The 55,594-nt window shown below is 45.6% G+C and carries 70 protein-coding genes, 1 pseudogene and 1 other annotated feature (1 of these 72 cut by a window edge); of the genes and pseudogenes, 68 read left to right on the top strand and 3 right to left on the bottom strand.

Annotated elements, in window-relative coordinates; translation table 11 throughout:
* From radA to rpsI, 62 genes are all read left to right on the top strand, one after another.
* A protein-coding gene (gene radA / locus AC6EJC_RS24085; RefSeq protein WP_444956106.1) for a DNA repair protein RadA crosses the window boundary here: on the top strand, positions 1-1,179 show its 3' portion. The gene continues 195 nt to the left of window position 1, outside the view; the window shows 1,179 of its 1,374 coding nt (coding positions 196-1,374); its start codon lies off the left edge, out of view; the stop codon is at positions 1,177-1,179.
* 12 nt (positions 1,180-1,191) lie between these two features.
* A complete protein-coding gene (gene disA, locus AC6EJC_RS24080) occupies positions 1,192-2,268 on the top strand; it encodes a DNA integrity scanning diadenylate cyclase DisA (RefSeq protein WP_444956105.1) in 1,077 nt (358 codons plus the stop codon).
* A 54-nt stretch (positions 2,269-2,322) separates the two neighbouring features.
* Positions 2,323-3,075 carry a CDP-diacylglycerol--serine O-phosphatidyltransferase gene (gene pssA, locus AC6EJC_RS24075; protein WP_444956104.1) on the top strand — a complete coding sequence of 251 codons (753 nt, stop codon included), beginning with the start codon at positions 2,323-2,325 and terminating at the stop codon, positions 3,073-3,075.
* Positions 3,076-3,267: 192 nt separating this feature from the next.
* Positions 3,268-4,353: a PIN/TRAM domain-containing protein gene (locus AC6EJC_RS24070; RefSeq protein ID WP_444956103.1), complete on the top strand. Its 1,086-nt coding sequence runs from the start codon at positions 3,268-3,270 to the stop codon at positions 4,351-4,353.
* Positions 4,354-4,423: 70 nt separating this feature from the next.
* Positions 4,424-5,119, top strand: a complete 696-nt coding sequence (ispD, locus tag AC6EJC_RS24065; RefSeq protein WP_444956102.1) for a 2-C-methyl-D-erythritol 4-phosphate cytidylyltransferase — start codon at positions 4,424-4,426, stop codon at positions 5,117-5,119.
* Positions 5,119-5,595, top strand: a complete 477-nt coding sequence (gene ispF / locus AC6EJC_RS24060) for a 2-C-methyl-D-erythritol 2,4-cyclodiphosphate synthase (protein ID WP_444956101.1) — start codon at positions 5,119-5,121, stop codon at positions 5,593-5,595. The genes ispD and ispF overlap by 1 nt, the downstream gene beginning before the upstream one ends.
* 39 nt (positions 5,596-5,634) lie before the next feature.
* Positions 5,635-7,095, top strand: coding sequence for a glutamate--tRNA ligase (gene gltX / locus AC6EJC_RS24055; protein ID WP_444956100.1), 1,461 nt, complete (start codon positions 5,635-5,637; stop codon positions 7,093-7,095).
* A 494-nt stretch (positions 7,096-7,589) separates the two neighbouring features.
* Positions 7,590-8,270 (top strand): serine O-acetyltransferase, encoded by a 681-nt coding sequence (cysE, locus tag AC6EJC_RS24050; protein WP_444956099.1) that lies wholly within the window; start codon positions 7,590-7,592, stop codon positions 8,268-8,270.
* A 24-nt stretch (positions 8,271-8,294) separates the two neighbouring features.
* Positions 8,295-9,698 carry a cysteine--tRNA ligase gene (gene cysS, locus AC6EJC_RS24045; RefSeq protein ID WP_444956098.1) on the top strand — a complete coding sequence of 468 codons (1,404 nt, stop codon included), beginning with the start codon at positions 8,295-8,297 and terminating at the stop codon, positions 9,696-9,698.
* The gene (locus AC6EJC_RS24040; RefSeq protein ID WP_444956097.1) at positions 9,695-10,153 is read left to right on the top strand and encodes a Mini-ribonuclease 3; all 459 of its coding nucleotides are present in this window, start codon (positions 9,695-9,697) and stop codon (positions 10,151-10,153) included. Before cysS ends, AC6EJC_RS24040 begins: the two co-directional genes overlap by 4 nt.
* A gap of 56 nt (positions 10,154-10,209) precedes the next feature.
* Complete coding sequence (gene rlmB, locus AC6EJC_RS24035) at positions 10,210-10,956, top strand: 23S rRNA (guanosine(2251)-2'-O)-methyltransferase RlmB (protein WP_444956096.1); 747 nt, start codon at positions 10,210-10,212, stop codon at positions 10,954-10,956.
* Between the two features lie 4 nt (positions 10,957-10,960).
* A complete protein-coding gene (locus AC6EJC_RS24030) occupies positions 10,961-11,482 on the top strand; it encodes an NYN domain-containing protein (protein WP_444956095.1) in 522 nt (173 codons plus the stop codon).
* A gap of 162 nt (positions 11,483-11,644) precedes the next feature.
* Complete coding sequence (gene sigH, locus AC6EJC_RS24025; protein WP_016324748.1) at positions 11,645-12,289, top strand: RNA polymerase sporulation sigma factor SigH; 645 nt, start codon at positions 11,645-11,647, stop codon at positions 12,287-12,289.
* Between the two features lie 333 nt (positions 12,290-12,622).
* Entirely contained in the window at positions 12,623-12,772 is a 150-nt protein-coding gene (rpmG, locus tag AC6EJC_RS24020; protein WP_023990562.1) for a 50S ribosomal protein L33, read from the top strand.
* Positions 12,773-12,792: 20 nt separating this feature from the next.
* Complete coding sequence (gene secE / locus AC6EJC_RS24015) at positions 12,793-12,984, top strand: preprotein translocase subunit SecE (protein ID WP_013312170.1); 192 nt, start codon at positions 12,793-12,795, stop codon at positions 12,982-12,984.
* A gap of 22 nt (positions 12,985-13,006) precedes the next feature.
* Complete coding sequence (gene nusG / locus AC6EJC_RS24010; protein ID WP_007432596.1) at positions 13,007-13,540, top strand: transcription termination/antitermination protein NusG; 534 nt, start codon at positions 13,007-13,009, stop codon at positions 13,538-13,540.
* Between the two features lie 73 nt (positions 13,541-13,613).
* A complete protein-coding gene (gene rplK / locus AC6EJC_RS24005) occupies positions 13,614-14,039 on the top strand; it encodes a 50S ribosomal protein L11 (protein WP_014278323.1) in 426 nt (141 codons plus the stop codon).
* Between the two features lie 87 nt (positions 14,040-14,126).
* Positions 14,127-14,819, top strand: a complete 693-nt coding sequence (gene rplA / locus AC6EJC_RS24000) for a 50S ribosomal protein L1 (RefSeq protein WP_013312169.1) — start codon at positions 14,127-14,129, stop codon at positions 14,817-14,819.
* 68 nt (positions 14,820-14,887) lie between these two features.
* Positions 14,888-15,039 (top strand) — a sequence feature (ribosomal protein L10 leader region).
* A gap of 73 nt (positions 15,040-15,112) precedes the next feature.
* Positions 15,113-15,616, top strand: a complete 504-nt coding sequence (gene rplJ, locus AC6EJC_RS23995) for a 50S ribosomal protein L10 (RefSeq protein WP_013312168.1) — start codon at positions 15,113-15,115, stop codon at positions 15,614-15,616.
* A gap of 68 nt (positions 15,617-15,684) precedes the next feature.
* Positions 15,685-16,050, top strand: a complete 366-nt coding sequence (gene rplL / locus AC6EJC_RS23990) for a 50S ribosomal protein L7/L12 (RefSeq protein WP_254351862.1) — start codon at positions 15,685-15,687, stop codon at positions 16,048-16,050.
* A gap of 148 nt (positions 16,051-16,198) precedes the next feature.
* A complete protein-coding gene (locus tag AC6EJC_RS23985) occupies positions 16,199-16,813 on the top strand; it encodes a class I SAM-dependent methyltransferase (protein ID WP_444956094.1) in 615 nt (204 codons plus the stop codon).
* 343 nt (positions 16,814-17,156) lie between these two features.
* Positions 17,157-20,702 (top strand): DNA-directed RNA polymerase subunit beta, encoded by a 3,546-nt coding sequence (gene rpoB, locus AC6EJC_RS23980; RefSeq protein ID WP_444956093.1) that lies wholly within the window; start codon positions 17,157-17,159, stop codon positions 20,700-20,702.
* 140 nt (positions 20,703-20,842) lie between these two features.
* A complete protein-coding gene (rpoC, locus tag AC6EJC_RS23975) occupies positions 20,843-24,457 on the top strand; it encodes a DNA-directed RNA polymerase subunit beta' (RefSeq protein WP_444956092.1) in 3,615 nt (1,204 codons plus the stop codon).
* A 219-nt stretch (positions 24,458-24,676) separates the two neighbouring features.
* A complete protein-coding gene (locus tag AC6EJC_RS23970) occupies positions 24,677-24,928 on the top strand; it encodes a ribosomal L7Ae/L30e/S12e/Gadd45 family protein (RefSeq protein WP_007432588.1) in 252 nt (83 codons plus the stop codon).
* 144 nt (positions 24,929-25,072) lie between these two features.
* Positions 25,073-25,495 carry a 30S ribosomal protein S12 gene (rpsL, locus tag AC6EJC_RS23965; protein ID WP_007432587.1) on the top strand — a complete coding sequence of 141 codons (423 nt, stop codon included), beginning with the start codon at positions 25,073-25,075 and terminating at the stop codon, positions 25,493-25,495.
* Between the two features lie 50 nt (positions 25,496-25,545).
* Positions 25,546-26,016: a 30S ribosomal protein S7 gene (rpsG, locus tag AC6EJC_RS23960; RefSeq protein ID WP_007432586.1), complete on the top strand. Its 471-nt coding sequence runs from the start codon at positions 25,546-25,548 to the stop codon at positions 26,014-26,016.
* Positions 26,017-26,063: 47 nt separating this feature from the next.
* On the top strand, positions 26,064-28,142 hold the full coding sequence (gene fusA / locus AC6EJC_RS23955) for an elongation factor G (protein WP_444956091.1): 2,079 nt from the start codon (positions 26,064-26,066) through the stop codon (positions 28,140-28,142).
* Positions 28,143-28,236: 94 nt separating this feature from the next.
* Positions 28,237-29,427, top strand: coding sequence for an elongation factor Tu (gene tuf, locus AC6EJC_RS23950; RefSeq protein WP_023990558.1), 1,191 nt, complete (start codon positions 28,237-28,239; stop codon positions 29,425-29,427).
* A gap of 339 nt (positions 29,428-29,766) precedes the next feature.
* The gene (rpsJ, locus tag AC6EJC_RS23945; protein ID WP_005544556.1) at positions 29,767-30,075 is read left to right on the top strand and encodes a 30S ribosomal protein S10; all 309 of its coding nucleotides are present in this window, start codon (positions 29,767-29,769) and stop codon (positions 30,073-30,075) included.
* 32 nt (positions 30,076-30,107) lie between these two features.
* On the top strand, positions 30,108-30,731 hold the full coding sequence (gene rplC / locus AC6EJC_RS23940) for a 50S ribosomal protein L3 (protein ID WP_013312161.1): 624 nt from the start codon (positions 30,108-30,110) through the stop codon (positions 30,729-30,731).
* Between the two features lie 26 nt (positions 30,732-30,757).
* Positions 30,758-31,381, top strand: coding sequence for a 50S ribosomal protein L4 (gene rplD / locus AC6EJC_RS23935; protein ID WP_444956090.1), 624 nt, complete (start codon positions 30,758-30,760; stop codon positions 31,379-31,381).
* Positions 31,381-31,671, top strand: coding sequence for a 50S ribosomal protein L23 (gene rplW / locus AC6EJC_RS23930; protein ID WP_014278314.1), 291 nt, complete (start codon positions 31,381-31,383; stop codon positions 31,669-31,671). The genes rplD and rplW overlap by 1 nt, the downstream gene beginning before the upstream one ends.
* Positions 31,672-31,701: 30 nt before the next feature.
* Complete coding sequence (rplB, locus tag AC6EJC_RS23925) at positions 31,702-32,532, top strand: 50S ribosomal protein L2 (RefSeq protein ID WP_444956089.1); 831 nt, start codon at positions 31,702-31,704, stop codon at positions 32,530-32,532.
* Between the two features lie 72 nt (positions 32,533-32,604).
* Positions 32,605-32,883 (top strand): 30S ribosomal protein S19, encoded by a 279-nt coding sequence (gene rpsS, locus AC6EJC_RS23920; RefSeq protein WP_007432579.1) that lies wholly within the window; start codon positions 32,605-32,607, stop codon positions 32,881-32,883.
* A gap of 36 nt (positions 32,884-32,919) precedes the next feature.
* Complete coding sequence (gene rplV, locus AC6EJC_RS23915) at positions 32,920-33,252, top strand: 50S ribosomal protein L22 (protein WP_013312157.1); 333 nt, start codon at positions 32,920-32,922, stop codon at positions 33,250-33,252.
* 13 nt (positions 33,253-33,265) lie between these two features.
* Complete coding sequence (gene rpsC, locus AC6EJC_RS23910; RefSeq protein WP_013312156.1) at positions 33,266-33,931, top strand: 30S ribosomal protein S3; 666 nt, start codon at positions 33,266-33,268, stop codon at positions 33,929-33,931.
* Between the two features lie 2 nt (positions 33,932-33,933).
* The gene (gene rplP / locus AC6EJC_RS23905; RefSeq protein ID WP_007432576.1) at positions 33,934-34,368 is read left to right on the top strand and encodes a 50S ribosomal protein L16; all 435 of its coding nucleotides are present in this window, start codon (positions 33,934-33,936) and stop codon (positions 34,366-34,368) included.
* Complete coding sequence (rpmC, locus tag AC6EJC_RS23900; RefSeq protein ID WP_007432575.1) at positions 34,358-34,555, top strand: 50S ribosomal protein L29; 198 nt, start codon at positions 34,358-34,360, stop codon at positions 34,553-34,555. Before rplP ends, rpmC begins: the two co-directional genes overlap by 11 nt.
* Positions 34,556-34,605: 50 nt before the next feature.
* The gene (gene rpsQ / locus AC6EJC_RS23895; protein WP_025685934.1) at positions 34,606-34,869 is read left to right on the top strand and encodes a 30S ribosomal protein S17; all 264 of its coding nucleotides are present in this window, start codon (positions 34,606-34,608) and stop codon (positions 34,867-34,869) included.
* A gap of 34 nt (positions 34,870-34,903) precedes the next feature.
* Positions 34,904-35,272, top strand: coding sequence for a 50S ribosomal protein L14 (gene rplN, locus AC6EJC_RS23890; protein ID WP_007432573.1), 369 nt, complete (start codon positions 34,904-34,906; stop codon positions 35,270-35,272).
* Between the two features lie 36 nt (positions 35,273-35,308).
* Complete coding sequence (rplX, locus tag AC6EJC_RS23885; protein ID WP_444956088.1) at positions 35,309-35,662, top strand: 50S ribosomal protein L24; 354 nt, start codon at positions 35,309-35,311, stop codon at positions 35,660-35,662.
* A 31-nt stretch (positions 35,663-35,693) separates the two neighbouring features.
* Complete coding sequence (gene rplE / locus AC6EJC_RS23880) at positions 35,694-36,239, top strand: 50S ribosomal protein L5 (RefSeq protein ID WP_007432571.1); 546 nt, start codon at positions 35,694-35,696, stop codon at positions 36,237-36,239.
* A 76-nt stretch (positions 36,240-36,315) separates the two neighbouring features.
* On the top strand, positions 36,316-36,501 hold the full coding sequence (locus AC6EJC_RS23875; RefSeq protein ID WP_010348808.1) for a type Z 30S ribosomal protein S14: 186 nt from the start codon (positions 36,316-36,318) through the stop codon (positions 36,499-36,501).
* A 32-nt stretch (positions 36,502-36,533) separates the two neighbouring features.
* Positions 36,534-36,932 carry a 30S ribosomal protein S8 gene (rpsH, locus tag AC6EJC_RS23870; protein WP_007432570.1) on the top strand — a complete coding sequence of 133 codons (399 nt, stop codon included), beginning with the start codon at positions 36,534-36,536 and terminating at the stop codon, positions 36,930-36,932.
* 33 nt (positions 36,933-36,965) lie between these two features.
* Positions 36,966-37,508, top strand: a complete 543-nt coding sequence (gene rplF, locus AC6EJC_RS23865; RefSeq protein WP_013312152.1) for a 50S ribosomal protein L6 — start codon at positions 36,966-36,968, stop codon at positions 37,506-37,508.
* Between the two features lie 115 nt (positions 37,509-37,623).
* Positions 37,624-37,992: a 50S ribosomal protein L18 gene (rplR, locus tag AC6EJC_RS23860; protein WP_007432568.1), complete on the top strand. Its 369-nt coding sequence runs from the start codon at positions 37,624-37,626 to the stop codon at positions 37,990-37,992.
* A 27-nt stretch (positions 37,993-38,019) separates the two neighbouring features.
* Positions 38,020-38,517, top strand: coding sequence for a 30S ribosomal protein S5 (gene rpsE / locus AC6EJC_RS23855; protein WP_013312151.1), 498 nt, complete (start codon positions 38,020-38,022; stop codon positions 38,515-38,517).
* 12 nt (positions 38,518-38,529) lie between these two features.
* Positions 38,530-38,715, top strand: a complete 186-nt coding sequence (gene rpmD / locus AC6EJC_RS23850; RefSeq protein WP_013373260.1) for a 50S ribosomal protein L30 — start codon at positions 38,530-38,532, stop codon at positions 38,713-38,715.
* 43 nt (positions 38,716-38,758) lie between these two features.
* Positions 38,759-39,199, top strand: a complete 441-nt coding sequence (gene rplO / locus AC6EJC_RS23845; protein ID WP_013312149.1) for a 50S ribosomal protein L15 — start codon at positions 38,759-38,761, stop codon at positions 39,197-39,199.
* Positions 39,199-40,497 carry a preprotein translocase subunit SecY gene (gene secY, locus AC6EJC_RS23840; RefSeq protein ID WP_061831397.1) on the top strand — a complete coding sequence of 433 codons (1,299 nt, stop codon included), beginning with the start codon at positions 39,199-39,201 and terminating at the stop codon, positions 40,495-40,497. The genes rplO and secY overlap by 1 nt, the downstream gene beginning before the upstream one ends.
* Before the next feature lie 90 nt (positions 40,498-40,587).
* Complete coding sequence (locus AC6EJC_RS23835; protein ID WP_322158392.1) at positions 40,588-41,232, top strand: adenylate kinase; 645 nt, start codon at positions 40,588-40,590, stop codon at positions 41,230-41,232.
* Between the two features lie 5 nt (positions 41,233-41,237).
* Positions 41,238-41,777: a M24 family metallopeptidase gene (locus AC6EJC_RS23830; protein ID WP_444956087.1), complete on the top strand. Its 540-nt coding sequence runs from the start codon at positions 41,238-41,240 to the stop codon at positions 41,775-41,777.
* A gap of 9 nt (positions 41,778-41,786) precedes the next feature.
* Positions 41,787-42,095 (top strand): KOW domain-containing RNA-binding protein, encoded by a 309-nt coding sequence (locus AC6EJC_RS23825; protein ID WP_025724255.1) that lies wholly within the window; start codon positions 41,787-41,789, stop codon positions 42,093-42,095.
* Between the two features lie 2 nt (positions 42,096-42,097).
* On the top strand, positions 42,098-42,313 hold the full coding sequence (gene infA / locus AC6EJC_RS23820) for a translation initiation factor IF-1 (RefSeq protein WP_006212898.1): 216 nt from the start codon (positions 42,098-42,100) through the stop codon (positions 42,311-42,313).
* Between the two features lie 118 nt (positions 42,314-42,431).
* On the top strand, positions 42,432-42,545 hold the full coding sequence (gene rpmJ / locus AC6EJC_RS23815) for a 50S ribosomal protein L36 (protein ID WP_003333770.1): 114 nt from the start codon (positions 42,432-42,434) through the stop codon (positions 42,543-42,545).
* 21 nt (positions 42,546-42,566) lie between these two features.
* Complete coding sequence (rpsM, locus tag AC6EJC_RS23810; protein ID WP_007432560.1) at positions 42,567-42,935, top strand: 30S ribosomal protein S13; 369 nt, start codon at positions 42,567-42,569, stop codon at positions 42,933-42,935.
* Positions 42,936-42,954: 19 nt separating this feature from the next.
* The gene (gene rpsK / locus AC6EJC_RS23805) at positions 42,955-43,350 is read left to right on the top strand and encodes a 30S ribosomal protein S11 (RefSeq protein ID WP_013312144.1); all 396 of its coding nucleotides are present in this window, start codon (positions 42,955-42,957) and stop codon (positions 43,348-43,350) included.
* A 135-nt stretch (positions 43,351-43,485) separates the two neighbouring features.
* Positions 43,486-44,430 carry a DNA-directed RNA polymerase subunit alpha gene (locus AC6EJC_RS23800; RefSeq protein WP_007432558.1) on the top strand — a complete coding sequence of 315 codons (945 nt, stop codon included), beginning with the start codon at positions 43,486-43,488 and terminating at the stop codon, positions 44,428-44,430.
* Positions 44,431-44,464: 34 nt separating this feature from the next.
* Positions 44,465-44,830, top strand: coding sequence for a 50S ribosomal protein L17 (rplQ, locus tag AC6EJC_RS23795; RefSeq protein WP_013312143.1), 366 nt, complete (start codon positions 44,465-44,467; stop codon positions 44,828-44,830).
* Positions 44,831-44,981: 151 nt separating this feature from the next.
* A complete protein-coding gene (gene truA / locus AC6EJC_RS23790; protein WP_444956086.1) occupies positions 44,982-45,767 on the top strand; it encodes a tRNA pseudouridine(38-40) synthase TruA in 786 nt (261 codons plus the stop codon).
* 183 nt (positions 45,768-45,950) lie between these two features.
* Positions 45,951-46,388, top strand: coding sequence for a 50S ribosomal protein L13 (gene rplM, locus AC6EJC_RS23785; RefSeq protein ID WP_013312141.1), 438 nt, complete (start codon positions 45,951-45,953; stop codon positions 46,386-46,388).
* A gap of 20 nt (positions 46,389-46,408) precedes the next feature.
* Positions 46,409-46,801 (top strand): 30S ribosomal protein S9, encoded by a 393-nt coding sequence (gene rpsI, locus AC6EJC_RS23780; protein WP_013312140.1) that lies wholly within the window; start codon positions 46,409-46,411, stop codon positions 46,799-46,801.
* A 586-nt stretch (positions 46,802-47,387) separates the two neighbouring features.
* Here the strand turns inward: rpsI and AC6EJC_RS23775 are convergent.
* A pseudogene (locus AC6EJC_RS23775) lies at positions 47,388-47,843 on the bottom strand (malic enzyme-like NAD(P)-binding protein).
* A gap of 624 nt (positions 47,844-48,467) precedes the next feature.
* On the opposite strand from AC6EJC_RS23775, the gene AC6EJC_RS23770 reads away from it, so the two are divergent.
* The 4 genes from AC6EJC_RS23770 to salA all read left to right on the top strand — a co-directional run bounded on the left by AC6EJC_RS23770 (position 48,468) and on the right by salA (position 52,395).
* Complete coding sequence (locus AC6EJC_RS23770) at positions 48,468-49,160, top strand: phosphoadenylyl-sulfate reductase (RefSeq protein WP_444956085.1); 693 nt, start codon at positions 48,468-48,470, stop codon at positions 49,158-49,160.
* 53 nt (positions 49,161-49,213) lie between these two features.
* Positions 49,214-50,383 (top strand): sulfate adenylyltransferase, encoded by a 1,170-nt coding sequence (gene sat / locus AC6EJC_RS23765; protein WP_444956084.1) that lies wholly within the window; start codon positions 49,214-49,216, stop codon positions 50,381-50,383.
* Positions 50,384-50,451: 68 nt separating this feature from the next.
* Positions 50,452-51,228, top strand: a complete 777-nt coding sequence (gene cwlD / locus AC6EJC_RS23760) for an N-acetylmuramoyl-L-alanine amidase CwlD (RefSeq protein WP_444956083.1) — start codon at positions 50,452-50,454, stop codon at positions 51,226-51,228.
* A gap of 60 nt (positions 51,229-51,288) precedes the next feature.
* Positions 51,289-52,395: an iron-sulfur carrier protein/transcriptional regulator SalA gene (salA, locus tag AC6EJC_RS23755; protein WP_444956082.1), complete on the top strand. Its 1,107-nt coding sequence runs from the start codon at positions 51,289-51,291 to the stop codon at positions 52,393-52,395.
* A gap of 38 nt (positions 52,396-52,433) precedes the next feature.
* On the opposite strand, the gene gerD is transcribed toward salA, so the two are convergent.
* Positions 52,434-53,201, bottom strand: coding sequence for a spore germination lipoprotein GerD (gene gerD, locus AC6EJC_RS23750; RefSeq protein WP_444956081.1), 768 nt, complete (start codon positions 53,199-53,201; stop codon positions 52,434-52,436).
* A 106-nt stretch (positions 53,202-53,307) separates the two neighbouring features.
* On the bottom strand, positions 53,308-54,087 hold the full coding sequence (pdaB, locus tag AC6EJC_RS23745) for a polysaccharide deacetylase family sporulation protein PdaB (RefSeq protein ID WP_444956080.1): 780 nt from the start codon (positions 54,085-54,087) through the stop codon (positions 53,308-53,310).
* A gap of 98 nt (positions 54,088-54,185) precedes the next feature.
* On the opposite strand from pdaB, the gene AC6EJC_RS23740 reads away from it, so the two are divergent.
* The gene (locus AC6EJC_RS23740) at positions 54,186-54,800 is read left to right on the top strand and encodes a stage II sporulation protein M (RefSeq protein ID WP_444956079.1); all 615 of its coding nucleotides are present in this window, start codon (positions 54,186-54,188) and stop codon (positions 54,798-54,800) included.
* Positions 54,801-54,995: 195 nt separating this feature from the next.
* Positions 54,996-55,226, top strand: coding sequence for a hypothetical protein (locus AC6EJC_RS23735; RefSeq protein ID WP_444956078.1), 231 nt, complete (start codon positions 54,996-54,998; stop codon positions 55,224-55,226).
* The last annotated feature ends 368 nt before the right edge of the window (positions 55,227-55,594 follow it).

Genomic DNA, 55,594 nt, shown 5'->3' with positions numbered 1-55,594 from the left:
GAGAGTGGCAAAGAAACACGAATCTTGACGGGAATTGGCGAATTGAATCGTGTGCTCGGCGGAGGTGTGGTACCAGGTTCACTTGTTCTGGTGGGCGGTGATCCGGGCATCGGTAAATCTACGCTTATGCTGCAGACTTCTAATGAGCTGGCTTTAACTGGTTTAAAGGTGCTGTACGTGTCTGGTGAGGAATCAGTCCGCCAAACGAAACTACGTGCAGATCGGCTCGGTGCCTTGTCTCCCAGTCTATACGTATTATGTGAGACGAATTTGGAGACGATTGAAGAAGCAATAGACAGCTTGAAGCCGGAGTTTTTGGTTATCGACTCGATACAGACTGTATATTTGCCTGAGGTGACGAGTGCACCAGGTAGTGTAGCTCAGGTGCGGGAGTGTACTTCACGCTTTATGAGAATTGCCAAGGGACTAGGTATTGCTACGGTACTGGTAGGGCATGTGACCAAGGAAGGGGCCATTGCGGGTCCACGTTTGTTGGAGCATATGGTCGATTGTGTGCTTTATTTTGAAGGAGAGCGTCATCATACGTATCGACTGTTGCGTGCAGTTAAAAATCGTTTCGGTTCTACGAATGAAATTGGTATTTTTGAAATGGCTGAAAGTGGTTTGCGTGAGGTGTCGAATCCTTCTGAACTATTCCTGTCCGAACGACCACTGGGGGTGGCTGGTTCTACTGTTGTAGCCAGTATGGAAGGGACCCGACCTGTACTGGTTGAACTTCAAGCATTAATTGCGGCTACGCATTTTCCATCTCCACGCCGAATGGGCACAGGGGTCGACCATCATCGAATGGGATTAATCATAGCCGTGTTAGAAAAGCGGATGGGCATGTTTTTGCAAAATCAGGACGCTTATCTCAACGTAGCCGGAGGCGTGAAGCTGGATGAACCGGCGGTGGATTTGGCTATAGCTGTGAGCATTGCTTCCAGCTTTCGGGATGCTCCTACCAAGCCGTACGATGTGATTTTTGGCGAGGTGGGGCTGACAGGCGAGGTGCGCGCCGTATCTCGAGCAGAACAGCGAGTACGGGAAGCGGAGAAACTAGGTTTCAGACGGGTGATCATGCCGGAAAAAAGTTTGAAGGGCTGGACACATCCGAAAGGGATACAAATTATAGGAGTAGGAACGGTGGCAGATGCACTGGCAGCCGCATTAGATTAGGGGGCATTGAGAATGAAAGAAGCGAGCCAACTGGATAAAATGAACGATTTGCTGCGGCTTGTGGCACCGGGAACTCCCTTTCGCGACGGATTGGAAAACGTTTTGCGTGCCAAAACGGGTGCTCTTCTGGTCGTTGGCTATAGCCCGGAAGTAATGGAAGTCGTGGATGGCGGTTTCTCCATTAATTGTGATTTTTCGCCGAACTATTTGTATGAGTTAGCTAAAATGGACGGCGCAATCATATTGAGCGAGGATTTAAAACGAATTTTATACGCAAATACGCAACTGATTCCCGACTCCTCTATTTCATCGATTGAAACAGGAATTCGGCACCGGACAGCTGAGCGAGTTGCAAAGCAGACAGGCAAACTAGTTGTGTCTATTTCCCAGCGTCGTAATATTATTACGTTGTATCAGGGGACTCTACGGTATGCGCTCAAGGAAATCGGGGTTATTTTAACGAAAGCCAATCAGGCCATTCAGACATTAGAAAAATATAGATCCGTGTTGGGGCAAGCCTCGACGAATTTAACAGCATCAGAATTCGAAGAGCTGGTTACCATGCCGGAGGTCGTTAATGTTATCCAACGGATTGAAATGGTGCTGCGCATCAAAATGGAGATCAAACGATTTATTAACGAGCTCGGAAATGAGGGCCGGCTGATTAGCATGCAGATGGAGGAGCTTGTCAGCAACATTGAGGAAGAAGCTTGGTTACTGTATAAGGATTATGCCAAAGACGACAGCGACGAGAAGATTCGTGAAATTATATTGGGACTCAAACGTTCTACGGACGACGAATTGCTGGATGTGAATCATATTGTACGTTTGCTAGGCTACCCTTCTTCAGCTGCGACATCAGAGGAATATATTGCTGCACGCGGCTATCGGGTGCTGAATAAGATACCGCGTTTGCCGAATGTGATTATTCATAATCTGGTGGAGCGGTTTGGCCGTTTTCCACAAGTCATAACAGCAACGATTGAAGAACTGGATGAAGTAGATGGCATTGGAGAGGTTCGTGCGCGTACGATTAAAGAAGGTCTTAAACGTTTGCAGGAACAAGTTTTCATTGACAGGCAAATGTAAATGTAATACAGTGAAAGGATTATAATGGAACAATTCATACATTGAGGTGAAGAGATGATTACCAAATCAATTCCGAACATGTGTACCTTAGGTAACTTGTTTCTCGGAATGATCGCCATTTTATTGGCCGTAGACGGAAAATACAGTCTTGCCGCTATTATGGTTATTGTCGCCATGTTGTTGGACGGACTGGATGGAAGAATGGCCCGGGCCCTGAATGCCCAGAGCGAATTCGGTAAAGAACTGGACTCCTTATCAGATATGATATCTTTTGGTGTAGCTCCCGCAGTTATTATGTACATGGTTGCTTTTCATGATGCGAATTCGGCTCTGGCTTGGACGGTGACGGCCATTTTTCCGATGTGCGGAGCGTTGCGTTTGGCTCGATTTAACGTACGTCCCGGTGTACCAGGTTATTTCACAGGTTTGCCAATTCCGGCAGCAGGTGGTGTATTAGCCACTTTGTCCTTATTTCATAACGATATTTCATTGTTATACATGTCGATTGCCATGTTGCTGGTCTCTTATTTGATGGTCAGCTCCATGAGATATCCGAATTTTAAAAAGGTCGGCCTTCCGAAAAAAACGATCTGGGTCGCTCCATGGGTCGTAATTGCAGCGGTGGTGTTGGCTGTTAAATTCCCCGACCAGCTGTCGAAGCTGATTTTTGTACCACTGGTGCTGTATGCATTGTACGGTATGAAGCTGAACATTCGTAAGCTGTCACGCAGACGTGGACGTGATCGGGATCGGGATCGTTCCAGTCAGGAAGAACAGGACGATCAATATCGTCATTCACAGCGTTAGTATCAGGTAAGAACAAGAATAAGCATTTATTTCCTTGAATCATTTTAGGGAGATAAATGCTTTTTTTATGCATAAAAAGTGAAAACACAGGGTTAGTTACGTGGGAAATGGATCATACTGGTAAGAGAGGTGCTATGTATCCAATAAATAGCAGACTATATGAAAAGTAAATAAAGGAGGTATAGAGACTCAATGTGGAGAAAGGCTATTTTAACTTTTACAGGATTGTGCGGAGCATGGTTTGGCTATACGTTATACCAGCGGGTAGGAGGCATCGTATCTTGGATGCCACAATGGTTGAGTGATGGTTCTTTACCAGGAATGGCTGTTTGGATGATGGCGGGAGCAGTGCTATTTATGGCTGGATGTTCATTCGCAGGGGCATCCGTGGCGAATCGGTTGCAGCAGGGCATTGAAGGCTTGGTACGAATTCCGATGAATGAGATGATGGCAGGTGTGATTGGATTAGCGGTGGGATTGATACTTTCCTTAGCAGTTTACCCGCTTTTTTCATGGTTGGGGGCCCCTGGTCAACTTATCCAGACCGCTGTTACCGTAGTATGCGGATATGTGGGGTTGATGGTTGGGCTAGAAAAGCGGGACGAGCTGTCGTCCTTTTGGAGTTCTGGCTTTTTTGGTCGGGGAACGGGTGTAGAAGAACGCAAGCTGGAGGAACATAAAATTTTGGACACCAGCGTCATTATAGATGGACGTATTGCGGATATTTGCAAGACAGGTTTTATTGAAGGGACGATTGTGATTCCTGAATTTGTGTTGGAGGAGCTTCAGCATATTGCAGATTCATCAGATTTACTTAAGCGTAATCGTGGACGGCGGGGTCTGGATATTTTGAATAAAATCCAAAAAGAGCTTGATGTGAATGTGCTTATTTATGAAGGGGATTTTGAGGAGATTTCAGAGGTCGACAGTAAGTTGGTTAAGCTGGCAAAGGTGTTGCAGGGTAAAGTTGTAACTAATGATTTTAACCTGAATAAAGTATGCGAACTTCAAGGTGTATCGGTGCTGAACATTAATGATTTGGCGAATGCAGTGAAGCCTGTTGTACTGCCCGGTGAGGAAATTATGGTGCAGATTATCAAAGACGGCAAGGAGCATGGGCAGGGTGTAGCCTATCTGGATGATGGTACGATGATTGTTGTAGAAGGCGGACGTGACTATATTGGCTCTCTGATGGAGGTGCTGGTCACGAGTGTACTTCAGACCTCTGCGGGCCGTATGATCTTTGCTAAACCGAAATTATTGGAAAAAGCTCAATAAACGCGGTATGATGAAGTAGATGTGTTATCATACGGATCGTCCAAGTGCGATCAGGGCAGGAGTTATTTGAATGAACAATCGGGTAGGAGTTGTCATTGTGGCGGCCGGGCGCGGCTCCCGTATGGGAACGCAGGAGAGCAAGCAATTTCTGCTTTTGCGGGACAAGCCCATCTTCATACATACACTTGAAATATTCGCAGCTATGCCCGAAGTGGATGAAATGGTGATGGTGACTGGGGCTGGAGATGTGGAACGCTGCCGAGATTGGATTCGTCACTACAAGATCGGTAAAAATGTACAGGTGGTGCCTGGTGGCAGTGAACGCCAGCATTCGGTTTATCGCGGTCTGCGCCACTTGCAAGCGGATTGGGTGATGGTGCATGATGGTGTGCGTCCACTGATTCAACCTGAGCTTGTACGTTCATGCCTGGAGGCAGCTCAGCGTACTGGTGCTTCTGTAGCGGCAGTACCTGTAAAGGATACGGTCAAGCAAGTGAACGGGGATGGTATCATTACAGCAACGCCGGATCGCCGAAGTCTGTGGAGTATTCAAACGCCACAGACTTTTCGTCTTTCCGATCTGCTGCAGGCCTACGAGGAAGCGGAGCAGGCGGGATTTCTAGGAACAGATGATTCTATGCTGGTGGAGCGGCTAGGCATTCCAGTTACTGTCGTTCAAGGCAGCTACAAGAATATCAAAATTACTACGCCTGAGGATTTGGATATGGCGGCGTTATGGGTAAAGACAGAGGGAGAGGATATCTAATGATCAGAGTGGGACAAGGATTTGACGTCCACCAGCTGGTGGAAGGAAGGCCATGCATCATCGGAGGCGTGAATATTCCGTATGAAAAAGGTTTGCTGGGCCATTCCGATGCAGACGTGCTGCTGCATGCCATTAGCGATGCCATCCTGGGCGCGCTTGGCTTGGGAGACATCGGGAAGCATTTTCCGGATAACGACCCGGAATTTAAGGATGCCGATAGTCTTAAGCTACTGGAGCATGTGTGGGGGCTGGCTAAAGAGCGAGGATATCGCTTGGGGAATATTGATTCTACGATTATCGCGCAAAAGCCCAAAATGGCATCGTATATTCCGCAAATGAATGAGGTCATCGCCCGGGTGCTGGAAGCACAGGAGCTATCCCAGGTGAACGTCAAGGCGACTACGACAGAGCAACTCGGCTTTACCGGACGGGGTGAAGGAATCGCGGCTCAATCGGTTGTCTGTCTTATCAAGTAAATGCTATCATCTTGAGTAATTCAATTTGGAGGAGATTATATGAGTACGGAAGTTCGTGTACGCTATGCACCAAGCCCTACAGGTCATTTGCATATTGGAAATGCCAGAACGGCATTATTTAATTATTTGTTTGCCCGCAATCAAGGTGGAAAATTTATTATTCGCATCGAAGACACAGATGTGAAGCGCAATATTGAGGGCGGAGAAGAAAGCCAGCTTAAATATTTGAAATGGTTGGGTATGGACTGGGATGAGAGCGTAGACGTGGGAGGCGAGTTTGGACCTTATCGTCAGACTGAACGCTTGGACATATATAAAACATACTGGCAGGATTTGCTGGATCGTGGTTTGGCTTACCGCTGCTACTGCACTGAAGAAGAACTGGAACGCGAGCGTGAAGAACAGATGGAACGTGGGGAGACACCACGCTATTCTGGAAAACATCGTGATCTAACAGAAGAACAGTGCCAAGCATTTGAAGCAGAGGGCCGTGTACCAAGTATTCGTTTTCGCGTACCGGAAGATCGTGAATATACGTTTGACGATATCGTTAAAGGTCAAATTACGTTCAATTCCAAGGAAAGCGGCGATTTTGTTATCGTCAAAAAAGACGGTATTCCGACATATAACTTCGCTGTAGCGGTTGACGATTATTTGATGAAAATATCGCATGTACTACGGGGCGAAGATCATGTTTCCAATACACCGCGGCAGTTGATGATCTTTGAAGCTCTCGGCTGGGAGCCGCCACGCTTCGGTCATATGACGCTGATCGTAGGCGAGGATCACAAAAAGCTCAGCAAACGTAACGAATCCATTATTCAGTTCATGGAGCAGTATGACAAGTTGGGCTATCTGCCAGAAGCTATTTTCAACTTTATTGCGCTGCTGGGCTGGTCCCCTGAAGGCGAAGAAGAGATCTATGATCGGGAACAACTGATTTCGATTTTCGATCCTAATCGTTTGTCCAAAAGTCCGGCTGTGTTTGATACGAATAAGCTTGCTTATCTAAACAATCACTATATTAAAAAGGCTGATCCTGAGCGAATTGCCAGCATGGCGATTCCACATCTGCAGGCAGCGGGGCTGTTGCCGACTGAATTGTCGACGGAACAACAGGACTGGGCTAAGGCTCTTGTTCGCTTATATCAGGAACAGATGACTTCCGCCTCCGATATTGTAGCGTTGTCTGAGTTGTTTTTCCGTTCACATCTGGAGCTGGATGCTGAAGCGGCGGCTGTATTGGCCGAAGAGCAGGTTCCTGAGGTACTTAGAGCCTTTGCAGGTAAAGTTGAAACGAGCGAGGAATTTACAGCTCCACAAATGGCCAAGCTGATCAAGGAAGTTCAAAAGGAAACCGGTTTTAAGGGGAAACAACTATTCATGCCGATTCGTGTGGCCCTTACAGGCCAAACCCATGGACGGGATCTGAATGAAACCATCTTTTTGCTCGGACGTGACAAGGTGTTGGATCGTCTCAAGGCACAAATTCAAGGCTGATATTTCTTGTCAATTTGTTGTCTTTTCGCTATAATGACTCCATTGATACGGATTGATTTACGTGTAAAGGCTGCGAACAGGAGAAGTACACTGCATAAGGGCATCTGCCAGAGAGGACGGCCGGGGGGAACCCCAGGCTGGAAGCCGTCCAGATGACCTGCGGAGGAAATGCACCTGGGAGCCGTGCGCCCGAACTCTAATTAGCGTCAACTGCTGATTGTGACAAGGGCGCGCCGAGTCGTTCCCGTTACCGGACGCCAAAGACGGACTTCTCTGCCTTTAGGCAGTAGATATGTCCGAAGCAGAGTGGGACCACGTTCATGCGTCTCTGCAGCTTAGGCTGCGGAGGCGCTTTTTCATTTTTATCAGACTCCAGACTCATCAGACTCGGTATAGAATGAAAAATGTCGAAGAGTGCTGATGGATGCGGAAATTAGCGGAACGTGAAGTGTTGTGAAGATGCGGCAAGGATATGGAGGGAATAGGAGGGCGACATGTTCAGACATTTCAAATCCGACATTCAGACTGTTTTGGATAATGATCCGGCCGCCCGGAGTAAGCTGGAGGTCATTTTTACGTATTCCGGCGTTCATGCCCTTTGGGCGCACCGAATCGCACATTGGTTTTATTTGCGCCATTGGTGTACCATAGCCCGTGTTATATCTCAAGTATCGCGTTTTATGACAGGCATTGAAATACATCCTGGCGCTCGTATCGGAGATCGGCTGTTCATTGACCATGGGATGGGAGTTGTCATCGGTGAAACCTGTGAGATTGGCGACGATGTCGTATTGTATCAGGGGGTCACTCTTGGCGGGACCGGAAAAGAGAAAGGGAAGCGCCATCCGACCATTGGGAATAATGTAGTTATAGGCTCCGGTGCAAAGATATTGGGCTCTTTTACGATTGGGGCACAGTCCAACATTGGCTCTAACTCGGTTGTGCTAAAAGAAGTTCCGCCAAACAGTACGGTGGTGGGCATCCCGGGACGAGTGGTCAGACAAGATGGCAGACGTCCAGACCGACTTAGTCATCAGTTGCCTGATCCGGTCGTGGATTCTATACGGGATCTTCAATTGGAAATAGAGCGATTACGTGCAGAATTGTCTGATTTGAAGGATGGGTCATCCGATCAGAAACATCAGGTGACCCAAGAGAATAAATTAGAAAAATGATTTTCATGAGGGAGGAACATAACAATGCCGCTTCAAATTTATAATACAATGACGAGGAGTCGGGAGCCCTTTGTGCCACTGGAGCCTGGAAAGGTTAAAATGTATGTATGCGGACCTACCGTGTATGATTACATTCATATTGGCAATGCACGACCTGTAATTGTATTTGACGTGGTGCGCAGCTACCTGGAGTATTTGGGCTATGATGTAAACTATGTGGTGAATTTTACGGATGTCGATGATAAACTAATCCGCAAAGCTCGAGAACTTGATATGGATGTTCCGGCAGTTGCTGAGAAATTTATTGCTGCCTACCATGAGGATCTGGCAGGATTGAATGTTCCTGCCGCCAGCATGAATCCGCGCGTAACAGAGAGCATGGATCTGATTATTGATTTTATTAAGGGACTGGTAGACAAAGGCTATGCCTATGAGAATGATGGCGATGTGTTCTATCGGACCAAAAAGTTCAAAGGCTATGGACAGCTGTCGGGTCAAAATCTGGAGGAACTCCAGTTCGGAATTCGCATCAATGTGGATGAACGCAAGGAGAATGCCGAGGATTTTGTACTCTGGAAAGCGGCGAAGCCGGGAGAAATTTATTGGTCAAGTCCTTGGGGGGATGGACGTCCAGGGTGGCATATCGAATGCTCTGCTATGGCTCGCCACTATTTGGGTGATACACTGGATATTCATGGGGGCGGACAGGATCTGCAATTTCCGCATCATGAATGTGAATGCGCACAATCCGAAGTGATTACGGGTAAGCCATTATCTCGCTACTGGATGCATAACGGATATATTCGCATAGATAATGAAAAAATGTCGAAATCACTCGGTAATGGTATTTTGGTTAAAGATTTGCGCGCTCATCACAAGCCGGAGGCTTTACGTTATTTTATGCTGGCGACGCATTACCGGAATCCGTTGAACTACAACCAAGAGACAATGAGTCAGGCGGAGAACAGTGTCGAACGGATTGCCAATGCAGTCGCCAACGTGAAGCATCGTTTAGCTAATGCGCTGAAAGGTAATGGGGAAGTATCAACGGAACTCCAAACGAAGCTCGACGGAATTTTGCGGCAGTTTGGCGAAAAAATGGATGACGATTTCAATACACCTGATGCGATCACTGCTGTATTCGATTGGGTTAGCGAAGCCAACCATTTGTTGCAGCGAGATGTCGTACATCAGGCGGAACTACAGGCTGTATTGCATACCTTTCATTCGATGAATAACGTACTTCGCATTTATTCGGAATCGAGTGAAGAGTTGCTGGATGACGAAATTGAGCAGTTAATTGCAGAACGTGTCGAAGCTCGTAAGACCAAAAACTGGGGTAGAGCTGACGAAATTCGCGATCTGTTGGCTGCTAAAGGCATTGTGCTTGAAGATACGGCACAGGGTATGCGGTGGCGGCGAAAATGAGTGATAAGCCAATGAACTCAGGAGCTGTTGAAGACGCGGGGAACTGGTTCCCGTATCCTGCGTCCAAGCCGGCTCGTCTGATGCCCCCCATTGCGCTAGCTTACATTGGTGATGCAGTGTACGAGGTAGCCGTCCGACAATATTTGTTGGCACAGCCCAACCTGCGTCCAAATCATCTACATCGGCGAGCTACAGGGCTAGTCTCCGCCAAAGCGCAGAGCCGTATGTTGGGGCTGCTGGAAAAGGTGCTGACGGAAGAAGAACGCGACATTGTCCGACAAGGAAGAAATGCCAAATCAGGAAGCCTGCCCAAAAATGCTGATGTGCTTGAGTACCGTCACGCCACTGCACTGGAAGGACTGATTGGATTTCTTTATTGTGATGGACATCTGGACAGATTGAGAGAGTTGATTACGTACGGAATTGCACAAATGGAAAATAAAGAAAAATCATAAATGGGAACGGACTGGATGGATTAAGCATTCGGCCGTTTCCCGGGAGGAAGCTAGAAATGGAAGAAGAATGGATTGCCGGTAAGCATTCGGTAACGGAGGCGCTGCGTTCAGGCAGAACGATAAATAAAATATGGATTGCGGATAATGCACAAAAGCATTTGACACTGCCGATTACGGCTGAGGCGAAAAAAGCAGGAATCATCGTTTTGCAGGTGGACAAGCGTAAGCTCGATCAAATGGTTCCGGGCATTCAGCATCAGGGAGTGGTTGCGCAAGCTGCGCCTTTTGCCTATCTTGAAGTGGAAGAATTGCTCGCCAATGCTCGTGATAAGGGAGAAGAGCCGTTTTTGATTTTGCTGGATGAGATTGAAGATCCTCATAATCTGGGTTCCATCCTTCGTACAGCAGACTGCACTGGAGCACACGGTGTTATTGTGCCGAAAAGGCGTTCTGCAGCTGTAACTGTAACGGTGTCCAAAACATCGGCAGGTGCTGTGGAGTACGTCCCGGTGGCGCGTGTGAACAATCTGGGACAGACCATTGACCGTCTTAAAGAAGAAGGTGTATGGGTAGTCGGCACGGATGTAACAGCGACCGACCCCGTATTTGGGAATGGAGTGTTCACGGGACCGGTAGCCATTGTCATTGGTAACGAAAATAAAGGAATGGGCCGTTTGATCCGTGAGAAATGCGATGTACTCGTCAAGCTGCCGATGGCGGGGCAAATCAATTCCCTTAATGCTTCTGTAGCTGCAGGTGTTGTCATGTACGAAGTATTGCGCGGACGACAGGCACGGGGCTAACGATATGGCTGACACGCGGGATGTTCTGCTTGTGGACGGTTACAACATGATTGGAGCCTGGCCCGAACTTTCCGCGCTGGTACAATCTGGTATGCAGGAAGCGAGGGACAGACTTCTTGAACGACTGGCGGATCATCAGGCGTATTCCGGCAGAAGAGTCATCGTCGTATTTGATGCTTACAGGGTGCCAGGATTAGGTAAAACTTTTGCTCAGAGCAAAGTACAGATTTATTTTACCAGAGAAAAAGAAACTGCTGATGAGTGCATCGAGCGATTGGTTCGGGAGCTGAGCAGTAAAAGAAGAAGTATTTACGTAGCGACAAGTGATCAGGTAGAGCAGCATGTCGCATTTGGACAAGGAGCACTCAGGGTATCGGCGCGGGAATTACTGATCGAGATTGAGGAATCCGAAAGGGAAGTGCAGAAGCGAATCAAGCAGGATAGTGCCAAATTGTCCCGTAACTCGATAGACGCCAAACTGAGTCCGGAGCTTCGAAAGTTGTTTGAGCGATGGAGAAGAGAATAACCCAATAATTGGACACTCCTCCATTTTGAAACCATTGACAATTTTGTTAGCGCTCTTCTTTTTTAGGTTGTTGTGGTTGACGGTATCAGGTTACATCGCGTATACTTGTCGTATATTTGAGAGAGTAACGGGTACCTTGCGTTGCAGCCGGAGGGATTGTTAGTGAGTGTGGACCTCAAGGATATCATGTTGTCAAAGTTTGATTACAAAAATGATGAAGACATTGTCGGAGCAGTCCATGAAGGTGATGGGGAAGCGCTGGAGTTTCTGATTAACAAATACCGGAACTTTGTGCGGGCCAAGGCCAGATCCTACTTCCTGATTGGTGCTGATCGCGAGGATATTATTCAGGAGGGCATGATTGGTCTCTACAAATCCATTCGTGATTTTAAGGGAGACAAGCTTGCTTCGTTCAAGGCTTTCGCCGAGTTGTGCATTACACGACAGATTATTACGGCAATTAAGACGGCTACACGACAAAAGCACATTCCTCTGAACTCTTACGTATCTCTGGACAAGCCCATCTATGATGAAGAGTCAGACCGGACGTTGCTCGATGTGATTTGCGGAACACAAGTAAGTGACCCTGAAGAGCTGATTATCAATCAGGAAGAGTTTGTGGGTCTTGAGGACAAGATGTCCGAGATTCTGAGCGAGCTGGAGCGCAAGGTACTTATGTTGTATCTGGACGGACGTTCGTATCAGGAGATTGCAGAGGATCTTGACCGCCATGTGAAATCCATTGATAACGCGCTGCAACGGGTCAAGCGTAAACTTGAAAAGTATCTGGAAGTAAGGGATAGTTGAAAGTAGAGGCTGACAGGGAAAAGGCTCGAGTCCGAGTCTTTTTTTATTCGTTATGGGCAGGCTATGCAGGTTTATAAGTGTTGCAAATGATTTATACTAAAAAAGATGAATAATAGATATCGCTTTGATTTTTGAGAAGCTTTTCAGAGAACAGTTTTAAAGGATGGACAGATGTTAAAATGCACCACAGCCGGGACTGCGAATTGTATGCAAACATTCGTTGACATGGAAAACCCCGTGTGATAAAGTGTTTTAGGTAGGCCTAAATTCGCGGTTTTTTTTAGGATCAATTATGAGACTTCCGGTGTTGGATGTCTTCGGGAGGTGCACATCATGCGGGTAATTATTACTTTGGCTTGTACAACATGCAAACAAAGAAATTACACAACGACGAAAAACAAGCGTAATCACCCCGACCGCATGGAGATGAAGAAATTCTGTAAGTCCTGTAACGAACAGACTTCTCATCGGGAAACCAGATAGTTTTTGGAGGTGTAGTCGGCGTGAAACGCAGTTTCAAGTCTCTGTTTTCCTTTTTCTCTGAAAGCTGGGCTGAACTCAAGAAGGTTCGCTGGCCCAATCGTAAAGAACTGACCAACTATACGCTGATTGTCATAGGGACGATTGCGTTCGTCACAATTTATTTTTGGGTTCTCGATATCGGCATTTCCGCTGTGATCGAAGCGATTATCTAGGAAGGGTTCCAGGTGGCTTGATATGGAAAAAAGATGGTACGTCGTTCATACCTATTCAGGGTATGAGAACAAAGTCAAAGCCAATTTGGAAAAACGCGTTGAGTCCATGGGCATGGAAGACAAGATATTCCGTGTTCTTGTTCCGATGGAAGAAGAACTGGTAACCAAGGACGGTAAGAAAAAAACCGTTATGCGTAAAGTCTACCCTGGTTATGTCTTGGTCGAAATGGTCCAAACCGACGACTCTTGGTATGTTGTGCGCAACACACCAGGTGTTACGGGATTTGTAGGGTCGACAGGCTCGGGTTCCAAGCCGACGCCATTGCTTCCAGAAGAAGTTGAACAGATTCTGAAGCATATGGGCATGGTAGAGCCGAAACCGAAGATTGAATTCGATGTTAAGGAATCCGTGCGAATTAAAGTTGGTCCTTTTGCGAATTTTGTGGGCTCCGTGGAAGAAATTTTGGTTGAGAAGAGCAAGCTTAAGGTTCACGTCAACATGTTTGGACGGGAAACCCCGCTTGAGTTGGATTATACTCAAGTGGAGAAAATATAGATTTTTCTTACAGGTTTCTTGTGGGAGGATCAATAGGTCCGTCTACCACTATTGAGTCAAGGAGGTGTCATCCATGGCAAAAAAGGTAATTAAAATGGTAAAACTGCAGATTCCTGCAGGGAAAGCTAATCCAGCGCCTCCAGTAGGTCCAGCTTTGGGTCAAGCAGGTGTCAACATCATGGCATTCTGTAAAGAGTTCAATGCTCGTACTGCTGATCAAGCAGGCCTGATTATTCCGGTTGAAATTTCGGTGTTTGAGGATCGTTCTTTTACGTTCATCACCAAAACTCCACCGGCTGCTGTTCTGTTGAAAGTTGCTGCTAAAATCGAAAAAGGTTCCGGTGAACCGAATAAAACGAAAGTTGCAACTGTAAATCGCGCTACCGTTCGTCAAATTGCAGAGCAAAAAATGCCTGACCTTAACGCAGCTTCCGTAGAATCGGCAATGCGTATGGTTGAAGGTACTGCTCGCAGCATGGGTATCACCATCGTAGATTAATTTTATTAATCTTCGTGTGCCGGCAGTTTGACTGTCTGGCAAGTGTGGGAGGAATATCCGCTAATACCACATAAGGAGGAAAACATTATGGCTAAACATGGTAAGAAGTACCTGGAAGCTGCTAAGCTGATTGACAGCGAAGCAACTTACGAGCCTTTAGAAGCCGTTGAACTGGTGAAAAAGGCTGCAACTGCTAAATTCGACGAAACCGTTGAAGCAGCAGTTCGTCTGGGCGTAGATTCCCGTAAACAAGACCAGGCTGTTCGTGGTGTTGTTGTCCTACCGCATGGTACGGGTAAAACACAACGTGTTCTGGTATTTGCAAAAGGTGACAAAGTGAAAGAAGCGGAAGCGGCTGGCGCTGATTTTGTTGGTGATCAAGATATGATCAACAAAATCCAACAAGGCTGGTTCGAATTCGACGTCTGCGTTGCGACACCTGATATGATGAGTGAGGTTGGTAAACTGGGTCGTTTGCTCGGTGGTAAAGGTTTGATGCCTAACCCTAAAGCAGGCACAGTTACTTTCGACGTTGCCAAGGCTGTTCAAGAAATTAAAGCCGGTAAAATCGAATACCGTCTCGACAAAGCCGGTCAAATTCATGCGCCAATCGGCAAAGCTTCCTTCAGTGCTGAACAGCTGAACGAGAATCTTAAAGCCTTGGTTGAAGCCTTGAACCGTGCGAAGCCAGCGGCTGCTAAAGGTGTATACCTGAAAAACATCGCTATTTCTTCGACTATGGGACCAAGTGCACGTGTGAACGCATCTGTTTACAGATAATATTTTGATTGACATGTTCAATCGAATTTGTTATTCTATAAAAGTTGTGAGTCCTTGTGACTGACCATTAAAGTTGAATATGCTTACCGTAGACAGTAGGTGCCTTCGGGCTTAATTTCCTACCGAGGTGTTATGATAGAACGTTTCATGTGACGGGCTTGTCCCGTCCATGTAGATTTATCAAGCCTTCGTACTCTACGGAGGCTTTTTTCATGCTCATGAAAGCAGCTTTGGAAGATCACCAGATCGGGTGTTTTGAACAAAGCGGATAAATTGATCAGGAGGTGTACAGTTTGGCAAATGCAAAGGTGATTCAAGCAAAACAAGAAGCTGTTGAAGTTGTAGCTGCAAAATTGCGCGAGAGCGTAACAACTGTGGTTGCAGACTATCGCGGTCTGAATGTTGCCCAAGTAACTGAGCTGCGTAAGCAGCTTCGCGAAGCCGGAATCGAATTTCAAGTGCTGAAAAACACACTGCTCCGCCGTGCAACTGCGGCAGCAGAATTGACTGAACTGGACGCAGTATTGACAGGTCCTACTGCAATCGCGTTCGGCAAAGATGATGCAGTGTCTGCAGCTAAAATCTTGAACGATTTCGCTAAGAAAAACAATGCACTGGAACTGAAAGGTGCAGTTGTAGAAGGTCGCGTTATCGGTGTTGAGGAAATCAAAGCACTGGCAGAACTGCCATCCCGCGAAGGTCTCCTTTCCATGCTCCTCAGCGTGCTTCAAGCTCCTGTGCGCAACTTCGCGCTTGCAGTTAAAGCTGTTGCAGAAAAAGAAGAGCAAAGCGCATAAGTTTGGGATTAAACCTGCTGTATAGCAGTTGAGAACAAAAAAATACGAATTTAAATGGAGGTTCAACCATGAGTAAAGAGCAAATCTTGGAAGCAATTAAAGGTATGTCCGTATTGGAACTGAACGATCTCGTGAAAGCAATCGAAGAAGAATTCGGCGTAACTGCAGCAGCTCCAGTAGCTGTAGTAGGTGGCGCAGCAGGTGGCGCAGCTGAAGCTGAGCAATCCGAGTTTGACGTAATCTTGACAAGCGCTGGCGCTTCCAAAATCAATGTTATCAAAGCAGTTCGCGAAATCACAGGTCTTGGCCTGAAAGAAGCAAAAGAACTGGTTGACAACGCTCCAAAACCACTGAAAGAAAAAATCGCTAAAGAAGAAGCTGAATCCATTAAAGCAAAATTGGAAGAAGCAGGCGCTTCTGTAGAAGTAAAATAATTGACTGCTTTCTAGCAGGCAATGAACTAAAACAAACCCCTTGAGGTGATCTTCAAGGGGTTTGTTGCTGTAAAACGGTAGTGCCAACATGTCTGAAACGTTATCGTAAAGGCTATGATGATAGTACAACCGAAAGAGGTGGGCGTGAATGGCTGATCATTATTACTCCAAGCGGCCAGAGACGGCGCATGAACGACGGAGCCTGGAAACAGTGCTACGGGGGCGGTCATACCGTTTTGCCAGTGATTCAGGCGTTTTTTCGAAGCAGGGAATTGATTATGGGAGTCGTGTGCTGATTGAAGCGATGCAGCTTCCTGCACAAGCCTCGGTATTGGATGTAGGATGCGGTTACGGGCCGATTGGTTTGGCGGCGGCAACGCTTGTCCCAGAGGGACACGTTACAATGGTTGATATTAACGAGCGAGCCGTTCAACTAGCAATAGAGAATGCGGAACGTAATGGGATTAAAAATGTCACCATTAAGCAAAGCGATTTGTTTGCGGAAGTGAAGCATGAACGTTTTGACGTGATTTTGACGAATCCTCCTATACGTGCAGGGAAAGAAACGGTGCATACCATTTTTGAACTTGCTTATGAGCATTTAAACGAGGGTGGAACTTTGTGGGTAGTCATTCAGAAAAAGCAAGGAGCCCCTTCGGCGAGTGCTAAATTAGAGAGCCTTTTCGGTGGTGTGGAGGAAGTTACTAAGGATAAAGGTTATCGAATTTTGAAGGCTGAAAAAAGTTTTAGGAAAATGCAATAGGACCATTGACTTGAATCCTGGTCTGTGATATCATTATAAAATGTCAGTATTAGGATGCCCTCCATGGCTTTAGTTTGTTGAAATGTCAATAGATTTATGCGTAGCAGGGTATAGTATTTATCTCTATTACGTATAATATAACCATTTTGGGCAAATCTACAAGTGATGAAGATCTTCCGGTAAGAGGATTCTGCAGATACGTCGCTCTTTTTTCGAATGCATTCGAGTAAGGGCTTTTCTGTATTTGTAAGATTGAATCTTCTGTATGTGTCTTATTATAAGGTCACAAACAGAGGTTCGCAATGTATTTTTAAAGTGAGTAGACATGAGGGGTGAGTTTAAGTTGGCAGGACATCTTGTTCAATATGGTCGACGCACTCGGCGCAGTTATGCACGTATTAATGAGGTACTCGAGGTTCCGAACCTGATTGAGATCCAACAAAAATCCTATGATTGGTTTTTGGAGGAAGGATTACGGGAAATGTTTCGGGATATTTCGCCAATTCAGGATTTCACAGGAAACCTGATTCTGGAGTTTATCGATTATTCTCTCGGAGAACCCAAATATACCGTTGACGACGCAAAGGAACGCGACGTTACGTATGCAGCACCGCTTCGGGTAAAAGTCCGGCTTATTAATAAAGAAACCGGAGAAGTGAAAGAGCAGGAAGTATTCATGGGAGACTTCCCGCTGATGACTGAAACGGGTACGTTTATTATTAACGGTGCGGAACGGGTTATTGTCAGCCAGTTGGTTCGCTCTCCCAGCGTCTATTTCAGCACAAAAGTCGACAAGAATGCGAAAACAACATACACCGCAACGGTAATTCCTAACCGGGGGGCTTGGCTCGAACTGGAGATGGATGCGAAGGATATTATTTATGTCCGGATTGACCGTACCCGTAAAATTCCGGTTACGGTGTTGCTGCGTGCGCTTGGCTTTGGCACTGATGCTGAGATTCTGGATTTGCTCGGCAATGACGAATATATCCGCAACACACTTGATAAAGACAACACGGATTCCACGGAGAAAGCGCTGATTGAAATTTATGAGCGTCTTCGTCCAGGTGAGCCGCCTACACTGGATAATGCAAAGAGCTTGCTCGTTGCACGCTTCTTTGATCCAAAACGCTATGATCTGGCCAACGTAGGCCGTTACAAAATCAATAAAAAGCTTCACATCAAAAACCGTCTGTTCAATCAACGGCTTGCTGAAACTTTGATTGATACAACAACTGGTGAAATCATCGCTGAAGCAGGACAAATGGTGGATCGCCGTCTGTTGGACGAGATTTTGGCCCAACTGGAGGCATCAGTAGGACATCGTACGTATCATGTTGCTAGTGGAGTGCTTGAAAGTAATGATATTCCACTTCAAACGATCGATGTATTCTCACCAATTGAGGACGGTAAAGTAGTAAAACTGATTGCCAACGGAAATATTGATAAATCGGTTAAAAATATTACGCCTGCCGATATTATTTCCTCCATCAGTTATTTTATTAACTTGCTTCACGGAATCGGAAGTACGGACGATATTGACCATTTGGGTAACCGTCGTTTGCGTTCTGTAGGTGAGTTGCTCCAAAATCAGTTCCGTATCGGTTTGTCCCGTATGGAACGCGTGGTGCGCGAAAGAATGTCGATTCAGGATGCTAATGTAATTACGCCACAGGCGCTGATTAATATACGTCCGGTAATTGCTTCGATTAAAGAGTTCTTTGGTAGCTCCCAGCTGTCTCAGTTCATGGATCAGACGAACCCGCTTGCTGAATTAACACACAAACGTCGTCTGTCCGCACTTGGACCCGGCGGTTTGACGCGCGAACGCGCGGGCATGGAAGTGCGTGACGTCCATCCGAGTCACTACGGCCGCATGTGTCCTATCGAGACACCAGAGGGACCAAACATTGGTTTGATCAACTCTTTGTCCACTTTCGCACGCATCAACGAGTACGGATTTATCGAAGCTCCTTATCGTTGGGTAGATCCGAAAACCGGAAAAGTTACAGACCAGATTGATTACCTGACTGCTGATGAAGAAGATAACTACATCGTAGCTCAGGCGAATGCGGAATTGACGGAGGAAAACACCTTTAAGGATGAAGTCGTCATTGTCCGCTATAACAAACAATCTGATAACATTATTCCGATGGCTAGTAGCCGTGTCGATTACATGGACGTATCTCCTAAACAGGTCGTATCGGTCGCGACTGCACTGATTCCGTTCCTGGAGAACGATGACTCTAACCGCGCATTGATGGGTTCCAACATGCAGCGGCAGGCTGTCCCTCTTCTGATTCCGAAGTCTCCATTGGTCGGAACAGGAATGGAGCACAAGTCTGCAAAAGATTCCGGTGTTTGTATTGTATCCAAGTACAACGGAGTTATCGAACGTTCTTCGGCTAACGAAATTTGGTTGCGTCGTATCGAAACTGTAGATGGCGCTGAAGTGAAAGGCGACATTGTTAAGTATAAATTACACAAATTTATGCGATCTAACCAAGGAACTTGCATTAACCAACGTCCGATTGTGAACAGAGGAGATATTGTCAAAGTTGGCGATATTCTTGCGGATGGTCCTTCTACTGAGATGGGCGAGTTGGCGTTGGGACGTAACGTTGTCGTTGCCTTCATGACTTGGGAAGGTTACAACTACGAGGATGCGATCCTGTTGAGTGAGAAACTGGTTAAGGAGGATGTATATACCTCGATCCATATTGAGGAATACGAATCCGAGGCCCGTGATACGAAGCTTGGACCGGAAGAAATCACTCGGGACATTCCGAATGTCGGTGAGGAAGCGCTTCGTAACTTAGATGAGCGTGGAATCATTCGTATTGGTGCCGAAATCGGCGCGGGTGACATTCTCGTTGGTAAAGTAACACCTAAAGGTGTGACTGAACTGACAGCTGAAGAACGTCTCTTGCATGCAATCTTTGGTGAGAAGGCACGCGAGGTTCGCGATACTTCATTGAGAGTTCCTCATGGAACTGACGGGATTGTTGTAGATGTAAAGGTATTTACACGTGAAAATGGCGATGAACTGCCACCAGGTGTGAATCAGTTGGTTCGTGTATATATTGCTCAAAAACGTAAAATTTCCGAAGGCGATAAAATGGCTGGACGTCACGGTAACAAGGGTGTCGTTGCTCGTATTTTGCCTGAAGAAGATATGCCATTCCTGCCGGATGGCACACCAGTACAAGTCGTTCTGAACCCGCTGGGCGTACCTTCACGGATGAACATCGGACAGGTGCTTGAAGTCCATCTGGGTATGGCTGCAATGCGTCTTGGTATTCATGTGGCAACTCCAGTATTCGATGGTGCCAAGGAGTATGACGTATTTGATACAATGGAAGAGGCAGGCATGCAGCGTAATGGTAAGACTGTGTTGTATGACGGACGTACGGGTGATCGTTTTGAACGTGAAGTTACTGTCGGTGTCATGCACATGATCAAACTGGCGCACATGGTTGACGATAAAATCCATGCTCGTTCTACGGGTCCTTACTCTCTCGTTACGCAACAACCATTGGGGGGTAAAGCCCAATTCGGTGGACAGCGCTTCGGGGAGATGGAAGTATGGGCATTGGAAGCCTACGGCGCGGCGTACACGCTTCAGGAAATTTTGACTGTAAAATCCGATGATGTCGTTGGACGTGTTAAAACTTACGAATCCATTGTCAAAGGTGAAAATGTACCTGAACCGGGTGTTCCAGAATCATTTAAGGTCTTGATCAAAGAGCTGCAAAGCTTGGGTATGGACGTGAAGATTCTGTCTGAAGATGAACAAGAGATCGAAATGAGAGAGCTTGATGATGAGGATGACACAAGCGGCGATAAGCTGAGTTTGAATCTGGAAGGCTCTGAGGTTGGCGTAGAGTAGTTTGACTGCTGACTGACTCATATCAGCTTTGTTATATGCCTTGATCCATTCTAGGATGGATCAGGTTTCTTGATACCGCCCGGTGCCGCCGGGCGGTATCAAACCTAAAAACTCAGGATTTGGTTAAGGAGGGTTGCTCCTTGTTGGACGTTAACAATTTCGAATATATGAAAATCGGGCTTGCTTCCCCCGAAAAGATTCGTTCTTGGTCCCGCGGAGAAGTCAAAAAACCGGAGACGATTAACTATCGTACGCTTAAACCGGAAAAAGAAGGACTATTTTGCGAGAAAATTTTCGGACCTACGAAAGACTGGGAATGTCATTGCGGTAAGTACAAACGTGTACGCTATAAAGGTGTTGTCTGTGACCGTTGTGGAGTAGAAGTTACTCGCGCTAAGGTTCGCCGTGAGCGCATGGGCCACATTGAGTTGGCGGCTCCTGTATCACACATTTGGTACTTTAAAGGCATTCCAAGCCGTATGGGTCTTGCTCTTGATATGTCTCCAAGATCTCTGGAAGAGATCATTTACTTCGCATCTTATGTTGTAACCGATCCAGGAGATACGCCTTTAGAGAAAAAGCAACTCCTGTCCGAGAAAGAATACCGCAGCTACCGTGAGAAATACGGCTACGGATTCCAGGCGGGTATGGGTGCTGAAGCGGTTAAAAAGCTTCTTCAAGATTTAGATATAGACAAAGAATTGGAATTTTTGAAAGAAGAGTTGCGTACAGCTCAAGGACAACGTCGTAACCGTGCGATCAAGCGCCTTGAAGTTATTGAGGCATTCCGTAACTCCGGCAACCAACCGGATTGGATGATCATGGACGTACTGCCTGTTATTCCTCCTGAGCTTCGTCCAATGGTACAGTTGGATGGTGGTCGTTTTGCTACCTCTGACCTAAACGATTTGTATCGTCGCGTTATTAACCGTAATAACCGTCTGAAACGCCTATTAGATCTAGGTGCGCCGGATATTATCGTACAAAATGAAAAACGGATGCTGCAGGAAGCTGTTGACGCCCTGATCGATAATGGTCGTCGTGGTCGTCCTGTTACAGGTCCGGGTAACCGCCCTTTGAAATCCCTCAGCCACATGCTGAAAGGTAAACAAGGACGTTTCCGTCAAAACTTGCTCGGAAAACGTGTTGACTACTCTGGTCGTTCCGTTATCGTGGTAGGTCCGTACTTGAAAATGTATCAATGCGGTTTGCCGAAAGAAATGGCACTGGAACTGTTCAAACCTTTTGTTATGAAAGAACTGGTGAACAAAGGTTTGGCACACAATATCAAGAGCGCGAAGCGTAAAGTGGAACGTGTGAGTGCAGAAGTATGGGATGTACTTGAAGAAGTAATTAAGGAACATCCGGTTCTTCTGAACCGTGCCCCTACGCTGCACAGGCTCGGTATCCAGGCGTTTGAACCGATTTTGGTTGAAGGTCGTGCGATTCGTCTGCATCCGCTCGTATGTACAGCATATAATGCTGACTTTGACGGTGACCAAATGGCTGTTCACGTTCCGTTGTCTGCGGAAGCTCAGGCTGAAGCTCGTTTGCTCATGCTGGCATCCGGCAACATTTTGAATCCGAAAGACGGTAAGCCAGTTGTTACTCCTTCCCAGGATATGGTTCTTGGTTCTTTCTATCTGACTATGGATAACAAGGAAGAAGAAGGAAGTAATATGATCCTTCGCAACATGAATGAAGCTATATCGGCTTACCAACGTGGTACAGCTGGTCTTCATGCTCGTGTGGCTATTCCAGTTAAAGCTTTGAATAAAACGAGCTTTACGGAAAAACAACAAGAAGCGATGCTGATCACAACGGTTGGTAAAATTATCTTTAATGAAATTTTCCCGGCAAGCTTCCCGTACATCAATGATGCTACCCGTGCGAATCTGCTTTATGGTACTGCGGAGGAGTTCTTTGTATACGAGAAGGGTGTAAATCTTACAGAAGCCATTCAAAACGCTCCGCAAGCTAGCGGTGTAGGCAAGGATTACCTTGGTAATATCATTGCCCGTTGTTTTGAGACTTACCATACAACAGAAACAGCTGTAATTCTGGATAAAATCAAGCAGCTTGGCTTTACGTATTCCACTCGTGCAGGTGTAACTGTTGCTGTATCGGACGTAATCGTGCCGGTGGAAAAACAAGAGATTCTTAAGGGGTCCGAGGACAAAGCGCAAGTCGTAACGAATCAGTATCGTCGTGGTCTGATTACGAACGAGGAACGCTATGACAGGATTATCGACATTTGGTCTAAAGCGAAAGATGATATTACTGAAGTATTGATGAAGTCCATGGATCGCTACAACTCTATCATGATGATGGTAGACTCCAAAGCGCGGGGTAACAAATCACAGATTACTCAGCTCGGCGGTATGCGTGGTCTGATGGCGAATCCATCCGGACGTATTATCGAACTCCCAATTAAATCAAACTTCCGTGAAGGTCTGACAGTACTCGAGTACTTCATCTCCACTCACGGAGCGCGTAAAGGTTTGGCGGATACAGCCCTTCGTACGGCTGACTCTGGTTACCTGACTCGTCGTCTCGTAGATGTGGCACAGGATGTTATCGTGCGCGAAGAAGACTGTGGAACGGATAAAGGCTTTACAGTAAGTCGTATCCAGGACGGTAAAGAAGTGATTGAAGATCTCTATGACCGTCTGGAAGGTCGCTATTGCTTTGAAACGGTACGTCATCCTGAGACTGGCGAGATTTTGGCTAGACGTAACGAACTGATTGACTCCGACAAAGCTGAAGCGATTGTTAAAGCCGGTGTACAAAAAGTTCAAATTCGTTCTGTACTAAGCTGCCGCGCCAAACACGGCGTCTGCAAAAAGTGCTACGGTCGCAATCTGGCTACTGGTAAACACGTTGAGATTGGTGAAGCGGTTGGTATCATCGCTGCACAATCCATCGGTGAGCCGGGAACACAGCTCACTATGCGTACGTTCCACACAGGCGGCGTAGCGGGCGACGATATTACACAAGGTTTGCCTCGTATCCAGGAGCTTTTCGAAGCACGTAATCCTAAAGGTCAGGCAACCATTAGTGAAATTGACGGTACAGTTAAAGAAGTTCGTGAAGGTAAAGACCGCCGTGAGATCGACATTCAGGGGGAAGCTGAAACGAAAACATACTCGGTAACGTATGGTTCCCGTCTGCGCGTAAGCGAAGGTATGACTGTTGAAGCTGGGGACGAACTGACGGATGGTTCGATCGATCCTAAAGAAATGCTGCGTATTAAAGGTATTCGTGGGGTGCAGAACTATATCCTTCAGGAAGTTCAACGCGTATACCGGAACCAGGGTGTAGAAATCAACGACAAGCACGTAGAAGTTATGATTCGTCAAATGTTGCGTAAAATCCGTATCATTGATGCGGGCGACACGACACTACTTCCAGGTTCCTTTGTTGATGTACATGAGTATGAAAATGCAAACAAGATAGCGATTCTCAGCGGCCAAGAACCAGCGGTAGCCAAGCCGGTTCTGCTCGGTATCACCAAGGCATCTTTGGAAACTGATTCCTTCTTGTCAGCAGCATCTTTCCAGGAAACTACTCGTGTCCTGACGGATGCAGCTATTAAAGGCAAGGTCGATCAGCTGCTTGGACTGAAAGAGAATGTAATAATTGGTAAATTGATTCCTGCGGGAACAGGTATGAACCGTTACCGTAGCGTGAAATTTGCCCAACCGGAAGAGGGGCAATCCTCCTCTGAGGAACTCGAACCAATATCGGCTGAGTAATATAAAATAGTATAATAGCCCGGAACACCGTAGACATGAGCTTTATCGTAAGACTACAGCAGACGGTGTTCCGGTGCTTTTTCTGAAAATGAAACGTGTTACTCTGTTTAAATGATTATAGTTGATATAATTGTCTTGACATTGCTTATAGTCAATGCTAATATAGCAAAGGTGCGTGAGCAGCCTATATGCTATTGGGTCTTTTCGGAGGAATGAGATATGTCTAAAGAACAGGGACTGCAAGATGCTCATGTCAAAATCGGTACCAAACAAACCATTCGTATGGTAGAATTGGGCTTTGCCTCAGAAGTATATGTGGCAGAAGACGCAGATCAGCGTCTCACTTCCAACATCATTGCTTTGTGCAACAAGCAAGGAGTCAAAGTGACTCTCGTAGACACAATGAAAAATCTCGGAGCTGCATGTGGGATTGAAGTGGGAGCCGCAATGGCTGCTATCGTAAAACAATAGGGTAAGGAACGTTTTTGTCTAGGGAATTGTTATTCTTGGCGGCAAAGACTTTTCATTTGTTCTTTTATGAACCGCCTGGGTCTGTGGGCTTAGATAAGGTTTGTAAAGTAACAGCAAAAATTGAGGAAGGGGGTGGCAACCAACATGCCAACTATTAACCAACTGGTTCGTAAAGGACGTCAAGCCAAAATCGAGAAATCGAAATCACCGGCTTTGCAAAAAGGTTTCAATGCCTTGAAACGTGAAGCTACCGACATCAGTGCCCCGCAAAAACGCGGAGTGTGCACTCGTGTAGGTACTATGACTCCGAAAAAACCAAACTCCGCACTTCGTAAATATGCTCGTGTTCGCTTGACGAACCGTGTAGAGGTGACTGCTTACATTCCAGGTATTGGACATAACCTTCAAGAACACAGCGTAGTGCTGATTCGTGGCGGTCGTGTAAAAGACCTTCCGGGTGTGCGTTACCATATCGTTCGCGGTGCTTTGGATACTGCAGGCGTAAATAACCGCATGCAAGCTCGTTCCAAATACGGCGCAAAACGCCCTAAAGCTAAAAAATCCTAATGAATATAAACCGCATATGTCGGTTTAACATGTAAGAAAGGGGGATATCCATGCCACGCAAAGGTCCAGTTACCAAAAGAGACGTGTTGCCAGATCCGGTATATAACAGCAAGTTGGTTACCCGCTTGATCAACCGCATCATGCTCGACGGAAAACGAGGCGTTGCTCAAAGCATTCTGTACAATGCGTTCAAGCTTATCCAAGAACGTACGGGGAATGACCCGATGGAAGTTTTTGAAGCAGCTATCAAGAATATCATGCCAGTCCTGGAAGTTAAAGCACGCCGTGTCGGCGGTGCCAACTACCAAGTACCAATCGAGGTAAAACCAGAAAGACGTACGTCCCTGGGATTACGTTGGCTCGTAAACTACTCCCGCAACCGCGGTGAGAAAACCATGGAAGAGCGTTTGGCGGCTGAAATTATCGATGCTTCCAACAACACAGGCGCTTCCGTGAAAAAACGTGAAGACACGCACAAAATGGCTGAAGCGAACAAAGCGTTTGCTCACTATCGTTGGTAGGATTCAGCTCAAAAAAATAACTTCAATTTTGAAGGGAGACCCATTTCATGGCTAGAGAGTTCTCCTTGAAAAATACACGTAATATCGGGATCATGGCTCATATTGACGCGGGTAAAACCACAACAACAGAGCGGATCTTGTTCTACACAGGCCGTACGCACAAAATCGGTGAAGTTCACGAAGGCGCTGCGACAATGGACTGGATGGAACAAGAACAAGAGCGCGGAATCACGATTACTTCCGCTGCGACGACCGCTGCCTGGAAAGGTCACCGCGTCAATATCATCGACACCCCGGGGCACGTTGACTTCACTGTTGAAGTTGAACGTTCCCTTCGTGTATTGGACGGAGCAGTTGGTGTTTTCAGTGCGAAAGAAGGCGTTGAGCCTCAGTCCGAAACCGTATGGAGACAGGCTGATCGCTACGGCGTTCCACGGATCGCATATGTAAACAAAATGGATATCATTGGTGCCGACTTCCTGAATGTTGTCTCCGACATGCGTGATCGCCTTCAAGCGAACGCAGTTGCGATTCAATTGCCAATCGGCGCAGAAAATGATTTTACTGGTATTATCGATATCGTTGAACAAAAAGCTCATATGTACAAAGATGATCTTGGTCAAGATATCGAAGAAGTAGAAGTTCCTGCGGAATTCAAAGATCAGGTTGAAGAACTCCGTAATGAATTGATTGAGAAGGTTGCTGAACTGGACGAAGAACTGACAATGAAATACCTGGAAGGCGAAGAAATTTCGGTTGCCGAAATCAAATCTGCTCTCCGTAAAGGTGTTGTCGATGTTAAGATCTTCCCTGTTATCTGCGGATCTTCTTACCGCAATAAAGGTGTTCAGTTGATGCTGGATGCTGTTATCGACTATTTGCCGGCTCCTGTTGACGTGCCAAGCATTCAAGGGCACTTGGAAGACGGTACGGAAGTTGAACGTCACTCTTCCGATGAAGAGCCATTCTCTGCATTGGCTTTCAAAATCATGACGGATCCTTACGTTGGTAAGTTGACATTCTTCCGCGTATACTCCGGTGTTCTTCAATCCGGTTCATACGTATTGAATGCAACAAAAGGTAAACGCGAACGTATCGGACGTATTCTTCAAATGCATGCGAACAGTCGTCAAGAAATCACTGTAGTTTACTCTGGTGATATTGCGGCTGCCGTAGGTTTGAAAGATACAGGTACAGGTGATACACTGTGTGATGAGAAGAGTCCTGTTATTCTCGAGTCCATGAATTTCCCTGATCCGGTTATCGAAATCGCGGTTGAGCCTAAAACCAAAGCTGACCAAGATAAAATGTCTGTAGCTCTCGGTAAGTTGACTGAAGAGGATCCAACTCTTCGCGCTCATACTAACGAAGAAACAGGTCAAACCATCTTGGCGGGTATGGGTGAGCTTCACTTGGACATCATCATTGACCGTATGCGTCGTGAGTTCAAGGTAGAAACCAATGTGGGTAAACCACAGGTTGCTTACCGTGAAACGTTCCGTGCTCCAGCACGTGTCGAAGGTAAATTCGTTCGTCAGTCCGGTGGTCGTGGTCAATATGGTCATGTATGGGTTGAGTTCGAACCACTCGAGCCAGGTACTGGTAGCCAATTCGAAAGTAAGGTAGTCGGCGGCTCTGTTCCTAGAGAGTACATCGCACCTGCTCTTGCTGGTATTGAGGAACAAATGAAAAACGGCGTTATCGCAGGCTTCCCGCTTGTGGACGTTAAAGCTACAATCGTGGACGGATCATACCATGATGTCGATTCCAATGAAATGGCATTTAAAATTGCCGGATCAATGGCGCTGAAAGCAGCGAAAGACAAATGTAAACCTGTATTGCTTGAGCCGATTATGAAAGTTGAAGTAACGGTTCCTGAGGAATACATGGGTGACGTAATGGGTATGTTGAACTCCCGTCGTGGTCGGATTGAAGGTATGGATTCCCGTAGTGGAGCTCAAATCATTCGTGCGAAGGTGCCTTTGTCCGAAATGTTCGGATACTCGACTACACTTCGCTCCGGTACACAAGGACGCGGCGTGTTCTCCATGGAGCTTTCTCACTATGAAGAAGTTCCGAAGAGCATTGCTGAAGAGATCGTTGCCAAAACCAAAGGCGGCGAGTAATACAATGTATCAGCTGACCGGTATGCTTAAGGTTTTTTCTAAATAGCATCCGGCAGCCTAAATAAAAACAAGTTATTGAGGAGGAATTGTTCAAATGGCAAAGGCTAAGTTTGAACGTAACAAACCGCACGTTAATATCGGTACTATTGGTCACGTCGATCATGGTAAAACTACTTTGACTGCTGCAATCACAACTGTATTGTCCAAAACTTACGGTGGTGCTGCTGTAGCATTCGATCAAATCGATAAAGCTCCAGAAGAGCGCGAACGCGGTATCACAATCTCCACTGCACACGTGGAATATGAAACACCTAACCGTCACTATGCACACGTTGACTGCCCAGGTCACGCCGACTATGTTAAAAACATGATCACTGGCGCTGCACAAATGGACGGAGCGATTCTGGTTGTATCCGCAGCTGACGGCCCAATGCCGCAAACTCGCGAACACATCCTGTTGTCCCGCCAAGTAGGCGTTCCTTACATTGTTGTATTCCTGAACAAATGCGACATGGTTGAAGACGAAGAGTTGCTGGAATTGGTTGAAATGGAAGTTCGCGACTTGCTGAGCGAGTATGACTTCCCAGGCGACGACACTCCAATCACTCGCGGTTCCGCTCGTGAAGCACTGCAAAACCCAGATGGCGACTGGGCTAAGAAAATCGTTGAAATGTTCGAAACAATCGACACTTACATCCCAACTCCAGAACGCGACACTGACAAGCCTTTCCTTATGCCTGTCGAGGACGTATTCTCCATCACTGGTCGTGGTACAGTTGCTACAGGCCGTGTAGAGCGTGGTACAGTTAAAGTGGGCGACGAAATCGAAATCATCGGTATTCAAGAAGAATCCCGTAAATCCGTAGTAACAGGCGTAGAAATGTTCCGTAAATTGCTTGATTCCGCTCAAGCTGGTGACAACATCGGCGCACTGCTTCGCGGTGTAGATCGTGCACAAATCGAGCGTGGTCAAGTATTGGCTAAACCAGGTTCTGTTAACCCACATACAGAATTCTCTGCTCAAATCTACGTTTTGACTAAAGAAGAAGGTGGACGTCACAAACCTTTCTTCACTGGTTACCGTCCACAGTTCTACTTCCGTACAACTGACGTAACTGGTATCATTACTTTGCCAGAAGGTTCCGAAATGGTAATGCCTGGTGACAACATCACGGTTACTGTTCAACTGATTAACCCGATCGCTATCGAAGAAGGAACTAAGTTCTCTATTCGTGAAGGCGGACGTACAGTTGGCGCTGGTGCCGTAGCAACAATCTCCAAATAAGAAGGCTTTAGCCTTTAAAAAGAGCAACAGTGTACTGGAACGAGTAACATTGTATTGGAACGAAGCTAAACGAGCCCCTGCCCTGGTGCGGGGGCTTTTCTCTTGAGGAAAATCGCGAGCTGCGAGCGCAATTGTATCTTTTGAAAATAAGATGCATTGTTTTTTCGTTTTTGCTTGCAATAGGCAGAACTATTCGATATAATAACTAATGTTGTTTGTGACTGTGCGATGATGTGAGAGGTTACTGACACACCCGGCCCCTTTGCCATGGGAGGGCTGTCGGAAAATTTTCACGGAGTATGTCCGATACCAAATTGGGCGATAGAAGGAGGGACTAAAATGGCAAAGCAAAAAATTCGTATTCGTTTGAAAGCTTACGATCATAGAATTCTTGATCAATCCGCTGAGAAAATTGTTGAAACAGCTAAACGTTCGGGCGCAGGTGTATCCGGGCCAATTCCGCTGCCAACTGAAAAACAAATCATTACTATTCTTCGTGCGGTACACAAGTACAAGGATTCCCGGGAACAATTCGAAATGCGCACACACAAGCGTTTGATCGACATTGTTAACCCGACTCCACAAACTGTGGATGCCTTGATGCGCTTGGACCTGCCGTCCGGTGTAGATATCGAAATTAAATTGTAATATGTAATTAGGAAAAGAAAAGAGGTGTCAACATGAAAGGTATCTTAGGAAAAAAACTCGGAATGACTCAAGTGTTTACCCCTGAAGGTAACGTACTTGCTGTTACGGTTATCGAAGCGGGTCCTTGTGTTGTTCTGCAAAAGAAAGATCTAGAAAACGATGGATACGAAGCTATCCAACTCGGTTTCTCTGATAAAAAAGAAAAAAGATCCAATAAACCTGAAGCAGGACATGCGAAAAAAGCAAATACTGCACCTAAGCGCTACGTTCGTGAACTTCGTGGCATCGACCTTGCTGCGTACGAGGTTGGCCAAGAACTGAAGGCTGATGTCTTCACAGAAGGCGAGTTTGTTGACGTAACAGGTATTTCTAAGGGTAAAGGTTTTGCCGGCGTTATCAAACGTTGGGGACAAAGCCGCGGACCAATGGCACACGGCTCGCGTTACCACAGAGGTCCAGGTTCTATGGGTTCCATTCAAGCTAACCGCGTTCCTAAAGGTAAACACCTGCCAGGACACATGGGGCATGAAACGGTAACGATCCAACGCCTTGAAGTTGTTAAGATCGATACAGAACGTAATGTATTGCTCGTGAAAGGCTCCATTCCAGGACCTAAAAACAGCTTCGTTAAAGTATTAGAAACGGTGAAAAAATAAACAACTGAAGAAAGGAGGAACACGAAATGCCAAAAGTAGCACTATTTAATATTAGCGGCAGCCAAGTTGGCGAAATTGAATTGAACGACGCAGTGTTCGGTATCGAGCCGAATAAACACGTTCTTCATGACGCTGTTGTTATGCAATTGGCTTCCCTGCGTCAAGGTACTCACAAAGTAAAAGGACGTTCTGAAGTACGTGGCGGCGGACGTAAACCTTGGAAACAAAAAGGTACTGGCCGCGCTCGTCAAGGTTCGATTCGTGCACCGCAATGGGTTGGTGGCGGTACTGTATTCGGTCCGACTCCACGCAGCTATGCTTACAAATTGCCTAAGAAAGTTCGTCGTCTGGCGATCAAATCGGCACTGTCATCCAAAGTGATTGATAATGAAATCATCGTATTGGACGCTCTCACACTGAACGGACCTAAAACGAAAGAATTCGCAGCCATTTTGAATAACCTTAAAGCTGATCGTAAAGCATTGATCGTAGCTCCTAGCTATGATGATAATGTGGCACTGTCCGCTCGTAATATTCCTGGTGTGAAGTTTGTAGCCGCAGACGGCATTAATGTTCTTGACGTGCTCGGACACGACAAACTGATCATTACGAAGGAAGCAGTTCAGAAGGTAGAGGAGGTGCTCGCGTAATGAAGGATCCTCGTGATATTATCAAACGTCCGGTTATCACCGAACGTACGGCTGGTATGATGAATGACTTGAAATATGTTTTCGAGGTTGACATTCGTTCTAACAAAGTCGAAGTTAAAAAAGCAATCGAAGCGATTTTTAACGTGAAAGTAAGTAGCGTAAATACACTTCGTGTTCCTGCAAAACCAAAACGCTACGGACGTCATTCCGGCTATACGAGCGAGTGGAAAAAAGCGTTCGTAACGCTGAGCAAAGACAGTAAGCCGCTTGAGTTTTTTGAAACGGTATAATTGAAACTGTAAAGTAAGGAGGGAAACTCAGTGCCAATTAAAAAGTATAAACCGACGTCCCCGGCCAGACGTGCTATGTCTGTATCTACTTTCGAGGAGATTACAACTAATCAGCCCGAGAAATCGTTGCTGGCACCTCTGAGCAAGCAAGCTGGACGTAACAACCAAGGTAAAATTACAGTTCGTCATCAAGGCGGCGGACACAAACGTAAATACCGTATTGTTGACTTTAAACGTAACAAAGATGGAATACCGGGCCGCGTTGCTACGATCGAATATGATCCAAACCGTACGTCCAACATCGCACTTATCCACTATGTGGATGGTGAAAAACGTTATATCATCGCTCCTAAAGGTCTGAAAGTAGGAGACGAAGTGGTATCCGGTGCAGGTTCCGATATCAAAATCGGTAACTCCTTGCCATTGGAAAACATTCCAGTAGGTACGGTTATCCACAATATTGAATTGAAGCCGGGTAAAGGTGGCCAACTCGTTCGCGCCGCTGGTACGGAAGCCCAACTTCTTGGTAAAGAAGAAAAGTATGTTACAATTCGCTTGACTTCTGGTGAAGTTCGCCGCATTCTGAAAGTTTGCCGCGCTACAATCGGTTCTGTGGGTAACGAAGACCATGAATTGGTGAAAATCGGTAAAGCCGGTCGTAGTCGCTGGTTGGGACAACGTCCTGAAGTTCGCGGTGTTGTTATGAACCCTAACGATCACCCACACGGTGGTGGTGAAGGTCGCGCTCCAATCGGACGTAAATCTCCAATGTCTCCATGGGGTAAACCAACCCTTGGTTACAAGACACGTAAAAAAGGTAAAGCATCTGATAAGTACATCGTTCGTCGTCGTACTAAGTAATAAAACGTGCGCTTAAGTCGCACGTTAACATATTAAGGAACGACTACGTTTTAACGAAGGGAGGATTCATAAATGGGTCGCAGTCTCAAAAAAGGACCATTCATTGATGGTTACCTGTTGAAAAAAGTAGAGGTTTTGAACGAGTCGGACAAAAAAGTCGTAATCAAAACTTGGTCCCGTCGCTCTACGATTTTCCCACAATTTATCGGACACACGTTTGGTGTATATGATGGTCGTAAACACGTGCCAGTATACGTAACGGAAGATATGGTCGGACACAAATTGGGCGAATTCGCTCCAACACGTACGTACAAAGGCCATACGGATGACGATAAGAAAACAAGAAGATAATCAACACAGCGTAGTGTTTGAGAGGAGGTAAACTCAATGGAAGCAAAAGCACATGCTAAATCCGTGCGGATTTCTGCTCGCAAAGTGAAACTTGTTATCGATTTGATTCGCGGTAAGCAGGTTGGTGAGGCGATCGCAATTCTTCGTCACACTCCGAAGTCCGCTTCTCCAGTCGTTGAGAAATTGTTGAATTCTGCGATTGCAAATGCAGATCACAACTACTCTTTGGACGTAAATAAATTGGTAGTATCTCAGGTTTTTGTAAACCAAGGTCCTACAATGAAACGATTCCGCCCGCGTGCAATGGGTCGTGCAAGCCGCATCAATAAACGCACCAGTCATATTACTCTGGTGGTATCTGAAAAATAAGGAGGGAAAACGTGTGGGCCAAAAGGTAAATCCCGTCGGACTCCGAATCGGTATTATCCGTGATTGGGAATCCAAATGGTATGCAGGCAAAGATTTCGGTGATCTTTTGCTGGAAGACGTTAGAATTCGTGAACATCTGAAGAAAAGATTGAAAGACTCCGCTGTATCCCGTGTTGAAATCGAGAGAGCAGCTAACCGTGTCAACGTAACGATTCACACTGCGAAACCAGGTATGGTAATCGGTAAGGGTGGTTCCGAAGTTGAAAATCTGCGTAATGAAATTACTAAAATCGCAGGCGGTAAAAAGGTACACATCAATATTTCTGAAATTAAAAATCCTGAACTGGACGCAATCCTGGTTGCTGAAAGCATTGCACAACAATTGGAACGTCGTGTTTCTTTCCGTCGTGCTTTGAAACAAGCGATTCAAAGAACTATGCGTTCCGGAGCAAAAGGAATTAAAACTCAAGTAGGCGGACGTCTTGGCGGTGCCGAAATCGCTCGTTCCGAAGGGTACAGCGAAGGAACTGTTCCACTGCATACGCTTCGTGCCGACATTGACTACGGTACAGCGGAAGCTCATACTACTTACGGTCGTCTTGGCGTAAAAGTATGGATCTATCGTGGAGAAGTTCTTCCTCCAGCTAAGAAACAAGCTCCTCAGGAAGGAGGCAACTAATCATGTTGGTACCAAAACGCGTAAAACATCGTAAACAACAACGTGGTCATATGAAGGGGCGTGCAAAAGGCGGTACTACACTGAACTTTGGTGAGTACGGTTTGCAAGCTACTGAACCTGCATGGATTACTAACCGTCAAATCGAAGCTGCTCGTATTGCGATGACTCGTTACATCAAACGTGGTGGTAAGGTTTGGATTAAAATTTTCCCTGACAAACCAATTACTCAGAAGCCTCTTGAGGTTCGTATGGGTAGTGGTAAAGGTAACGTAGAAAAATGGGTTGCAGTAGTGAAACCAGGCAAGATTATGTTCGAACTTGCTGGTGTTCCGGAAGAGATTGCTCGTGAAGCAATGCGTCTTGCCGCTCACAAACTGCCAATCAAAACTAAGTTTGTGAAACGTGAAGAATTGGGTGGTGAAGCAAATGAAGGCTAGTGAATTCCGCAACCTAACCACTGCTGAAATCGAACAAAAGATCTCCGGTTTTAAAGAAGAACTTTTTAACCTTCGTTTTCAACTCGCTACCGGTCAGCTTGATAACCCGACTCGGATCGGCGCTGTGCGTAAGGAAATTGCTCGTGCTAAAACTGTGATCCGTGAAAGAGAACTTGGGATTAGCTAAGATATCAGACCGGGTGGGAAATCCGCCTGTAATTAGGAAGGAGGCCAACAATGAGCGAACGTAATGCCCGTAAAGTATTAGTCGGTAAAGTAGTCAGCGACAAAATGGATAAAACGATTGTGATTGCTGTAGAAACCTACAAAAAGCATGATCTCTACCATAAACGCATTAAAGTAACTAAGAAATTCAAAGCTCATGATGAAAACAACACTGCACAAATTGGTGATACTGTTAAAATCATGGAAACTCGCCCTTTGTCCAAAGACAAAAACTGGAGACTGGTCGAAATCATTGAAAAAGCTGTTATAATCTAATGTAGTGTAGTTTTTCCGAAAGGAGGATAAATAAATGATTCAACCATTTACACGTTTGACTGTAGCTGACAATTCCGGCGCGAAGGAACTGATGTGTATCCGTGTGCTCGGTGGTACGGGACGTCGTACAGCTCAAATTGGTGACCTGATCGTTTGTTCCGTAAAACAAGCAACACCAGGCGGCGTTGTCAAAAAGGGTGATGTAGTAAGAGCGGTTGTCGTTCGCACTAAACGTTCTATCCGCCGTAAAGACGGTTCCTACATCGGATTTGACGAGAACGCAGCAGTGGTCGTTAAAGAAGACAAGAGCCCACGTGGTACTCGTATTTTCGGACCAGTTGCTCGCGAACTTCGTGACAAGGACTTCATGAAAATCGTTTCCTTGGCTCCGGAAGTGATCTAAATTCACCTTAAATTGTGCCCGTAGGAGGTGTACGAAATGCCAAAAATGAAAAAAGTTCTGGAATCCCATAACAACAAGCTGCACGTCAAAAAAGACGACACTGTTCTGGTGATTACAGGTAAAGATAAAGGTAAAAAAGGTCGCGTTATCGCTGCTTACCCTCGTCAAAACCGTGTGCTTGTGGAAGGTGTTAACATGATTAAAAAACACCAAAAGCCTAATCAGCTGAATCCACAAGGCGGCATCATCGAGAAAGAAGCTCCGATTCACGTTTCCAACGTTATGCACATTGATCCGAAGAGCGGAAAAGTAACCCGTGTTGGTTACAAAGTTTTGGACAACGGAAAAAAAGTGCGCATTGCAAAACGTTCTGGCGAAGTGATCGACTAATTATTTTTTGAAGAAAGGAGGTATATGATTCATGGCAACAACAAGAATGAAAGAACGTTTCTTGAAAGAAATCACTCCTGCTTTGATGCAGAAGTTCAACTATACAACAGTGATGCAAGTGCCTAAAATCGAGAAAGTTGTAATCAACATGGGTGTTGGCGACGCAGTCCAAAACTCCAAAGTACTTGATTCAGCTCTCAACGACATGCAGCTGATCGCTGGTCAAAAACCAGTAATCACTCGCGCAAAAAAATCTATTGCAGGTTTTAAATTGCGTGAAAACATGCCGATCGGTGTAAAGGTAACACTTCGTGGCGAGCGTATGTATTATTTCTTGGACAAATTGTTCAACATTACTCTTCCTCGCGTACGTGATTTCCATGGTGTATCAACAAAAGCTTTCGACGGACGTGGTAACTACACGCTTGGTCTGAAAGAACAGTTGATCTTCCCGGAAATCGAGTATGATCAAGTTGATAAAGTTCGTGGTATGGACATCGTTATCGTAACGACTGCCAAGACTGACGAAGAGTCCCGTGAGCTTCTGACTCAGCTGGGCATGCCTTTCGCGAAATAATGTTGGCATAACGTTTCGGGCGTCTGATTTAAAAGACACCCTGTTCTCCGAAACTATTTAGGAGGTGTCAGGCTAAGTGGCAAAAACTTCAATGAAAGTCAAACAACAACGCGCACCAAAGTTTAAAGTTCGTGCTTATACTCGTTGCGAACGTTGTGGTCGTCCACATTCGGTACTGCAAAAGTTTAAGATCTGCAGAATTTGCTTCCGTGAATTAGCTTATAAAGGCCAGATTCCTGGCGTGAAAAAAGCAAGCTGGTAAAAAGTCCTGTTTGGGAAGGAGGTTTATACACAATGACTATGTCTGATCCAATTGCAGATATGCTTACTCGTATTCGTAACGCGAACACAGTTCGTCACGAAACAGTAGAAATGCCTGCATCTACAATGAAAAAACAAATCGCCGACATCCTGAAACGTGAAGGATTCATTCGTGATGCGGAATTTGTTGAAGATAGCAAACAAGGGATCATCCGTATTTTCTTGAAATACGGTGCGAACAACGAGCGTGTTATTACAGGTTTGAAAAGAATCAGTAAACCAGGTCTTCGCGTTTACACGAAGAGCAATGAGATTCCACGCGTACTGGGTGGACTCGGGATCGCAATCATTTCAACATCCAAAGGTATCATGACCGACAAAGAAGCACGTCAGTCCAAAGCCGGCGGAGAAGTTGTTTGCTACGTTTGGTAAGATAACGTTTAAAAGATAGGAGGTGCAACAGATATGTCCCGTATTGGTCGTAAACCAATCACAGTACCAAGTGGTGTTGACGTGACTTTGAACAACACAGCGATCACAGTTAAAGGTCCTAAAGGAACATTGACTCGTGAGCTTCATAAAGACATGTCCGTTACTGTGGAAAACAATGAAATTAATGTAGTTCGTCCTTCGGACAACAAACTTCACCGCTCTTTGCATGGAACAACCCGCAGCGTTGTCAACAACATGGTAAGTGGTGTAACTGAAGGCTTTTCAAAATCTCTGGAGCTGGTTGGGGTCGGATATCGTGCAAGCAAATCCGGAGATAAAATCGTTCTGAACGTTGGATACTCTCACCCGGTTGAAATCACACCGGAAGCGGGCATCGAATTCGAAGTTCCTTCGAACACTAAAATCATCGTTCGCGGAATTGATAAAGAGCGTGTAGGTGCCTACGCTGCTAAAATTCGTTCCGTTCGTGAACCTGAACCGTACAAAGGTAAAGGGATTAAATACGAAGGCGAGCGCATCATCCGTAAAGAAGGTAAAGCCGGTAAGAAGAAATAAGTTTCTTACCGACTTTGTGCGGTCTTTCTGCTGGAAAGACTTCGTACTTCTTTTTTACCCAGTGCGTCTTAGTATAAAGTTTTAAAAGGCAAACTGAAGGGAGTGAAAACTTGAGATGATTACAAAACAAGATAAAAATAAAGCACGTGTCAGAAGACATCTGCGTGTACGTAAGAAAATCGAAGGTACGGCTGTACGTCCTCGTTTGAACGTATTCCGCTCTTCCAAACATATCTACGCACAACTGATTGATGATGTAGCTGGTGTAACATTGGTTTCTGCATCTACTATGGATAAAGAACTGAGCAGCGAAATCAAAAACGGCGGTAGTGTAGAAGCAGCTCGTAAGGTTGGCGAACTCGTTGCTAAACGTGCGAAAGAAAAAGGTCATGCTAACATTGTATTTGACCGTGGTGGATACTTGTATCATGGACGGATTCAAGCTTTGGCTGATGCAGCTCGCGAAGCTGGCCTTGAATTCTAAGACATTTCTCAAAAGGAGGTTAACGACTTGCGTGTAGATCCGAATACTTTGGAACTGACTGAAAGAGTAGTAAATATTAATCGTGTAGCTAAAGTTGTCAAAGGCGGACGCCGTTTCAGCTTCAGTGCTCTGGTAGTAGTAGGCGACGGCAACGGCTGGGTAGGCGCTGGAATCGGTAAAGCTGGCGAAGTACCTGATGCGATTCGCAAAGGTATTGAAGATGCTAAGAAAAACCTGGTTCACGTTCCACTCGTAGGCACAACAATTCCTCACCTTGTTACAGGTAAGTTCGGTGCTGGCCGGGTTCTGTTGAAACCGGCATCGGAAGGTACTGGGGTTATCGCTGGTGGTCCAGTTCGTGCTGTACTGGAACTTGCTGGTGTAGGTGATATCTTGACAAAATCTTTGGGTTCTTCGAATTCCATGAATATGGTCAATGCGACTTTGGAAGGTTTGTCCCGCTTGAAACGCGCTGAAGAAGTTGCAAAATTGCGCGGCAAATCCATCGAAGAGCTGCTGGGCTAAGGAGGGAATATCATGGCGAAATTAGAAATTACCCTCGTTCGTTCGTTGATCGGCCGTCCTGGTACTCAGAGAACGACTGTTAAAACGCTCGGCTTGCGTAAAATCAACCATAAAGTAGTTCAACCCGACAATGCAGCTATTCGCGGGATGATTAATCAAGTTAGCCATTTGGTTTCTGTTAAAGAAATCGAGGCTTAAGAAATAAAGTATTTTAACAATAATCAAGGAGGTGCAACGAACGATGAAGTTACATGAGCTTTCCCCAGCTCCAGGCTCCCGCAAAGAACGTAAACGTTTGGGTCGTGGTCCTAGTAGCGGTACGGGTAAAACTTCTGGTCGTGGTCATAAGGGTCAAAACGCTCGTTCCGGCGGTGGTGTACGTCCGGGCTTCGAGGGTGGTCAAAACCCACTGTATCGTCGCTTGCCTAAACGCGGTTTCGTAAATCCTACTCGTAAAGAGTATGCGGTTTTGAATATCGAAGATTTGAACAGTTTTGCAGCGGGTACAGAAGTAAGCCCTGAGTTTTTGCTGAACAATGGCATTGTGAAAAACGCGAAATCCGGAATTAAAATTCTGGGTAACGGTGAAATCACTGTAAAATTGACAGTTAAAGCGAACAAGTTCTCTCAATCTGCGGTAGAGAAAATTGAAGCTGCCGGCGGTAAAACCGAGGTGATCTAATGTTCAAGACCCTGAAAAATATATGGCGGGTTGAGGATCTTAGAACCCGAATCCTGTTCACCCTGTTTATACTCTTTGTATATCGTATTGGCTCCTTCGTGCCGGTTCCCGGCGTGAATAAGCAAGTCTTTACTTCTCAGGATCAGGCAGGAAGCGAGTTGTTTGGACTCCTTAACACCTTCTCAGGGGGCGCATTGTATCAGTTTTCGATCTTCGCCCTCGGGATTATGCCATATATTACAGCGTCCATCATTGTACAGTTGCTGTCAATGGACGTGATTCCGAAACTTGCGGAATGGGCTAAACAAGGAGAGCATGGTAAAAAGAAGTTGGCTCAAATTACGCGGTATGGTACGGTAATACTGGGCTTGATTCAAGCATTCGGAACGTCGATCGGCTTTAACCGACTGTACGGTGCAGCGATGATTCCAGGAGCCACTTTTGCAGATTATCTGGTCATTGCCATTGTGCTTACAGCAGGAACTACATTCCTTATGTGGCTCGGTGAGCAAATTACCGAAAAGGGAATCGGCAATGGTATCTCTATTGTTATCTTCGCAGGAATTGCGGCAGGTATTCCAAGACATATTCGGACGGTTGTAGAGTCTCAGTTTATTCAGGCAGATCAGCTGTTTATGAATATTCTGAAGGCAATTATCATTGCCTTGGTGATTGTTCTGATTATTGTTGGTGTTATCTACATCCAGCAAGGTATTCGGAAAATCCCGGTACAATACGCGAAACGTGTAGTTGGCAACAAAATGTACGGTGGCCAGAATACGCATATTCCGATGAAAATTAATGCGGCAGGCGTTATTCCGGTAATCTTTGCGGTATCATTGCTGCAATTCCCGACAATTATTGCGAGTTTCTGGGCAGATCATGCTTGGGCTAAGTGGATTACCACTTACTTGTATTATGACAAGCCGCTGGGCATGGTTTTGTATGTCGTAATGATTATCGGTTTCACATTCTTCTATACCTTTGTACAGATGAATCCGCAGCAAATGGCCGACAACATGAAGAAAAACGGCGGTTATATTCCGGGAATTCGTCCGGGTAAAGCCACGGAGAAGTACCTGACACGAGTAATGTCACGTTTGACAATGACAGGAGCTTTGTTTCTGGCAGTCATATCCGTTTTGCCGGTATTCTTCGGTTCGCTTTCGGGTTTGCCTCGTTCCGTGCAAATTGGCGGTACTTCATTGCTCATCATTATCGGTGTAGCATTGGATACGATGAAGCAAATCGAAAGCCAATTGATCAAACGCCATTACAAAGGCTTCATCAACAAATAGGCAATAGGTACCGGCTTAGGATGTTCGCATGCTTACCGGCACCTTTTGTGCTGTTTCTTGTGTAGGGGTCGTCTTGAGGAGTGACAGATTGTGAATATTTTGATCATGGGCCCTCCGGGGGCTGGTAAAGGTACACAAGCAGATGTCATTGTGAAGGAATTCGGCATTCCTCATATCTCGACAGGTGACGCGTTTCGCCTAGCGATGAAACAGGGAACACCTATTGGCATTAAAGCCAAAGAATATATCGACAAGGGTGAACTTGTTCCGGATGACGTAACAATCGGTATCGTTGAAGAGCGGCTGCAACAGCCGGATTGCAAGAAAGGGTTCTTGCTAGACGGGTTTCCAAGAACTTTAGCTCAAGCTGAAGCCTTGGATCAAATTTTGGGTCGATTGAATACGAAACTAGATGACGTCATCAACCTGAAAGTGGATCGTGACAACTTGTTGGCACGGATCACAGGACGGCGGGTTTGTAAAAGCTGCGGAACTAGCTATCATATTGTCTTTAATCCTCCTAAGGTTGAAGGCATTTGCGATAAAGACGGTGGGGAACTCTATCAGCGTCCTGACGATAACGAAGATAGCGTAAGAACACGGCTTGACGAATATAGTAATAAAACAGCACCACTCCTCACGTTTTATGAGAACCAGAATCTTCTGCGTCATATTGACGGAGAACAGGATATTGATGTGGTTTCCCAAAATATCGTGTCCTTGTTGCGGGGTTAGCTGTAATGATCATTTGCAAGTCGGGGACGGAATCAAGCTTTATGAGGAAAGCTAAGAAAATGACTATGGATACGAATCATTTCTTGGCAGGAGACATCGAGCCCGGTATTACGACCGGTGAACTTGATCATTTAGCTGATCGGTATATTCGCAGTCAGGGAGCTGTGCCGTCTTTTAAAGGTTATAACGGTTTTCCTGCTAGCATTTGCGCTTCAGTCAACGAACAACTGGTGCACGGATTTCCCGGCAAACGCAAGTTAAACAAAGGCGATATCATCGCGAAAACTCGCCAGTTTACAATGTCGCATGCCATTCGGCAATATATTGAGAATCCAAACCGTGGTATTCCCGAGCAGGGGCCGAGGCTGAAAACCGGCATTGTGCTGGCTATTGAATCCATGATTCAAATAGGTTCTCACCATGTAGGGACGCTGGAAGACAACTGGACGGTCGTTACGATGAACGTGACCTCTTGTGCTCATAACGAGCAAGCGGTGACGGGCGAAACGGGCGGCATGGACATTTTCACGAAACTGAGTGCGTAGGTGATTGGAATGATTCAGCAAGGAAACCTGCAAATCGGTCAGCTGGTGAAGATTCTGAAAGGCAGAGGTGCCGGACAGATTGCGGTTGTCGTTTCAATAGCAGATAGCAGGTTTGTATATATTGCGGATGGGGATAAACGAAAGTTTGATCAAGCGAAGAAGAAAAATGTTCTTCATTTGGTACCTCAGCCAAAGATTAGTAGCGAGATTGTAAACAGTTTAAACGAAAGCGGTCGGGTGACGAACGGAAAGCTGCGTCATGCAGTGAAAACTTTCCTGGACTCGTCCGAATACCAAGCTGAAGAGAAAGGAGACTGACTTTGGCCAAAGAAGATGTCATTGAGGTTGAAGGTACGGTAATCGAGCCACTGCCGAACGCTACGTTCAAGGTAGAGCTGGAGAACGGTCATCAAATTCTTGCTCATGTTTCCGGAAAGCTGCGGATGCACTTTATCCGTATTTTGACAGGCGACAAGGTGGTTGTACAGTTATCGCCTTACGATTTAACCAAAGGCCGTATCACGTACCGCAAGTAATTCATGCAGGTTTTTATTAAACGTACGTCATTTAAAAAAACTTGTTTTGCTCGGCAAAACGATGTGAATGTTCACGAAGCGAGTTTTACCAGGGTAAAGCTTGGAGGAGGTAATCAACATGAAGGTAAGACCTTCTGTAAAACCTATTTGCGAAAAATGCAAAGTCATTCGCCGCAAAGGGAATGTAATGGTTATTTGCGAAAATCCGAAACACAAACAAAAACAAGGTTAATAGAAGGGGGTGTAGCGTAAAATGGCTCGTATAGCTGGTGTGGATTTGCCACGTGACAAACGCGTTGAGATCGCCTTGACTTACATTTTCGGAATCGGTAAAACGACTTCTCAGAAAATCTTGAAGGAAACAGGCATCAGTGCAAACACGCGTGTTCGTGATTTGACTGAAGATGAAGTGAGCAAATTACGTGAAACGATCGACAAAGAAGTTAAAGTAGAAGGCGATCTGCGTCGTGAAATTTCCTTGAATATTAAACGTCTGACTGAGATTGGCTGCTACCGTGGTGTTCGTCACCGTCGTGGATTGCCTGTTCGCGGACAACGTACTAAAACTAATGCTCGTACCCGTAAAGGTCCTCGTCGGACTGTAGCGAACAAAAAGAAATAAGAAAGGAGGATAACATTCAATGGCTAAACCGAAAAAAGTTGTACGTACAAAACGCCGTGACCGTAAAAATATTGAGACTGGCGTGGCACACATCCGTTCCACGTTCAACAACACGATCGTTACGATCACAGATCCACACGGTAACGCAATCTCTTGGGCCAGCTCAGGCGGCATGGGATTCCGTGGTTCCCGTAAATCTACTCCATTCGCAGCGCAAATGGCCGCAGAAACTGCTGCTAAAGCTGCTATGGAACACGGCATGAAAACTGTCGAAGTCATGGTTAAAGGACCTGGTGCAGGTCGCGAAGCAGCAATCCGCTCTTTGCAAGCTGCTGGTCTGGAAGTTAACCTGATCAAAGACGTAACTCCGGTACCTCATAACGGATGCCGTCCTCCAAAACGTCGTCGCGTCTAATGAGATTTCTCCTCTGCGTGTAGTATAGATCCGGCACAAACTGCCAAGAATGGATGTTTAGGTATACTGCATGATAGACTATGGATAAGGTGAATGTTTCATATAGGAGCGACGTTTTGAAGGAGGGATATTGCAGTGATAGAAATCGAAAAGCCGAAAATTGAGACGGTTGACGTCAATGATGATGGCACCTATGGAAAATTCGTAGTAGAACCGCTGGAACGCGGATACGGTACGACGCTGGGGAACTCGCTTCGCCGTATTCTGTTATCCTCGTTACCGGGGGCAGCAGTCACATCGGTTCAGATCGATGGGGTTCTGCACGAGTTTGCAACGGTTCCCGGTGTGAAGGAAGACGTAACGGAGATCATTCTGAACTTGAAAGCTTTATCGCTTAAAATCCACTCGGATGAAGAGAAAGTGCTCGAAATCGATGCGGAAGGCGAAGGAGTTGTAACGGCAGGAGATATCCGTGCGGATAGTGATGTGGAAATTCTTAATCCGGATCTTCACATTGCTACGCTCGGACCGGGTTCGAGACTTCACATGCGTATTTTTGCCAATCGCGGTCGCGGTTACGTTAAGCAGGATCGGAATAAACGTGATGACCAGCCGATCGGCGTCATTCCCGTCGACTCCATCTACACTCCGATTGCACGCGTGAACTACGGCGTAGAAAATACGCGTGTCGGCCAGGTTACGAATTATGACAAGCTGACACTTGAGGTTTGGACTGACGGAAGTATTCGTCCCGAGGAAGCAGTGAGCCTTGGAGCCAAAATTTTGACCGAGCATGTGATGCTGTTCGTGGGTCTCACGGACGAAGCAAAAGATGCTGAAATTATGGTTGAAAAAGAAGAAGACAAGAAAGAAAAAGTTCTTGAAATGACGATCGAAGAGCTGGATCTCTCCGTCCGTTCCTATAACTGCCTTAAGCGCGCTGGTATCAATACGGTACAAGAACTCACGACTAAATCTGAAGAAGATATGATGAAGGTCCGTAACTTGGGTCGCAAATCTTTGGAAGAAGTACAAGAGAAGCTCGAGGAACTTGGTTTAGGACTTCGTACGGAAGAATAGTACAGCAACGTTTTTGTGAAGGAGGGGAAATTACATGGCATACCAAAAATTGGGCCGTAACTCCAGTGCCCGTAAAGCTTTGTTTCGTGATTTGGTAACCGATCTGTTCTTGTATGAGCGTATCCAAACTACTGAGGCTAAAGCGAAAGAAGTTCGTTCTATTGCTGAAAAACTGATCACCAAAGCGAAAAAAGGAGATCTGCACGCACGTCGTCAAGTGGCTGCGTTCGTTCGCCGTGAAACTTTGGATGGTGAGCAGGATGCAATCCAAAAGCTGTTTAGCGAATTGGCTACACGTTACACTGAGCGTCCAGGTGGATACACTCGTATCTTGAAATTGGGACCTCGTCGTGGCGACGCCGCTCCAATGGTATATCTGGAACTGGTTGACCGCGCGTAAACAGGCGAAGATGAGGGAAGGGTGGACAGAATCGGCTTGATTCTGAACAACCCTTTTTTTCTCTTGGAGGAGTCCTTGAGGGGCTTCTCCTTTGTTATGTTCGGTTATTCCTTGTAAGGCCAGAGAATACCCCTGCAAAGGTGTGAGAAGCATGCGGAACTTGTGCATGAAGGTGAACTATGACGGAACCCACTATGATGGCTTTCAGACGCAGCCTAGTGGTAACACCATTCAGGACTGCCTTGAAAATGCTATTTACTCATTAACGGGCGAACGTCTTAAAATTACAGGCTCAGGCCGTACAGATGCAGGTGTGCATGCATACGGGCAGGTATTCAATTTTCATACTGAATCGCCGATTCCGATACAGCGCTGGTGTCTGGCACTTAATGCCTGGCTGCCTCGTGATATCATCGTTACGGATGCGAGAGAGGTGCCGCTGTCCTTTCATGCACGCCGCATGGCGAAGCGGAAGACATATCGGTACAGTATTAATGCGAACCGGTTTCCGGACATCTTTCACCGTCGTACACAGGCCCATCATCCAACGAGTCTGGATGTAAGAGCGATGGAGGAAGGGTTGGCTCATTTAGTTGGCACCTTCGACTATACTTCGTTCGCATCTCGACGTTCCCAAAAGACGAATCATGTTCGTACTATTTACGAAGCCTATATGACGGTAGACCATTCCTTTTCACGTCCGGGCTCGGATGATCAGGGAATTATTCATACTTATATTACAGGTAGCGGATTCTTGCAGCACATGGTTCGGATTATTATGGGCACTTTGCTGGAAGTGGGAGAAGGCAAGAAATCGTCGGATGATATTCCTTCCATTTTGGAGGCTAAAAATCGTTCAAAGGCTGGACCTACGGCCGTTGGACACGCTTTAACGCTCTGGAATGTAGAGTACGACGAAAACATCAAAAAACATTGATTTTACCCTTGCAGAATTGATGGTTATCCTGTAATATAAAAGTTGTGTTTTCTTAATGGCTTTCCCACAGCCCCAATTAAGATGATCACTTTAAAGTAACATCTAATCCATCAATAATGCAGCAACTTAACGAACGAAGATAAATGATGATTTCTGTTAACGAACTTAAGGAGGATACTTTTCATGCGTACTACGTATATGGCGAAGCCAAATGAAGTTGAGCGCAACTGGCACATCATTGATGCCGAAGGCAAAACGCTCGGCCGTCTGGCAAGCGAAGCGGCTGCGTTGATTCGCGGCAAACACAAGCCACAGTTTACACCACATGTGGACACAGGTGATTTTGTTGTTGTAATCAATGCGGAAAAAATCGTATTGACCGGTAAAAAAATGGAGAACAAGAAATACTATCGTCACTCCCTGCATCCGGGTGGTCTGAAAGTAACGGTTGCACAAGAAATGGTTAAGAACAAGCCTGAGCGTATGTTGGAGTTGGCTGTTCACGGTATGCTTCCTAAAACTCGTCAAGGCGAGAAAATGAAGCTGAGACTTAAAGCTTACAGAGGCACAGAGCATCCACATGCAGCACAAAAACCTGAAGTTTACGAACTTCGCGGATAATTAAAAGGGAGGACAGTTTCATGGCACAAGTACAATACTATGGGACAGGTCGTCGTAAACATTCGGTAGCTCGTGTTCGTCTCGTACCGGGTGAAGGACGCATTGTCATCAATAAGCGTGATATTAATGAATATTTCGGTTTGGAAACTCTCAAACTGATCGTAAAACAACCACTGAACCTGACAGAAACAGTTGGCAGCTATGACGTACTCGTTATCGCTCATGGTGGTGGTATCTCTGGTCAAGCAGGAGCAATTCGCCACGGTATTTCCCGTGCTCTGTTGAAAGCAGATCCGGAATTCCGTCCAGCTTTGAAAAAAGCAGGCTTCCTGACTCGTGACCCACGTATGAAAGAACGTAAAAAATACGGCCTCAAAGCCGCTCGTCGTGCACCACAGTTCTCGAAACGTTAATATTTCGAATACAGAAGAACCTTTTCCTTATGGAAAGGGTTCTTTTTTTATTAAGTTCATTTCCTGATCATTATCCACATGTGGATAAGTAGATCTACTCTAGAACTTCGCGGGCTTCATCATGTTCGTGCGAATACATAAATAACCGCATGCACTGCACGGAACACGAAAGTTATCCACGATGTAATTAAAGACGGTATTGTTATGCACAAATACAGTTTGCTATTTCAACACTGTTTATTCTGTAATGTTCATAACCTGTGACTAATTTATAAGGTCCGGATAGTCTACATAGCCGCATCTTAAAGTCTCAGCTTAGTGCTGTTACACGAGGATAGTTTAGTTTCCACTGATTTTATGAAAGGCCTCCTTAATATGATCTAGCTGGATACTGGCTACGCCATCCTGTATGGCTTCTTTGGCCACAGCTAGGGCTACGGGAAAGGATACTTCATTTAACCTGCTTAGACTGGGCTGAAGGGCGCTCCCTAGCTTAGCATTGTCACCGCCTCGGCTACTGCGATTGCAACGGCAATGAACATACCTCTAGTAATTAATTAAGCCTACACAGCAATCGCTCCAAGTCCTAAGTCGGGGAAGATAAATGTATTGTTCGAGTGTCCTGTCCCATAAACCGGCCTTCATAGGTGACAGACTCAAGAGGGCTTCCAGTAGCGATGAGGGCCTTGCTTGTGTCCAGTGGATCAATTCCTCGGGAATGGCCTCTGCGAGCGCTGTAGGATTGGATAGGGCATAATAGGCGATCAACGCGGGTTGCCTTTTCATTTATTATTTCCTCGTTGAAAGCACCGCTGACACCAGAGATCCCGATTAGTATAGTGGGCTTCATCTGGCGAATAACTTCGAGCAGAGGTATTTTACCTTCATCTGATCTTGGCTACGCACGGACTTCATCTACGGAACACAAATTAGATTTCTGAAAGTTAAATATATTTTTTATTCCCTCGGTTAGCAGCCCACGATAATGATAGATCCAAAAACGACGCTTACTTTCTTCCTCAGATAGTGCTTGCTTAATCATAGCATTCCGAATCTGATCAGCATTACCAATGCCTTGCCGCAACAGGGCAGAGATAAGGGTACGTTGCTCCTAGACGATGGGAAGCATTTCACGCAGATAATCCGTAAGCAGACGATAGTACAATACTACATTTTGCTATACAAATCATTTCAACCAAGCATTTTGCGTAGAACCATAGGAGGCAATATACCTTCAAGGCCCAACTTTTCCATTCGTTCGGTGTAAAAACAAGGCCTTTGTTTAAAAGCGTTGGGGTACATCTTTGCCTTTGGCGAGTAGAGAGCGAGTCGTCTCCGTTGACGTAAAAAGCAATCATTCAAGCATACCTTCTTGCTATAACTAGTTACTTTTATTTGCCAAGCAACCTAAGGACAATATTCAAATGTTTGGTATAAGAATATTTTATATAAAGTCAATGAACTTGGTCGGATACGCAGGAGAACATTAAAGAATGCTGGCAGAACAACGTTCCTGCATATTTTAGGCGGATAAATGTTTACATCATGACGTTTTGTCCTGGATTGACAATGAACATGAAAGTTTTATACTGTATTTAATCTTATTAGTTTAGTCGGTATTGAAATGACACTTATTTATGAATCTTCATATGGAGGCGCATTGATAATGAATTTATTGGAGAAAGAAGCGTTGATTAGAGTCAAGGCAATTGAACTGGAAGAGGCTGCGCCAGAGGAAATTATCCAGTACGCTGTTCATACATTTCCCAATCTTACCTTTGCTTGTAGCTTCGGAGCAGAGGATGTAGTACTAGTAGATATGCTTCAAAAAATTAGCCCTTCCACCGACATTTTTTACTTGGACACCGACTTTCATTTTCAAGAAACTTACGATACGCGAGATCAGATGGAGGCCAAATACAACTTGGATTTTGTTCGGGTATCTCCCTTAATCACTCCCGAAGAGCAAGCGGCTGAGCATGGAGAGGAGCTGTGGAAATCAGATCCTAACACATGCTGTGCTATACGCAAAGTTGAGCCGCTAACACGCATTTTGTCTCAATACGATGCATGGATTACCGGTATTCGCCGCGATCAGGCCCCTACCCGAGCGAATGCAAAAAAGGTAGAGTATGATGATAAGTTTGGACTCGTTAAATTTAACCCCTTGGCGAGCTGGACATCCGAGGATGTATGGAACTATATCCGCACTCATGATGTACTGTATAATCCATTGCATGACCGCAATTATCCTAGTATCGGTTGTGAGCAATGCACACGTGAAGTCCTACCAGGTGAAGACCCTCGTGCGGGTCGCTGGTCAGGCAATGAGAAAACTGAGTGTGGGCTCCATCAATAAAATGGTATACAGGTAGCTATGAGTCGTACTTATGAATAGAAAGGATGTACATTATGACTGCAATTCTTCCGCATGGCGGAACGCTTGTCGATAGAATCATTACAGGGCCTGAGCAAAAAGCACTTTTGCAGGCTGCAGGTGAATTGTTTCCTATCCGTGTAAACTCATGGACCATTTCCGACCTGGATTTGATTGGAGTGGGGGCGTTCTCTCCATTGACGGGTTTTATGAATGAGTCTGATTATCGGTCGGTGGTAACGGATATGCGTCTTGCCGATGGTACTGTCTGGAGTATTCCCATTACTCTTGCAGTGGCAGAAAGTGTTGCCAGTGAACTGAAGTTAGGTCAGCAGGTGGCTTTGGTGGGTGAAACAGACGGTACTATCTATGCTGTACTTGATATTGAGAGTATTTATCAGGTTGATCAGGCTGAGGAAGCCAGACGTGTATTCAAGACGGATGACCCGACTCATCCTGGTGTAAACAAACTGTTAGATCGACCTACTACCTATGTGGGAGGATCTGTGCAAGTTCTGAATCGACCGGAGCCCGCACAATTTAGTGAGTTTTACTACACACCAGCACAGATACGTAACCTTTTTGCCGAAAAGGGCTGGAAAACGGTAGTCGGTTTTCAAACGCGAAATCCGGTACACCGGGCACATGAGTACATCCAAAAAAGCGCAATGGAGATTGTGGATGCATTATTTCTAAATCCGCTCGTCGGTGAAACCAAGTCAGATGACGTTCCAGCAGATGTGCGTATGAAGAGCTATCTGGTACTGCTGGACAACTATTATCCGGCTGAACGCACTTTTCTGGGCGTATTTCCTGCTGCCATGCGATATGCTGGTCCTAGAGAGGCCATTTTCCATGCTATTGTGCGAAAGAACTATGGCTGCACCCATTTTATTGTTGGAAGGGATCATGCCGGTGTAGGGGACTATTACGGTACCTACGAAGCTCAGGAAATTTTCAGGCACTTTACACCTGAGGAGCTAGGGATTACTCCGTTGTTCTTTGAACACAGCTTTTATTGCACCCGATGTGGGAATATGGCCTCAAGCAAAACATGCCCTCATCCCAAGGAGTATCATTTGACGCTCTCGGGCACCAAGGTACGGGAAATGTTGCGTTCCGGGGTTTGCCCGCCACCTGAATTTACACGACCGGAAGTCGCTCAAGTGCTGATTGAAGGTATGAAAGAATTTGTTCATGCCTGAGTTGTACTATCTACACGCCTCGTCCCATATAGATTATTAGTATCTGTATAGGACGGAGGCGTTTTGTTATGCAAAAAAATAATCGTAGACGCGAGGTTACACTGTGGATCCGCTATCGGACGCTGCAAAGAATACTGTTGGGCTGTTGTCTCGCCTTTCTGTTTATCACGCTGGCATTGTATGAGATACCTGCTTCGAGAGCCTGGACCCATTGGAGTTTACCGCTTACTGGTAAAGTAATTGCTATAGATGCTGGACATGGAGGGCCTGATGGAGGGGCAGTTAGCAAAGAGGGTATTATTGAAAAAGATATTAATCTGGCGATCGCTTTTTATTTGCGGGATTATTTGCAACAAGCAGGAGCTGTTGTTTTCATGACACGTGAGGATGACCGCGATCTGGCGCAGCAAGAAACAAAAGGCTATTCCAGAAGAAAAACGGAGGATTTGAAGCAGCGTGTGCGTATGATTGAGGAGCAGAAAGCGGACCTCTTTTTAAGTATTCATATGAATAGTATCCCGTCGAGCCGTTGGAGTGGAGCCCAGACCTTTTACGTACCTAACCATGCAGATAACGAGAATTTGGCGTCCTTAATTCAGGAAGAGATTAAGCGCAACTTGGAAAATACGGACAGAGTGGCTAAGACCGTGGACACAGTTTATTTGTTGAAGGCTATCAAAATGCCAGCAGCCCTTGTAGAAGTCGGATTTTTGTCCCATCCAGAGGAAGCCAGACGACTAGGTGACGAGAACTATCAAAGACAAGTGGCGGCGTCCATATATAAGGGGATTTTGCGTTACAGTGCCGGAGAAAAGGGGATCTCGTCAGCACCAGAAGCCAGATAGTGGTATACTGTAAGTGTTTACCACTACGTAAATTCATTGAAGCAGAGGTGCTGATTATTCATGCAATCGAGAGAGCAAGTTATAGAGCTACTTCAGCAAGTGCGGGAGCCTCACACGGGACGCCGTCTGGTCGATCTCCATTTTATTCGGGATGTGGTTGTTAAAGAGGATCGGGTATCCTTGACCGCTATTACTCTGAATAGCCAGGAAGAGACGCGGACAGAACTGGAACGAGAAATCCGGCAGACGTTAGAAGAGGCGGGATTAAGTCACGTCCATATTCGTATTCGTGAGGCATCTGAGCATGAAAAGTCCGCTATTCAAACTGGAGAGGATACCGAGGAAGCGGCTGACCCTGTTTTGACCAAAGGACATGCTGTCGGTATGGAAGAACATGAGCTGCTTAACCCAGCATCTGGCGTCCGGTTTATTGCCATTGCAAGCGGAAAAGGCGGTGTTGGAAAATCGACAGTATCTGTAAATTTGGCGGCTGCTTTAGCTAGAAAGGGTAAGCGTGTGGGTTTAATTGATGCTGACATCTATGGATTTAGCGTGCCGGATATGATTGGAGTGGAGGATGTTCCTTCTGTCGAAGATGGTATCATTCAGCCGGTGGAACGATTTGGTATCAAAATCATGTCCATGGGCTTCTTTGTAAGAGAGAACAATCCAGTGATTTGGAGAGGTCCCATGCTGGGGAGAATGCTCAGACAGTTTTTTAGTGATGTCGAATGGGGCAAACTGGACTATATGATACTTGATTTACCACCAGGTACTGGCGATGTAGCGCTTGACGTGCATCAAATGATTCCTCAGAGTGAAGAGATCATTGTTACTACCCCACATGCGACGGCAGCTTTTGTAGCTGCACGTGCAGGGGCAATGGCGCTACAAACGGATCATAAGGTCATTGGCGTTGTGGAGAACATGTCCTATTATGTATCCTCCAGCGGTGAAAAGGACTATGTCTTTGGACGGGGAGGCGGGGCTATGCTGGCAGATACCCTTCATACGAAACTGCTGGCGCAAATTCCGCTGGGTATTCCAGATAATCACCCGTCAGAAGCCGACTTTTCACCATCCGTATATAAATCCGAGTCGGCGACTGGGGCTATTTACAATGATATTGCCGCCCAAATTACGAAGTTGCACGCGGAATCTGAATAATAAAAAGGAGGCTGGTTGTTGAACCAACCTCCTTTTTATTATTGGCCTCCTCCTTGTTCTCCTTCGCCCCCACCTTGTTCTCCTTCACCCCCGCCACCATCTTGCTTCTGATCGCCAGAGCCGCCTTGCTCACCGCTTTTTTTCTCAACCTTAGGTTGGAGTTCCTCTTGTACAACGGTTTTGAGTAAATTCATGACCTCAAGCCGAAAAATCGGATTCTGCATGGCATCATGCATGACTGTCATAGATTGTTTGCGATATTCAGGGGTTTTAGTTAAGTCCATGTACATCTTAGTCAGTTCTGGCGACTTGAGCATCGCTTCAATAGATTTTTGATAAGAAGGGTCTTTAATCAGCTGCATATGAAGCTGTTTACTTTGACTGTTGATGGCTTTGGCAAATTCTCCGGCAAAACGCGGATCAGTCATAATTTTTTCGATTTCTTTTTTATATTCAGGTGAAATCAAAGTATCCTTGACTGCAATTTTCATCTGTTCAGCTGACTGCATAGGCATAAGCATTTTCATTCCCATGCTGCCACCAGAACCTGCACCAGAACCTCCACCAGACCCACCTTCTTCACTGCTTTGACCGGATTGCCCTTCTTTAGATGAGCTGCTTTCCCCGGTTAAAGCCTCCTCTACCGCTTTTTTTCCGTCATCGCTTTTCAAGATATCGACAACCATCGTTTTCATCTCTTTATAACTGTTCTGGGGAGGCGCAGAACCCTGATCTGAGCCACAGCCGCTCAGTGCAACGCCCAGAACGCATACCATGCTAACAAATCGCAAACGAGTCCAATTCATGGCCGTATTCCTCCTTCATCATGAATGTGGATAGTATGCGGATGAATGGGGAGAAATATGTCGAGTGGCTTTTGGTTTTTAGCTGAGAACGATGTAAAATAACTCCTTAAAGACCTAGAGCCTGATCGCGAACTTCTTTGCCTTTTACTGTACCCTGTTGAAGCAGTTCAGATACAGTCACGAATTCATAGCCTTGTGCGCGCAACTTGTCGATAATGACGGGCAACGCTTCATGAGTTTGTTTACAGGAATCACTGGCATGCAGAAGAACGATATCACCGGGATGTGCTTTATTTACAACACGGTCGATTATGACCTGAGTACCGGGGTTTTTCCAGTCCAGGGAATCTGTATCCCATTGAATGGTTTTGTAGCCTAAAGTGCTGGCAACTTGAAGAACCCTTTTGTCAAAGTCACCATTAGGCATACGGATTAACTTCGGAGACTGCCCAGTCAGTTCGGTTAATGTGGTGTGAGCTGTTGAAATCTGCTTACGAATATCCTCATCGCTTAAGCTACTGTAATTTTCGTGTTTATGGCCATGACTGCCGATCTCAAATCCGCTTTCTTTAATCTGATTCACAAGCTCTGGATGCGTTTTACTCCAAGGGGCAGAAAGAAAAAAGGTGGACTTGGTCACTTTTTTATCTTCAAGAACCTTTAAAATGGGGGCAGTGCGCTTATCACCCCAACTAATGTCAAAGGTGAGAGCGATCAGCTTTTTGTCCGTGGGTACACTATAAATGGCAGTTGGTGCTTCCTCGGAAAAAACCGTAACATTATCGGTTTCTACATAAATGACTCCAACAGTAAAGACGGCTGCAGCTATTACGATCAGGAATCGTTTGATTTTTTTGCCGTTCAATACATAGAAAAAAGAATTCATGGTTAATAACGCCCCTTTCATCCTAGAAGTGCTTGTTTACTTAAAGCTATGCCGGGGGTTGTCAATTATTCCATTGGACTAATAGGAGGAATCAGCAAATGGGACTAAAAGCATTTTTTCACGATTTACACACGACAAGACGCTTAATTTTAATTTCTGCACTTCTTTTCTGCGCAAGTATTGTAGTGGGATGGTTAAGTACAGGCACCATTCAATCCATGTTGGCACAACAAATGGAGGAACTGGGAGGAGTAGCGCAACGCTTGCAGAATTCTGAACATCCACAATGGAGTTTTTTTGTATTCATCTTTTTCAATAATGCAATCAAATGTGTGCTGGTTATATTTACGGGGGCTCTATTTGGAATGGTACCTTTTATATTTTTAATTGTGAACGGAATGGTTTTAGGGTTTGTAGTACACTTGCAGACAGATATGGGAAGAAGTATGTATGAGGTTGTTGTAAAAGGGTTACTGCCTCACGGTGTGATTGAATTGCCTGTTTTGATTATCGCCTGTGCCTTCGGATTGAAGTTTGGAATCAACATAATGTCTACCATAGGTACAAGCATAGGGCTTAAGCGTAAAGGAATTGGCCCAACGTGGGGGGAATTTATGAAACAAACGTTGAGGGTGTCAATATGGTCCGTCATCTTGCTGTTTATAGCAGCTGCAATTGAGAGCGGCATAACTTATCGTTTGTTGTCACATTAAAATATTATGGCCAATTATTTATATATTTCCTGAAAATTGAACATAACAAAGGGGAGAGCGTAAAGAAAAGATATTAAAGATTAATCGGAGTAAGTTTGAAACCTTAGCAGTTGAGTTTAAAAACAGGTAAAGATTGGAACAATAGTTGAGCAAATATAAGTACTATATAATCTGCTGATAAGGGAGTATGGTCATATGTTGGGAATGCTGTTTAACGAAAAAGAATGCAAGGAACTTGACTACGTTCTTCGTAAGGAGCTAGATGAAATGCTGCTTGACATGAGCGATACCCGATTGGATCAGGATATTCGCTATGCAATCGCACTTCGATATAAAACGGTTTTCCGCATGTATGCCCGTTTTGCTCCCCCCAAGGAACTATCCAAATATGCTCGCAGAGGGCGAGTCCCGCAAACCAAACAATGAAAAGATGAAGAAGAAGAAACTAAATCAGAGATATCAGGAAGTAAATTATTTAAAAAGCATATACTTTCTGATATCAAAAAAAGTATTGACTCTATTCAGTATTCATGGTAAATTAATTTTCGTTCCTTTTTGAAGGATTTGCTCGAAAAAAAGAATTTAAAAAAACTCTTGCAAATTTCAAAAAGAGATGATATATTATAAAGGTCGCCACTGAGACGCGGTGATGAAACAAAGTGAGACATTATGAAGGTTTGATCTTTGAAAACTGAACAACGAGTGAGTAAATGATTTTGCTTGCAAAATCAAACAAGAGATATTTTATCTCGTCAGTTTCAAAATGAGCTTATCGCTCTTTCTATAAACCAACT

The sequence above is a fragment of the Paenibacillus sp. TY11 genome, from assembly GCF_059772165.1.
The sequence above is the reverse complement of the archived record's forward strand: the minus strand, read 5'-3'. Positions and strand labels throughout refer to the sequence as shown.

Bases quoted from the DNA above. Each gene is read 5' to 3' on its own strand.
- ispD (WP_444956102.1), top strand. From the start codon at position 4,424: ATGAACAATCGGGTAGGAGTTGTCATTGTGGCGGCCGGGCGCGGCTCC.
- rplF (WP_013312152.1), top strand. From the start codon at position 36,966: ATGTCCCGTATTGGTCGTAAACCAATCACAGTACCAAGTGGTGTTGAC.
- rpsQ (WP_025685934.1), top strand. From the start codon at position 34,606: ATGAGCGAACGTAATGCCCGTAAAGTATTAGTCGGTAAAGTAGTCAGC.
- rpsK (WP_013312144.1), top strand. From the start codon at position 42,955: ATGGCTAAACCGAAAAAAGTTGTACGTACAAAACGCCGTGACCGTAAA.
- rplL (WP_254351862.1), top strand. From the start codon at position 15,685: ATGAGTAAAGAGCAAATCTTGGAAGCAATTAAAGGTATGTCCGTATTG.
- rplP (WP_007432576.1), top strand. From the start codon at position 33,934: ATGTTGGTACCAAAACGCGTAAAACATCGTAAACAACAACGTGGTCAT.
- pdaB (WP_444956080.1), bottom strand. From the start codon at position 54,087: ATGAATTCTTTTTTCTATGTATTGAACGGCAAAAAAATCAAACGATTC.
- rplA (WP_013312169.1), top strand. From the start codon at position 14,127: ATGGCTAAACATGGTAAGAAGTACCTGGAAGCTGCTAAGCTGATTGAC.
- rpmJ (WP_003333770.1), top strand. From the start codon at position 42,432: ATGAAGGTAAGACCTTCTGTAAAACCTATTTGCGAAAAATGCAAAGTC.
- gerD (WP_444956081.1), bottom strand. From the start codon at position 53,201: ATGAATTGGACTCGTTTGCGATTTGTTAGCATGGTATGCGTTCTGGGC.
- disA (WP_444956105.1), top strand. From the start codon at position 1,192: ATGAAAGAAGCGAGCCAACTGGATAAAATGAACGATTTGCTGCGGCTT.
- fusA (WP_444956091.1), top strand. From the start codon at position 26,064: ATGGCTAGAGAGTTCTCCTTGAAAAATACACGTAATATCGGGATCATG.
- rpsM (WP_007432560.1), top strand. From the start codon at position 42,567: ATGGCTCGTATAGCTGGTGTGGATTTGCCACGTGACAAACGCGTTGAG.
- rplW (WP_014278314.1), top strand. From the start codon at position 31,381: ATGAAGGATCCTCGTGATATTATCAAACGTCCGGTTATCACCGAACGT.
- rplN (WP_007432573.1), top strand. From the start codon at position 34,904: ATGATTCAACCATTTACACGTTTGACTGTAGCTGACAATTCCGGCGCG.
- AC6EJC_RS24030 (WP_444956095.1), top strand. From the start codon at position 10,961: ATGGCTGACACGCGGGATGTTCTGCTTGTGGACGGTTACAACATGATT.
- rpmC (WP_007432575.1), top strand. From the start codon at position 34,358: ATGAAGGCTAGTGAATTCCGCAACCTAACCACTGCTGAAATCGAACAA.
- rplV (WP_013312157.1), top strand. From the start codon at position 32,920: ATGGAAGCAAAAGCACATGCTAAATCCGTGCGGATTTCTGCTCGCAAA.
- tuf (WP_023990558.1), top strand. From the start codon at position 28,237: ATGGCAAAGGCTAAGTTTGAACGTAACAAACCGCACGTTAATATCGGT.
- rpsJ (WP_005544556.1), top strand. From the start codon at position 29,767: ATGGCAAAGCAAAAAATTCGTATTCGTTTGAAAGCTTACGATCATAGA.
- rpsH (WP_007432570.1), top strand. From the start codon at position 36,534: ATGACTATGTCTGATCCAATTGCAGATATGCTTACTCGTATTCGTAAC.
- AC6EJC_RS23825 (WP_025724255.1), top strand. From the start codon at position 41,787: ATGATTCAGCAAGGAAACCTGCAAATCGGTCAGCTGGTGAAGATTCTG.
- AC6EJC_RS23770 (WP_444956085.1), top strand. From the start codon at position 48,468: ATGAATTTATTGGAGAAAGAAGCGTTGATTAGAGTCAAGGCAATTGAA.
- rplE (WP_007432571.1), top strand. From the start codon at position 35,694: ATGGCAACAACAAGAATGAAAGAACGTTTCTTGAAAGAAATCACTCCT.
- rplC (WP_013312161.1), top strand. From the start codon at position 30,108: ATGAAAGGTATCTTAGGAAAAAAACTCGGAATGACTCAAGTGTTTACC.
- rpsI (WP_013312140.1), top strand. From the start codon at position 46,409: ATGGCACAAGTACAATACTATGGGACAGGTCGTCGTAAACATTCGGTA.
- rpsS (WP_007432579.1), top strand. From the start codon at position 32,605: ATGGGTCGCAGTCTCAAAAAAGGACCATTCATTGATGGTTACCTGTTG.
- gltX (WP_444956100.1), top strand. From the start codon at position 5,635: ATGAGTACGGAAGTTCGTGTACGCTATGCACCAAGCCCTACAGGTCAT.
- rlmB (WP_444956096.1), top strand. From the start codon at position 10,210: ATGGAAGAAGAATGGATTGCCGGTAAGCATTCGGTAACGGAGGCGCTG.
- cysS (WP_444956098.1), top strand. From the start codon at position 8,295: ATGCCGCTTCAAATTTATAATACAATGACGAGGAGTCGGGAGCCCTTT.
- rplM (WP_013312141.1), top strand. From the start codon at position 45,951: ATGCGTACTACGTATATGGCGAAGCCAAATGAAGTTGAGCGCAACTGG.
- AC6EJC_RS24070 (WP_444956103.1), top strand. From the start codon at position 3,268: ATGTGGAGAAAGGCTATTTTAACTTTTACAGGATTGTGCGGAGCATGG.
- sat (WP_444956084.1), top strand. From the start codon at position 49,214: ATGACTGCAATTCTTCCGCATGGCGGAACGCTTGTCGATAGAATCATT.
- ispF (WP_444956101.1), top strand. From the start codon at position 5,119: ATGATCAGAGTGGGACAAGGATTTGACGTCCACCAGCTGGTGGAAGGA.
- AC6EJC_RS24040 (WP_444956097.1), top strand. From the start codon at position 9,695: ATGAGTGATAAGCCAATGAACTCAGGAGCTGTTGAAGACGCGGGGAAC.
- AC6EJC_RS23740 (WP_444956079.1), top strand. From the start codon at position 54,186: ATGGGACTAAAAGCATTTTTTCACGATTTACACACGACAAGACGCTTA.
- AC6EJC_RS23985 (WP_444956094.1), top strand. From the start codon at position 16,199: ATGGCTGATCATTATTACTCCAAGCGGCCAGAGACGGCGCATGAACGA.
- rpsG (WP_007432586.1), top strand. From the start codon at position 25,546: ATGCCACGCAAAGGTCCAGTTACCAAAAGAGACGTGTTGCCAGATCCG.
- rplK (WP_014278323.1), top strand. From the start codon at position 13,614: ATGGCAAAAAAGGTAATTAAAATGGTAAAACTGCAGATTCCTGCAGGG.
- pssA (WP_444956104.1), top strand. From the start codon at position 2,323: ATGATTACCAAATCAATTCCGAACATGTGTACCTTAGGTAACTTGTTT.
- rpmG (WP_023990562.1), top strand. From the start codon at position 12,623: ATGCGGGTAATTATTACTTTGGCTTGTACAACATGCAAACAAAGAAAT.
- cysE (WP_444956099.1), top strand. From the start codon at position 7,590: ATGTTCAGACATTTCAAATCCGACATTCAGACTGTTTTGGATAATGAT.
- rplQ (WP_013312143.1), top strand. From the start codon at position 44,465: ATGGCATACCAAAAATTGGGCCGTAACTCCAGTGCCCGTAAAGCTTTG.
- rplO (WP_013312149.1), top strand. From the start codon at position 38,759: ATGAAGTTACATGAGCTTTCCCCAGCTCCAGGCTCCCGCAAAGAACGT.
- salA (WP_444956082.1), top strand. From the start codon at position 51,289: ATGCAATCGAGAGAGCAAGTTATAGAGCTACTTCAGCAAGTGCGGGAG.
- cwlD (WP_444956083.1), top strand. From the start codon at position 50,452: ATGCAAAAAAATAATCGTAGACGCGAGGTTACACTGTGGATCCGCTAT.
- rpmD (WP_013373260.1), top strand. From the start codon at position 38,530: ATGGCGAAATTAGAAATTACCCTCGTTCGTTCGTTGATCGGCCGTCCT.
- rplD (WP_444956090.1), top strand. From the start codon at position 30,758: ATGCCAAAAGTAGCACTATTTAATATTAGCGGCAGCCAAGTTGGCGAA.
- AC6EJC_RS23830 (WP_444956087.1), top strand. From the start codon at position 41,238: ATGATCATTTGCAAGTCGGGGACGGAATCAAGCTTTATGAGGAAAGCT.
- AC6EJC_RS23970 (WP_007432588.1), top strand. From the start codon at position 24,677: ATGTCTAAAGAACAGGGACTGCAAGATGCTCATGTCAAAATCGGTACC.
- secY (WP_061831397.1), top strand. From the start codon at position 39,199: ATGTTCAAGACCCTGAAAAATATATGGCGGGTTGAGGATCTTAGAACC.
- AC6EJC_RS23735 (WP_444956078.1), top strand. From the start codon at position 54,996: ATGTTGGGAATGCTGTTTAACGAAAAAGAATGCAAGGAACTTGACTAC.
- rplX (WP_444956088.1), top strand. From the start codon at position 35,309: ATGCCAAAAATGAAAAAAGTTCTGGAATCCCATAACAACAAGCTGCAC.
- nusG (WP_007432596.1), top strand. From the start codon at position 13,007: ATGGAAAAAAGATGGTACGTCGTTCATACCTATTCAGGGTATGAGAAC.
- rpsL (WP_007432587.1), top strand. From the start codon at position 25,073: ATGCCAACTATTAACCAACTGGTTCGTAAAGGACGTCAAGCCAAAATC.
- truA (WP_444956086.1), top strand. From the start codon at position 44,982: ATGCGGAACTTGTGCATGAAGGTGAACTATGACGGAACCCACTATGAT.
- rplR (WP_007432568.1), top strand. From the start codon at position 37,624: ATGATTACAAAACAAGATAAAAATAAAGCACGTGTCAGAAGACATCTG.